The organism is Acinetobacter guillouiae CIP 63.46 (assembly GCF_000368145.1).
Taxonomy (GTDB): domain Bacteria; phylum Pseudomonadota; class Gammaproteobacteria; order Pseudomonadales; family Moraxellaceae; genus Acinetobacter; species Acinetobacter guillouiae.
Genome location: NZ_KB849283.1, coordinates 634,386 through 686,594 on the forward strand (window position 1 = coordinate 634,386; position 52,209 = coordinate 686,594).

Consider the following 52,209-nt stretch of genomic DNA (forward strand, 5'->3'; position numbering starts at 1 on the left):
TCAATCTTATCGTATATAGCGTTGGCTTTCTCTGTGATTGCAGTCATATGGATTGCACCATGAATCATTCCTGCTAGAAAATGAAATTTCACCGAGACTCCAGCCTCTCTCAATCTTTCAGCATATTGTTCGCCATCATGACGCAGTGGATCATATTCACAGACAAAAATTGTTGCCTCAGGTAAGCCTTGTAATGATTGTGCCAGTAGAGGACTCACCAGCTCATTGGTTTTGTCAGAATCACTATTTAAATATTGATCCCAACAATGCGCCATTGTTGCAGTCGTCAAACCATAACCATCCGCATAAGTTTCATAGGATTTACCCTGCATCGTGGCATCTAAGGCTGGATAAAACAGCAGTTGTTGACTAATCTGGATTTCTGGATGCGCTTTAGCGAGTAAGCATGCAGCCGCTGCAAGGTTAGCTCCCGCACTATCACCACCCACAGCAATACGATTTTGATCAAGCCCTAAACTTAAAGCATGTTCTTGAATATAACGAAGTGCTGTAAAAAAATCTGTCAGCGGTACTGGAAATTTGAATTCAGGCGCTAGGCGATAATCCACTGAAAAGATAACATGCTGTGTTGATTCTGCCAGTAAGCGGCATGAACGATCCCATGCATCTAAACTCCCCAAACACCATCCACCACCGTGGGCAAATACTAAAGCTGGGTTGCTTTGTAGCTGTACCAAAGCATAGGGCGTATATACCCGAACTTGGATTTGAGCTTGATCAGAAGTTGTAATCCAAAAACTGGTTTGATAGCTGGAATCTTGCTCAATACCTTGCTGTTGTATGATGTCCTGATTTACCTGCGCTCTTAATTCACAAAGTGTATTTGCAGCTGTTGCAACAGGTCTAGCGTTAAGCCAGTCTGCAATTTGATGGTCTAAAGACATCTTATTGCTCCTGTTGTAGAAATTCTAAAATCAGGGAACAAAACGCTTCGGGTTGTTCCTCCATAATAAAATGACCACAATCTTTGACAATTGCACTGGTTAAATGCGGTGCAACTTTTTTCATGGTTTCATAAGGTGCATCATTGGTTGCCTGTTCTGCACCAATCGCCAATACAGGCATTTCTAGATTTTTAGTTGCGCGGATTTTATTTTGACGAATGGTTTCGGGGATTGAACGATAGTAATTAAAACCTGCCGTTAAACGTCCCGATACTTTATAAGCCTCAATATACGTTTCAGCGGCGACTTTATCTCTGTGCCACGACCACTTATCAAAAATATAATTAAGATAAGTTTCTTCACGTCCACTGACCAAAGCTTCAGGTAAGTCCATCACTTGATTAAACATGAAATGCCATAGAAAAATATTTTCATCAGGTGAAACAAAAATAGGCGGTGGCGTTGCCAATCCGGGAATAACGGCTTCAGTCACAGCCAGAGAAGTAACAGATTGGGGAAAATCAGCTGCAAGTGCATAAGCAACCCACATCCCGATATCGTGACCAATCACTGAATAAGTATCATGTCCAAGTTTTGACATTAAGCTGGATAAAATTGTCGCAATTCGCCCCGTATCATAACTTCCATTCAGCGGAACAGAATATCCTGTTCCCGGTGGATCCACAGCAATTGCCTGATAACCATTGTCCGCCAATACGCTCATTACATTTCGCCATGCGTACCATGTTTGTGGCCAACCGGGGATAAGTAATACGACAGGACCACGGCCTGTAGAGACATAATGAAGTTTTTTACTGTCTATATGGATGTAATGATGCTGAAATTGATCGACTAAATTTTCATGTGTTGTCATAGTAAATGCTCAATCTCTGCCTTAGATACCCAAAAGTTTATTTATTTGCAATTGATTGACAGGCGCTGCGGCAAAATCATCAAAGGTTTTATCAGTAACATGAATAATATGTTGTTGAATAAACTCAGCACCTTCACTTGCGCCATTCTCTTTATTTTTTAAACAACATTCCCATTCCAAAGTTGCCCAGCCCTGATAGTCGTTATGTGCCAATTTTGAGAAAATTGCTTTAAAATCAACTTGACCATCTCCAGTAGAACGGAATCGACCTGCACGATCTCCCCAATTTTGATAGCCCCCATACATCCCTTGGCGACCTGTCGGGTTAAACTCCGCATCTTTAACATGAAACATTCGAATAAAATCTTTATAGATATCGATGTATTCCAAATAGTTCAGTTGTTGCAAGATAAAATGACTCGGGTCAAAAAGAATCTGACAACGTGGATGGTGGTGTGTCCGTTCTAAGAACATTTCAAAGGAAATACCATCATGTAAGTCTTCACCAGGATGAATTTCGTAGCACAGATTGACATTATGTTCATCACAGGCATTGAGGATCGGCATCCAACGACGTGCAAGTTCATCAAAAGCGGTTTCAATAAGTCCAGCGGGGCGTTGAGGAAAAGGAAAGATATAAGGCCATGCCAGTGAACCTGAAAAAGTTCCCATATCTTGTAAACCTAAACGGGCAGATGCTTGCACAGAAGCCAACATTTGTTGTTCAGCCCATTGAGTTCTAGCTACTGAATTTCCATGTAAATGTGAAGGTGCAAAAGCATCACATAAAGCATCATAAGCTGGATGCACAGCCATAAGTTGGCCAAAAATATGCGTCGTTAACTCACTAATTTCTAAACCATTATTCTGTAAAACTCCTTGTATTTCATCGCAATAATCTTGGCTTGTGGCTGCTAAATTAACATCAAATAAACGCTTGTCCCATGCTGGCAGTTGTACAGCCTTAAAGCCTTTATCGGAAACCCATGCAGCAATGCTCTCTAAATTATTAAATGGGAAAATATCATCACTGAATTGTGCGAGATGAATACTTGGACCTTTGATGGTTTGCATAGCTAAACTCAATTAGTTGTCGATCGACAAACAATAGGCTTTCTTTTGAATAAAAACAACAAGTTTTTAAAAAAGAATCTAAAAAAGGGCAGCCTCTCCAACAAATCCTATTGATTTATTTGCGAAATTTATTTTTTCGAATGATAATAAAAAACACTAAATCGGATTGAAGCGTCGTTATGGCTGGTAGACCAAGAGAATTTGATAGGGAAAAAGCACTAATTCAAGCGCGTGATTTTTTCTGGCAACATGGCTATGAAGGGACTTCGATGTCAGATTTAGTCGAGGTCTTAGGTATTGCTTCCGCGCGTATTTATAAAGCCTTTGGCTCGAAAGAGGCGTTGTTTCGAGAATCTGTTATACACTACGAAGAAAATGAAGGCGGCTTTGCGATCTACGCTTTACAACAAGCAAATATTAAGGATGCGATCAGCCAATTATTTCAAGATGCAATCAAACTTTATACCCAGAATAATCATTCATATGGCTGTATGGTTGTATCATCTGCAAGTGTATTAAGTCAGGAAAATCAAGGTCTTTTAGACTGGATGAAGCAACAACGTATTGAACGTGGTCAAAGTCTGGTTAAGCGCTTTAAACAGGCGAAAGCAGAGGGACAATTATTAGAACATGCTGACCCTGAAATATTAGGGCAATATTACGGACTAGTGCTACATGGATTATCCGTTCAAGCCAGAGATGGTTATTCAGAACAAATGCTTTTGCAAATCATTGATTTTTCCCTTAAAAATTTAGATCAATATCTGGTTTCATCTTCAAAAGCTTAAGCATAGATCAGCAATAAAAATGTATAAGTGATGAATATTGACTTGGAATATACATTGTATGATTGCGACTTATTTTGTTAAGTTTTAAACATTGCTTTACGGCGAATAAATGGACTTCTCATCACGTTGAAAGGGCAATATTGAATAGGGTTTAATTTACAAATAAATTAAATTTTAAATATATATTTCAATAAATTATAAAACTTTATGAGCTAGGTTTTATCCTATTCAAAATAACACTAAGAAATATTTTATCGATTTAACACAAGATAAATTAAACATAAAAATTCAATCTGAAAAAATCTGTTTTAGTCTAATTAAAATCGATCAATTTAAGCACTGCTTTTTCTGGTAAAGAATCTATCTTGACACAGCTAAAATATTCAATATATAGTTAGCTACCATATTATATGGTTAAATACTAAATGAATCTAGAACAGAAATACACCGCGCTTTTGCATGAAGCGCAACGCCGTAAAATGGCAGATATTGAAAATTTGCGACTCTGTTTTCAAACGCTTTCACTCGCTTCAAGTATTGATCGAGACTGTACCGCACAGCTTGCGCCTTATGGCTTATCTGAAGGGAGATTTGTGCTTTTATTTCTCCTTGATGCAGCTAATGATGCTGTAGCGCCTAAAACTTTAGCTGAACAAGCGGGAATTACCCGTGCCACAGTCACTGGACTACTGGACGGCTTAGAACGTGAACAATTGGTAGAACGTCATGCAGATCCAGAAGATCGTCGCGCGTTATGTATTCGACTGACGGCAAAGGGTAAACAAGTCGCAAAAACTGTGTTTGATCAGCATAGTCGCTGGATTGCCAGCCTGTTTGCTGGTTTAACCCAAGCTGAGCGTGAGCAATTAACAGACTTACTTGAGAAAGTGGCGAAAAATCTTGTTGATAAGCGCTGATAAAATATCTGTATAAAAATCTTTTTAAATTATCCATATAAAACGTTGAATTAAATCAAGGAAAAATCATGAATCACTATCTAATTGAACTCTATACACCCAATGCAGTTTGGCAAACTTTACCTGTACAAGAGCGTCAACAATATTTGGCTGATGTTGGCGCGGCTATGGGAGGCCTGTCTAATCTGGGTGTTGAGCTTTTAACACTCACTGAGATTGATACTGCCGTTGATCAAAGTAGTCATCATCGCTTTATGGGGATTTGGCGCTTTCCAAATCAACAGGCACGGGATGCATTATTAACAGGTATTCAAGCAAGTGGTTGGTATGACTACTTCGATCATGTAAATGCTGCAGGGGCGGAAGGTGATTTCCAGCAACACCTTGATGCTTTAGCAAAGTTTTAATTTTTCTTCTAAGATGCTTATTTATTTTCAAGGTCATATCAAAGTCTTCTTTAAAGCTTAAATATCTTATAGAAATGCTTGTTCAATGAGAAAAAATTGTGAATACTCATGCGCATAAATTTAGGCTGTAAGATTATCTTTTGGGGTTAGACAATTACTGTGAAAACGTATCCATTTTCTCGTTTACAAAAAGCATTATTGGCAGTTGGTTCATTTTCATGTCTAGGGCTAAGTTCAGCATTGGCACATGCTGATACTGAAAAAGATACACAGCAACTTAAAACGATTAAAGTAAGCGTTCAAACAGAAGAAACAACACCAACTGCTTATTATCAACCCAAGGTAAATTTATCAGGATTTACTCAGCAAAATCTTGCTGAGATCCCTGCATCTATCAGTACAGTCACCGCGGAACGTATCGCTGACCAACATGCAAAAACCCTGACGGATGTTGTTAAAAATGATGCAGCAATCGGCGATGGTTATGCGCCCATTGGTTATTATCCAAACTTTATTATGCGTGGTTTTGGGTTAAATCTTGGATCAAGTTATTTGCTCAATGGTCATTTGTTGCGTGGCGAGCAAAACGTGGCACTTGAAAACAAAGCACAAGTTGAAATTCTAAAGGGTATGAGTGCGATTCAAAGTGGGATGTCAACACCTGGTGGTGTCATCAATTATGTCACTAAACGTCCAGAAGACATTCGTGCTATTACCGTTGAAGTAGATAGTCATGGTGGCAATCGTGTCGCAACTGACTTGGGTGGCTGGTTGGGAGAAGAGCAGCAGTTTGGTTATCGACTGAATCTGGCCAAAGAGGAAATTCATCCTTATGTTGAGCATGCAGATGGGCAGCGTTTGTTTGGCGCTTTGGCGTTAGACTGGAAGATTTCAGATCGCTCAAAATTAGAATTTGATATTGAATCGCAGCGTCAACGTCAGCGCTCAGTCGCAGGTTATCAATTACTGGATGGTACAACTGTACCGACTGGCGTCAAATGGGATCGTTTACTTGGTTATCAAAGCTGGAGTAAACCAGTGACCAATGAAAGTCTAAATGCTAGCTTAAAATATATTTACCAAGTGAATGACAACTGGACAACAAATCTGTCTGCTTCACAAAGCCGTGTCGTGATTGATGATTATTCAGCATTTCCGTGGGGTTGTGGTAGCAGTATTTGTCAAAAAACGGGTTTAGGTAATACCTTTGACCAAAATGGTAACTATGATATTTATGATTTCCGTAACCCTGATGACAGTTATTTGACCAATCAATTTAAAGCAGCCCTAAACGGAAAGTTTAGCACAGGGGCTTGGCAACATAAGCTAAGTTTAGAACTGTCACATATAAGCAAACGTCATACACAATATAATGCGATCAACGAGCCTATAGTTAAGGATTCTGAATCTACAGGAAATATTTATAATGATCCTATAAGCTATATACCAACTGAGAAAACATTAGGTAAACGTTATAAATCATTAGACAGTCAACAAACTGCTTTGAACTTACTTGACCAAATTGACTTTAACACTGAATGGTCAGTTTTGTTGGGCGGTAAACTGATGCATTTAAATGAAAATGCCTATGATGTGGATGCAAACAACATCCGAGAGACCAATTTTAATCGTTTCTTGCCACAGTTTGCGTTGATGTATCAACCTTGGGAACACACCCATCTCTATGCATCTTATGCCAAAGGTTTAAGTGATGGTGGACAAGCCCCTTGGTTTGCTACTGGTATTCCTGATCAAGGTATTGAAGGGAATGCTTTCAAAACTTTAGCACCGATAAACTCAACTCAGTATGAATTGGGGATTAAGCAGCAGTGGCAAACATTACTGTTTACCGCAGCATTGTTTGATTTAACCCAAGACAATCAATACACCAACGCAGACAATTACTTTGTCACGGATGGTAAGCAACATAACCTTGGCTTAGAATTGGGCTTACAGGGACGCTTAGGGCAAAATCTAGATATGGCTTCTTCTTTAGCTTTAACTCGTTCACGTTTAAAAGAAATACAAGTGGCTGATTATCAAGGTCATCAAACTCAAAATGTACCTAGTGTCCGTTTTGCCAGTCATCTGTCTTATCGAGTACCACAAGTAGATGGCTTACGTTTATTGGCTGGCATGCAGTACAGCAGCAGTAAATATGCCAATAAAACGGGTACAGTAAAAGTATCAGGCTATAGCGTGTTTGATGTAGGTACAGCTTATAACTTCCGTGCTTATGGTTATGACAATACACTTCGATTTAATGTTGATAACGTGTTTAATAAAAAATACTGGCGAGATGCGGGGAGTTTCTTAGGCGATGACTATTTATTTCTTGGCGCACCACGTACAGCACAACTCTCGTGGACTGTGGGTTTTTAAAGTAACTTGCTGAGCCTATTGGTAATTTAAATTGAGATGTAGACTAAGTTAATATTTGACGGTTAGATAATTTAATTAACGAACCGTCAATAGCATCTCATTTTTTATTAGCGTAGAAGTTACCCATGTTGTTATAATAGAGGGGCAGTTTTATTAAGGAACTTTGTGATGCTGAATGTGAATGAAATTCCACATAAAGGGTTGAAAAGATATATAGCGAAACTCGCACGTCAAAACCATATAAGTTATATCAATACTGGAAGTAGTCTATTGGCTCAAACGATTACACGTTTAGCTGATGATGATGTTAAACCAGACGAAACTGAAAAATTAGTAATTGCTTTACGTCGAGCAAATGTGATCGATGGTTCACAAATGTTGATTTTGCTTGGCCGTTATTTTGATGAAACTCAACATGTTTGATCCCTTTAATGATTTTGAGACAAATGGTTATTTACGCAATTTCAGAAAAGATAAAAATTTAGAAATTGTATTTTAAAAGCCAAAATCTAAAAAGTGATCTCAATAAGAAAAAATAGTGTTGTATAGACAAGGTTCTTAAATGTTTTATTTAAATCTTAAATAAATTTATGCAACTAAGCGTGATATTTAAAATATCCTTCAAGAAATAAAATACTAATTTAGCTATATCAATATCTTAAGCTTCTTTCATAAGACCTTTTTAAAGCTATAAATCAACATAAAATTCCCCTCATCCTAGCCTTCTCCCAAAGGGAGAAGGGATTTTCAATCGAAATATGATTCACGCTACATGATCACTTTTTCATTTATGAAAGAGATTTATTTAAATAAATATCAAAAAAATAGATAGTATATACCTAAAATTATAAATTGGATTTATTCTAAAAAATAACCAATTATAGAATTCTAAGCAATTTAGTAAGGAATGCTAAAAATGGACAAAAAAATTAGAGTTGCTGTGATTGGTGGTGGTATTGCGGGCTTAGCACTCACGACTCAATTGGTCAAAAATAAACATTTAGATGTACATCTCTTTGAGTCTGCATCACAGTTTTCTGAAATTGGTGCAGGGATTTCGTTTGGTGCGAATGCAGTTAAAGCCATTCAATTATTAGGTCTAAGCCAAGAGTATGAATCTATCGCAGATCAGGTAAAGGCACCATACACCGATATTTGGTTTCAATGGCGTAATGGTTATACCGATGAGTATCTATCTGCATCGATTGCACCACAAGTCGGGCAGTCTTCGGTACATCGTGCAGATTTTCTCGATCGTTTAATTCCGTTGGTGCCTTTAACAAATGTACATTTTAATAAACGCGTACAAGAAATTGAGGCAGATGAAGAACAAGCGACAATTCACTTTATAGATGGTCATCATATTACATTTGATTATGTGATTGGTTGTGATGGAATTCGTTCAGTTGTTCGAAACCATGTGCTTGACTCTAATCAATTAGCGCGTGTTGAACCTCAGTTTTCAGGGACGTGGGCATATCGTGGAATTATTCAATTTCAAGATTTTAAACAAACGATTGCAAAACTGGGAAATGACGCAGAAATTGCCGATGTACCACAAATGCTTTTAGGGAAAGATAAACATATCTTAACTTTCCCAATCCGTCAGGGTAAAGAAATTAACATTGTCGCATTTAAGTCAGATCGCACTCAAACTGTATTAGCAGAGAATACACCATGGACATCACCTGTTTCAAAACAAACGATGCTGGCTGATTTTGCAGACTGGAGCGAGAGTTGTAAGGCATTATTGGATCTGATCGACTCACCAACAATTTGGGCATTACATGAAATTCAACCTTTAGAAAGCTATAAAAACAAAAGCAATAATGTGATTTTGATTGGCGATGCTGCTCATGCCATGTTACCGCATCAAGGTGCTGGTGCCGGACAAGGTTTAGAGGATGCTTTGATTTTAGCTAAATTATTAGAAAACCCTGAGCTGACATCTGAATCTATCAAAGCTGTATCAGAAATCTATGAGCAAGTTCGATTAGCGCGTGCCGTAAAAGTTCAAAATACCTCGCGTGAATCAGGTGAAATCTATGAGCTATATTCATCGAAATATCCTGATTTTGAATCAATAGGCCAACATTTGGCACAGCGTTTTGACTGGTTGTGGCAGCATTCGCTTGAAGATGATATTCAGACAGCTAAAGCAGCATTAGCAAAACAACTACAGCACACTGAAATGACGACTTAAACAACAAAGATTACAAACAGGACAATATGACCAGGGAGGTCTATTATGCAATTCATAAATGCAAATGAAATTATTGATCATGCTAAATTAAAAGCCATTCATTGGCGGGTGATTCTACTCAGTGCATTGATTATTATCTTTGATGGTTATGATCTAGTGATTTATGGTGTTGCTTTACCCAAGTTGATGGCAGAATGGAAAATTGACAGCATTACGGCTGGATTTCTGGGCAGTGTCGCCTTATTTGGGATGATGTTTGGTGCGATTATTTTCGGTAGCCTGAGTGATAAATTAGAAAGCTATGGATTTAGCCGCAAAAAATTAATTATTTTATGTATCTGTTTATTCAGTGGTTTTACTTTACTTTGTGGTTATGCCAATAATCCACAAAGTTTTGCAATCTTTCGGTTTTTGGCTGGTTTGGGTTTAGGCGGGGTCATGCCAAATGTAATCGCCTTGATGACGGAATATGCACCTAAAAAACTACGCTCAACTTTGGTTTCCTTAATGTTTAGTGGTTATGCAGTTGGTGGGATGTGTTCAGCTTTATTAGGAATGTGGTTAGTTCCGCAATTTGGTTGGAAAATTATGTTTATTCTAGGAGGCACACCACTTTTACTCATTCCCATAATCTGGAAGCTGTTACCAGAATCGATTGATTATTTGGTGCGCCGTGATAAAACCGACAAAGCCATTGAGATCCTTAAACAAATTGACGGCAATATTACCTATACGTCTCAGACTCAAATTGGTCTTCATCAAGACAATCAATCTAGCTCTAAAACCCCGATCAAGGATTTATTTGCAGAAAATCGTGGGATGGTAACACTCTTATTCTGGGGCAGCGTATTTATGGCGCTTGTACTGGTCTATGCTTTAGGCAATTGGTTACCTAAATTAATGGTAGAAGCAGGCTATGATTTATCGACCAGTTTGGTTTTTCTATTGGCTTTAAATATTGGGGGAATGCTTGGCGCAATTTGTGGTGGCTACTTAGCGGATCGTTTTAATCTTGCAAAGGTATTATGTTCACTGTTTTTAAGTGGCGCGATCGCATTAATCTTACTCAGTTATAATTTACCAACAGTCATTCTTTATTTTTGTATTGGGGTTGCAGGTGCTGCATCAATTGGTGGGCAAATCTTATTATTGGCGTATATGTCTCAATTTTATTCATCCAATATTCGTGCAACAGGCTTAGGAATGGCTTTAGGTGTGGGGCGCTTAGGCGCAATTTTAGGGCCAATCTTATGTGGCTGGCTGTTAAGCTTAAGTCTGCCCATTAATTATAATTTTATCGCATTATCAATCCCTTGTATTATTGCGGTAATAAGTGTTTCAATGATTCACTTACAGTTGATAAAAACAAAATTGGCGGTGAAAGCGGTACAAATCTAAAAGTAGAGCAGGGAGGTCTACCTCCCTCATTCAATAGAGATATTACAATTGATTGATCTAAGTCTTATTAAAGTTTTTATTATCGTTTTTGAAACTAAAAATATTAGTCATGCAGCTGAGCGCCTCAATTTAAGCCAACCTTCTGTCACCTATAATCTAAATCGCCTACGTAAATTTTTAAATGACCCTTTATTTGAACGAGACAAATTTGGAGTCAAACCGACCAAGTTGGCACAAAGTTTATACCCAAGCTTTAGGCAAGCAATTACCGATATTGAAATGGCAATTACAGCGTCTAAATACTTTGACCCAAAAACGTCAACTCGGATATTTCGTTTAGGCTTATCTGATTTGGGTGAAATATGTTTACTACCTTCTTTAATTCAATACCTTTCTAAAGAAGCACCATTTATTAAGGTGGAAATTGAAGAAATTCAATCGCATAAAGTAGAAGACTGGCTGACTGAAGGCTTTTTAGATGTTGCTGTATTCAATAGTAGTTATACCGTTATGCCTAAAATTGAATCACGTAATTTATTTGAAGAACGCTATATGTGCATTGCGCATAAGTACCATCCACGTATAAGAGATACACTGAGTTTAGAACAATATTTTCAAGAAAATCATGCTGCTATTAAATCTTCAACAGGTCATATTGAAATTGATCAAAGGCTGAAAGAATTGGGCTTAAAAAGAAAAATCATGCTTGAGCTTCCTCATTTTAGTGTTTTACAAGATGTTGTGACCAGTTCTGAATTATTAGTGACTTTGCCTTCAAGGGCAGCAAAAGTATATGCGCGTAATGGTGATGTCAATATTTTTGAATTACCATTTTCAGTTAAACCGTTTAATGTAAGTGCCAATTGGTATAACCATCGAGATGACATAGAAGCCAGAACATGGTTTATCCAAACACTACAAGAACTTTTCCAATCGCTTTAACGCCGTATTTTTATTTGCAATGTATTAAAAAAACAGTGAATAGAGCCATAACTTATCTGAACTGCTCTTTATTTGAATGAGAATTTCAAGTAATCAGCATTAAGAATTAAAAATCTATTTATCTTGTCAAAAATAGAATATCATTCCAACCATAGATAAATCAGTGACTTATTTTTTTAATTTCTTATATAAAGTGAACTGCATGAAATTACAGCTAGATAAATACGATCGTGGCATTTTGGAACTATTACAAAAAGATTGTACCTGGGCGATTGGCGATATTGCAGATCGTATTGGATTAAGTAATACAGCATGTTGGCGACGCATTCATAAAATGGAAGAAGAAGGCATCATTCGCGCTAAAGTTGCTTTATTAGATCGTAAAAAACTAAATATCAATGTGATTGTCATGGTTTTTATTAAAACAGCACAACATAATGCAGAATGGATTGAAAAATTTCACAATCATATCCATACAATCGATGAAGTTATAGAAGTGTATCGAATGGCTGGAGAGACTGATTATTTGTTAAAAGTCGCTGTACCCGATGTGCTTGAGTATGACAAAGTCTATAAAAAAATAATTCAAATTTCTGGTCTTACTGATGTGAGCTCCAGTTTTGCGATGGAACAAATTAAATATACGACCGAATTACCTTTAAATTTTCTTTGATCGTTGATGCTTTTTTCATAAAAATCAGAGCGAATGTCTCTGATTTAGGCTATTAGAAAATATATTGGTGGGCACATTCATACGCCGTTAATAGTTTAGCCTATTGATCACTATAACCATCCATTCTTCCTCGCTATGGCAACAGCTTCTGTACGAGAATGTGCATCCAGTTTAGAGTGTATACGTCTAAGATGGGCCTTAACCGTTGTCACTGCTAAAAAAATTTTATCTGCAATTTCTTGATTACGTAATCCTTCAGCGGCATGACTTAAAATTTCTAATTCTCGTTTACTTAAAGCATCATAAGATACATTCTTTATATTTGGGTGTACGTCTTTGATTTTAGAATGATCAACTAGCGAAATTAACAGTTCTAAAATTTTACGAGTATTTGAATCTAGGTGAAATGATTCACTATAATTTTCATAAAAAGCATAAATTAATTTATGCATAATAGGGCCTTCGTCTAAAAAGCTTCTAAGGTACTTTTCATTACCAATATCTAATAGGATGCTTGTAAAACAATCAAAGGCTTGTTCCTGATTATTTTCGCTAAAATAAAGAGTAGAAAGTATCATTTTTAATTTAATTGCACGTCTTTCATGAAGTAAATTTTGTGCATGTTTAATTGGGTCTTGAATTTTTTCCTCATGCTTTTTTCCATCATTATTACTTATATCAATTCGCCATATAAGCATTTGGGGAATATCGAGATATTGAGCTGGCATATAAAAATGATCTAGTGTACGCCAAACATCCAAATCAATGATTTCATTTAAAATTTTACGAGCAAGATAATAATCTTTATTCAGCCAATGTATTCTTGCTTGTTCAAGGAGCGCATTGGCTTTAACACGGGTAAAGTTAAAATCTGCTCCAATATATTCAAGTTCTTTAAGACAACATAATGCTGCAGTTTTATCATGATTTAACCTGTATTCAATTTTAGCAAATAGACTATAGGCAGATATTAATGAATCTATATGACCATTTTGACGTGCATAAGGGAGACAATTTTTGATTAAACTAAATGATTCCTCTAACTGATTTCTTTCATATAAAATTTCAGCTAAAGGAACTCCAATTATTGCATGACCACCAGATACACTATTCTGATGTTCTCGCCAGCTACAATTATAATTTGTATACCATCTAATATAAGCTTGATTTAAATGACCCTGTTGTAACTCTATACAACCTTCATTGTACTCATAAAGCGTTTGTACAAAAGTATTTCGATTATATCGAGAATTATTGATAACTTTGTGAATTAGTTTTCGAGCATAATCAATTTTGTTATATGCAATTAAGTAATGGGAATAAATTGAAATAAAAAAGTTATTCAACAAGTTATCAGATTCATTTTGTTTATTATAAAGTTCTTCACAGGCAGCAAAACTTTCTGCTATACGATCTGTCATTGAGAGCCATAAGCAATCTAATATTTTAGTTTCAATATAAGACAGCAATTTTTGCCTTTTCATTTTCTCGATGACATATTTAGCTCCATCATAACGGCGGTTTAAAATTAAAGCTAATGTATATGCTGTTTGTAAGTGTTGCAAATTTTCAAAAATATGAGCTGGTATTTGATCCAAACAGCGTAATAAAAATCGCACTCTACCTTTTTCTAATAATGCTTGGCCATGTAGAGTCAAAAGTTCGACGCACTTGTCAAACTCTTTTGCAAGCAAATAGTGCTCAATGGCTTCAATAGGTTGATTTAAATAAAGTAGACGTTTTGCAGCACGTAAATGCTGTGATCTAAATTTTTCTGGGTATATACTTTTAAACTGATTACGTAAATAACTTAAGAATAAACTATGGAAACGATATTTTCACCTTGCTGATCCATAGGGATAAGGAAAAGATTTTTTTGTTCTAACTGTTTGAGTAAATGGGCACTATTATTTGTTTTGAGCAACCAATCACAATCAGCAACAGAAAATTGCGAGTAGACACTACAATTCAATAAAAAATCCTGAAGATTATTGGGTAATTGATTTAAGATTTCTTCACTTAAAAAATGATTAAGTTCAGTATGGTTAATTGAAAACTTTTGAATTTGTGTACATAGAGAATGTCTTGAAGTTAAAGTTAAACCAAATTGTTGAATCGCAACAATCCAACCTCCTGTTTTTTTAAGTAACAGGTTAATTTCATTTGGATTGAGCTGAAAGCCATAATCATTTAGAGCAAGCTTATTTATCTCATCTGCATTGAAACTGAGTGCTTCTTGATTAATTTCTAAAATTTGACAACGAATGCGTAATGAGGCAATTTTTAATGGCAGTAACTGTCGAGAACCGATGACTATTTGGCTATGTGAAGGTAAATAATCTATGATCTGCTGTAAAAACTTGAGCGTTGATTCATCATAAATATGTTCTACTTGATCTAAGAATATTGTAAAGGGATTTGAATACTGAGTAATATTTTCAAGAAAATTATTATTAAATGGTTGATTCGTCGTTTTAAACCAAATATATGATAAATGTTGAATAAAACGAGTGAAGTCATTGTCTGCATTATCAAGCGTCATCCAAATGACTTTACGATATTTCTTTTGTTGAAGATAAAGTTGATTTAAAAATGTAGTTTTACCAAATCCAGCAGGAGCTATCACAGAAATCAATTTAACCTTCGTATATTGGTCTAAATGATTAAATATAAGAGTACGTTCAATCTGCGGTTTTATTGATACTGGTGGATTGAGCTTTGTTGTTAAAATATTGTTCATTTTCTCACTCCTTGAAAAAATAAATCTTTAGAAAACTTTAAAGTGAGGCAAAGATCACGTCATTACAGATTGATTGCCTCGAAATAAGTTTTAATATATTTCCTCAAAATCTTCTTTAGTTGCGCCACAATCTGGACACATCCAATCATCTGAAAATTGATCCAGAGATGTTCCCGGTGCTATTCCATCTTCAGGAATTCCAACTTTTTCATCATAAATAAACGAACAATATCGACATTGCCATTTTTTCATCTTATCTACTCACATCATTTTTCATTTTTGTCTGATCGCTTTTTATTGGTGCAAGACCAAAAGTTTTTATAATCAAAGGATCATTGGCGACATGATGCTCATGTTTTAATTTCCACAGTTTCAGCATACGGTAGAAGGGTGCAGTAGGATAAAGATGATGCATTAAATGATAATTTTGGTAGGTAAGTAATGGAGTAAGTAACCATTTAGCACCAGGGCGTACATTCGTTGCTCGATACTCATTTTCTTTCGCTGTGCTTTGAAATGGCTCATGTGGCAAGAATACAAATGCACTCACAAATAAGAATGAACTAATCCTTGTTGGTAAAATCCATAACATAAGCGCTTCAAGACCATATCCAAAATAAATTAGAGCTGCTAAAACGCCAATTATTGAAGCGAAATGAACCACTAAGTGAGGTAATAAACGTTTACGCATTGCCTGACTAGCGCGCAAAAAGAAATACTTGGAATAAAAGTAGTCAAAATTGCTCCAACGTAATGGAAAGAAAATATCCATCTTATGTCCAAAATAATCTGGATCATTTTCTTTTTCATTGGTACAGCGATGGTGCTGCATATGGATAAAACGTGCTAGATTGAATGGCGCGATAGGACCAAAGAAAATCATGCCTATATGGCCTGGAATTTCATTGATCCATTTTATTCGCGAAAATGCACCATGAGATGCATCATGTATTGGGCTAAATAAAAAATAGATTGTAAATCCATTAATGATCATGCCAATCCATAGTGGAACCATCCCAAGGATTACACAGTAATCGACAATTGCCAGAATGCTTAGACAGATGATAAACAAGAATAAAGTTGGTAAAGCAATCAAAGGGGCTTTAGTTAACTCGCGTAATGCGTGATCGGATGGAGTAGATTTATTGATCGTTCTCATTGTCATTTCCTTGGTTTTCACCCTGATGTAATTTGCTATCTTTATCAAGATGACAAAAAAATAGAAAAAATAAACCTGAGAAAAAGGTTGGTTTTTGCCTTTACGTTTTTCGATTCGCTATTTCTACTTGGCTTATGGCTAAAATATATGCCTGATCAAACTCTAAATTAGTTCTTTGTGATGAATAAATGAGAGCCACCTTTTGATAGCTTATTTTTGGTTGTTTTTTAATTCAGGTATTAAAAAATAATAAATTTTCTGAAACTCATATGAGTTTAGCTTCTGGCTTGAAAATAAGGCCATAAATAAAAGGATACTTTTATGAATAAAATTTTAATTTTAGCAGCAAGTGCTTTTCTAGCTTCAACTTCCTGGGCAAATGATTCGATTCAAAGCACAAAATGGAAGACCATCGATGATAAAACTGGCAAGCCCAAATTTCTTATAGAAATTAAAAAAGTAAAAGATAATACCTATAATGGCAGTATCATAGATGTATTTGATGTAGAAAATAAATTGACCTGTAAAACTTGTAACGGTAGGTTAAGGGGAAAACGCCTACAGGGTACGACCGTAATTAATAATTTAAAATTAGTAGAAAATGGAAAATTTAAAGATGGAAAAATTTTAGACCCAGATTCTGGTCGTACTTATAGTCTAGAAGGTGAGTTGGTTGAAAACGGAAAAAAACTGAAGCTTCGAGGTTATTTAGGAATTTCAGCACTGGGTAGAAGCCAAATTTGGTTAAGGGTTAATTAGAGCCTGTAAATAAAAATTCTTTTGCACTGATTCTCGGTATTGCATATTTAGTTCAATACCTAGAATTAAACTTTTTCGATAATCGTAATCTGGATACAATCTTTTTTATCATATTGAATTTGCATACCATATCTCGCCTGAGTGGTTATTAATGCATGGCATAGCGTCGTCATCATACGTGTACTTATAGATCCACATGACTCTCCAAGGGCTAATGTTCCACCATGAATATTTAATCTGTCTGGGTCAGCCCCTAGAACACTCAACCAAGCGAGAGGTAGGGGTGTAAAAACCTCATTCATTTCATAGAGATCAATTTGATTAATGGTCAATCCTGTTTTTTCTAGTGCATTTTGTGTGGCAAAAAATATATTTGCATCAATGTCCTTGTGGTTGGACTGCAAGCTATTCATATACAAAATTCGTGCGATTGGTGGCGTTTTCAATAATTTTAAACCTCGATCATTAGCAATGATTAATCCAGATGCACCATATGTATTGGAACTGATATGTTTAGATGTCATCGGGAGATCAGGTAAAATAGTCGGAGATTTAGTAAAAATTGACCAAGAAATATATTCAATTATAGATTCATCCTGGATACGCATAGGGGATGCAGAGGAATTTTCAAAGTTGTGTAGCATTGGAATGATTTCAGCTTCGAATTTATTTGCTTGCCAGGCACTGAGTGCCTTAAAGTGGCTATTAAAACTATAATAATCACGCAAATCTCGATTTAATCGATATTTTTTCAATAATTCCATAGCATAGCTTAATTGCTTCACTGAAAGCATATGAGCGTTTTGATTTAAAGCAGTATCCTTTAAAAAAAATCTAGATTTTTTTGCATCATTGGGCATCCACATCTGCTGATCACGGCTGAGATGATTTTCGACTCCTGAAGCAATAACAATATCGTGTGTTTCAGACATTACAATTTGCGCAGCATAGTGTAAGGTTTGCTGTGCAGTATTATGTTGATATTCAAGCCTATTTACCAGTTGTTGTGGGGATAGTATCGAGTGTGCTAAAGCGTCATTTGTCATTTTTTTGATATTTGCATTTGGATGATTTACGAAACCGATTAAAACACGTTCAATAAATTCAGGATCACATTTAGTTTTTAGAATCAATGAATTAAAAACAAAAGATAATAATTCACTTGGATTAAATGACGAAATTATTCCATGACTTAAGCCGTTAACTGTACGCGTCGCAGCAATAATATAGGCTTGTCCCATCTGAATTCCTTGCTTGCCAAAGTGATCTAGATAGAAAAATTGTATAAATATTTTTTTTAAATACATCGACCATATGGACTAATTATAAGGATTAAGATGATCTCACATCGAATTAAATATCAAAAAACAATTACTTATGATTAATTAAAAAATTTTGATTTTAGATTAGTCCTTTTTGACGATGTACATTCTTTTTTAATCATCCATAGTAAAAAGTAAGGAAAATTAGCACTTTCATTGAGGTTTTATGTCGGGCGAATTTATTTGAAAGGAATACGAGAATGAATGCTGAAACTTTGCACTTTTCAGAGTCTGAAAAAAATGTTTCAAATGATGAATTATTACGTGTCTTTAATATACAACAGCCAACTGCTTTAAGATTACGTAATTCAACTGTTGGTCAAAGAATTGCTAAATTAAAAAAATTGCGTAAAAGCATAGAAAATAATAAAGCCCAAATTATTGCTGCTGGTGCTGCTGATTTTAATAAACCAGCCATGGAGTTAGAGATTACTGAAATTTTATCAGTCCTAATGGAGCTTGAGCATACTTGTAAACATTTAAAAACGTGGCTAAAACCCAAAAAAATTAAAACAACGATGATGATGTTGGGCACATCATCACAAGTACGTTACGAGCCTAGAGGTCGCTGTCTCATTATTTCTCCTTGGAACTATCCATTGACATTGACCTTAGGGCCGCTTATTCCAGCAATTGCATCTGGAAATACTATCATTATTAAAACATCTGAATTGACACCAAATTTATCTAAAATTATGGTGAAAATAATTCGTGAAACATTTGAGGAAAACGAAGTTGCTATTTTTGAAGGTGATGCTTCTGTTGCTACAAGTTTATTAACTTTACCTTTCGATCATATTTTCTTTACTGGATCACCTGCTATTGGAAAAGTGGTGATGACCGCAGCGGCTAAAAATTTAACCAGTGTAACTTTGGAGCTTGGCGGTAAATCGCCCATCATTATCGATGAAACTGCTGATTTGGATATGGCAGTGAAAACGCTTGCTTGGGGTAAATTTTTGAATTGTGGTCAAACCTGTGTAGCACCAGATCATTTATATATTGCTGAAAATATTAAAGATAAATTTATTTCCAAGTTCAATCAACATATTTCAAATATATATGGTGAAGGTGAAAATGTAAAAAATGCCCAGTTGGCACGTATTGTAAATGAACGTCACACAGCCCGTATTGCGCATTTGCTCGATGATGCAAAAGAAAAAGGTGCAGAAGTGCTCTATGGTGGGATTGTTATACTAGAAAAATGTTTTATTTCCCCTACATTACTTACAAATATTCCAGCTGATGCTGCAATCATGCAAGAAGAAATTTTTGGACCAATATTACCCATTATTGCGTTTAAAAATATTCAAGAAGTATTAGATCAAATTAATGCTGCTCCAAAGCCATTAGCATTGTACGTCTGGAGTAAAGATAAAGTGCGTATTGAGCATGTGATTCAGAATACGAGTGCTGGAGGAACCTGCATTAACCATACTATGGTGCATTTTCTTCAAAATAATTTGCCTTTTGGGGGCGTAAATAATTCTGGAATTGGTAATTACCATGCTGAGTGGGGGATTAAAGCTTTTTCACATGAACGTGCAATTTTAAAAACGAACATGCTTTTGACTCACATATTCTACCCGCCATATACCAAAAAAACACGATGGGTTCTAGATTTCCTGTTTAAGGTTATATGAAAAAGATCATAGAAAAGGAATTTAATAATGAAAATTATTGCTGCTGTTTCATACGGTCCAAGTCAGCCTTTTAGTATTCAACAACTGGATATTACTGGACCAAATGATGAAGAAGTATTGGTTAAAATTGTTGCTGCTGGAATTTGTCATACAGATCTTGTTGCGCATGCAGGTGTTTTTCCTATTATTTCGCCAGCAGTACTTGGTCATGAAGGGGCAGGAGTTGTAGAGAAAATTGGTAAAAAAGTATCTAAAGTTAAAGTTGGTGATCATGTCGCAATGAGTTTTTCCTCATGCGGTGAATGTAATAGTTGTAAGAAAAATCAGCCAGCATATTGTTATTTCTTTACGTCTTTAAATTTTGCAGGCATCCGAAAAGATGGCCCAATCTTGCATGATTCCAAACAAAATCCTATCGGTTGCAGTTTTTTTGGACAATCGTCCTTTGCAAGTCATGCCGTAGCTCACCAACGTAATGTGGTTTCAGTACCTAAAAATATCCCATTAGAGTTAATTGGACCATTAGGTTGTGGTATACAAACTGGTTTTGGTGCAATTACCCGTTCTTTAGCATGTGAACTTGACTCGTCAGTATTGATTATTGGTGGGGGTACGGTTGGTTTAGCCGCAGTAATGGCTGCTGTAATTCAGAAATGTAAACATATTATTTTGATTGAACCTTATGAAGCTAGACGTCGCTTAGCGCTTGAGTTAGGTGCAACAGCAGTGATTAATCCGCACGAGCAAGACATTGAAAGTGAAGTCCATAAGATACTACCAGATGGGGTTAATTATGCATTAGATACCTCAGGAGTAAACATTGTTATGGAGCATGTCTTTAATGTTCTGGCGCCCAAAGCCATTTATGGATTTGTAGGTGTACCGCAAAAGATTGAACAAAAATTACCTGGCACTGTTATGCAAATGGTACCGGCTGGGATCTGCTTTAAGGGAATTATTGAAGGGGATAGCGATCCAGATCGGTCTATTCCTGAATTAATTCGCTATTACGAAAAAGGGCAATTACCCATTGATAAATTGATCAGGACTTACCCATTCGAGCAAATCAACGAGGCCATTGCTGCTAATCATCTTGGGGATTGTATCAAGCCTGTCTTATTAATCAGTCAGTAAGTTAAATATTAATAAAAGGATAAAAGTATGAATGTTGAGAATACAATCCGCTATGCAGGAATATATGCTACAAAAACCCCCAATAAAGCAGCGATCATTATAGCTGAAACTCAACAATCTTTAAGTTATAAGGATTTACATGAATATGCATTAAAATTTGTGAATATTTATGATTCATTCGGCTTGCTATATGGTGATCATGTTGCTTTTTTGACAGAAAATCGAATTGAGTGTCCCGCTTTACAATGTGGTGCTCACTATGCAGGTTTGTATTACACCTTTATTAATACTCGCTTAAAACTCCCTGAAGTGCTTTATATTGTCGAAGACTGTGATGCAAAAATCATTATTTTGAGTGCTCAATATTGTACTCAAGAATTGGTAGATGCGATTCAACAATTAGAAAAAAAACCAATCGTATTCGTTTTAGATGATTCAAATGTTTCTGGCATTATTAAACTTGATCCTCTTTTAAAAATGGCATCTATACAAGTAAATCGAACACTACTTGAAGGGAATGAAATGTTATATTCGGCAGGGACGACTGGTCAGCCGAAGGGTATTAAACCTGAATTGACTAGATTGCCTGTAGGTACAACAGAAATTATTGCAAATCAGGTTGAAAAAGCTTTTGCCGTAACGGACCAGACGATCTATTTGTCACCAGCGCCATATTATCATGCAGCATCAGTTAAATGGTGCAGAGCGATATTAACTCTGGGTGGTACAGTGGTGCTAATGGAAAAATTTGAAGCTGAAAAAGCATTAGAAACGATAGAAAAATATAAAATTACCCATAGTCAGTGGGTACCAACAATGTTTCATCGCATTCTGGATTTGCCACTCAGTATTCTTAATCAGTATGACTATTCAAGTTTGAAAGTTGTTATCCATGCAGCTGCACCATGTTCCATTCCAACCAAGCAGAAAATGATTGAATGGTGGGGACCAATTATCTATGAGTATTATGGTAGTACTGAGCAAATTGGCATGACCATGTCAAATACTCAGGATTGGATTGATCATCCTGGTACAGTGGGTCGGGCAATTTATGGAATTATCCATATTCTTGATGATGAAGGTGAAGAACTATCAACAGGAAAAATTGGAAATGTATATTTTTCTGACTCTGCAAAATTTTCATATCATAAAGATCCTGCAAAAACTCTAGACGCTTATAACATTAAAGGTTGGGCATGTGTGGGAGATATCGGTTATCTAGACGAAGATAAATTCTTATATTTGACTGATCGTAAAAGTAATATGATTATCTCTGCTGGAGTTAATATTTACCCTCAAGAAACTGAAAACATCTTGATTCAACATAGTGAAGTCATGGATATTGCCGTGATTGGCATCCCACATCCATATTTTGGAGAATCTGTGCATGCGGTGGTTCAATTGTATAATCATCATCGTGCAAGCGATGACTTAATAAAAGAATTGGATAGTTTTTGCCGAAGCCATATTTCTTCCATCAAATGCCCACGCAGTTATGAATTTCGTCAGGATTTACCTCGCGAACCCAACGGAAAGTTGTTGAAGCGTTTATTACGTGATGAATATTATTTGAAATAATTAAACGATGTGAAGGGGATTGCTAGATGAGTCAGAAATGTATCATTATTGGGATGAGTCATGCAGGCATCCATCTTGCAACTTCATTAAGACAATATGGGTGGCAAGGTGAAATATTGATGATTGGCAATGAGGATATATTGCCTTATCATCGCCCACCACTTTCAAAGGCATTCCTTAAAAAACAAACTAATATAGCTTTGATTCATCCTGAATCAGATTTTGAGAAATATCAGATTCAATTTCGATTATCTACATCGGTAGACTCTATTCAAATTCATAACAAAAGCATTGCATTGGATTCTGGTGAAGAAATAAATTATGACAAATTAGCTTTGTGTACGGGTGGGAGAGTTCGAAAACTAAATATTCGCGGTTCTACGTTAAAAGGCATACATTATCTGAGAGATATTCGTGATGCTCAAAAACTACGAGAGCATCTTAAATATGTTAAAAAAGTCGTCATTATTGGTGCTGGATTTATCGGATTAGAAATTGCAGCAGTATTAATAGAACAAGGCATTAAAGTGACAGTTCTCGAAGTGAATTCAAGAATTTTGTCAAGAAATCTTGATGAAGTTATGTCGAATTACTTTATTCAACTTCATGCTGAGCATGGTGTTGAAATAAAAACGAATATTGATATTCGGGAAATTAAAGGGAAGCACTATGTAGAAAGTGTGATATGCGATGATGGTTCTAAATTCAATGCAGATGCTGTCATCATCGGCATAGGTGTGATACCCAATGTAGAATTAGCATTAACTGCAGATCTAGAAGTTGAAAATGGAATTGTCGTAGATAAATTTGCATGTACCTCCAACGTAGATATCGTCGCTGCTGGTGATTGTACTTTGTTTCCTAGCGACCATTTACAACGATCAGTTCGAATGGAGTGCTTAGCAAATGCAGCTGATCAAGCCAAAACGGCAGCAGCTACACTCAGTGGAAATTCAATCCCGCATAGTGCTTTACCATGGTTTTGGTCTGAACAATATGATAAACGTTTACAAATAGCTGGTGTAATAGATCACTATGATCAAGTCATTATTAGGCAGGACTTCACAAATGGTGGATTTTCAAGATTATACTTTGAAGGTAATGTGCTAAAAATGGCAGTCTGTGTAAACTCAGCCAAAGATTTTATTGCATCAAAGCAACTGATTGTACAAAAACCTGCTATAGATTTAAAACTAGTGCAAACGGAGGCTAATTTAAAACAATGTGTGCTTAAAAAATAATCATAATTTCATTGTAAATCAAAAAAAATATACCCTACAATAAAGATATCGGAAGAAATTATCATTATTAAAACAACGATAGAGAATTTTTAAATAATGATAACTTATTTATGGAAGAAAGATAATGCTTTCAACAAATCAAGGAAGGCACAATAGGAATGAAAATATTTATGTTCATTCTTGTTTTTATAAAGTTCGACAATCTATAGAGAATATCCAGCTCAATTTCTTATTTGCACCAGATGGTTATGGTAAGACATCAGTTTTGACCTACTGCTTTGAATATTTCGAGAAAATAAGTGATGATATTTGCTGCATTTGGCTAGATAAGACAAATTTTGACCTAAAGCAAGGAAGCTCTTCTCTGTTGACGGCTTTAAGTCATTTTTTTAATCATCAATTAGAACAAGATTCAACGATTGAAAAAATTTTACAAAGATATACTTCAGGTCAATGTTATATTTTTATTGATGATTATGAAAAAATAGAGTGCACTAGCTTTAATAATGAGATTGATGCTTTATTAGATATCAAAAAAGTTAACTGGCATGTCATCATTGCATCACGTATATTTCCAAAATTTAAAATATCACATTTAGAGTTGAATCAGAAAATTAAAATATTCAATTCATCAAATTTAAGCTTTAATAGCTTCGAAGTTTCCGAATATTTAGATACGAATATTTCAAATAGTCAACTTGAGTTTATTTTTAATAAAACACAAGGATGGCCATATGCCATATCTATTTGTAAGGATTTATTAAATAATAAAGAGAATGTACGAAAGCTATTTGAGCTTTCGGGTGAGGATTATGCATTTTCACAGCTTTTTAAAGAACAAATTTTAGATAATTTGGATTCTGATATGCAAGAATTCCTGGTAGGTTTTTCTACCCTTGAAATGGCGAATGCTGAACTTTGCAACTATGCTTTAAAGTTCACTGATAGTAAATTCAGATTAAAACAGTTGTATCATAGCGGAGCATTTATAGAAAATATAGATCGAAATAATAGAGAATTTAAAGTTCATCCACTCTTACGTGAATTCATACTCAGTCAACAAGTTGATAATAAGTCAAAAAAAATACTTGTTCGAGCATCAATATGGTCAATTAGAAATCAATATTATAAAAAATCTGCTTATTATGCAAAATTAAGTCAAGACCCACATATTCAAAATCTAGTTATTGATAAAACCAGTGAAATTTTAGTTAAGAATTTAGGCGAATTACCTACAGTAATTAATTGGGTCAAGGAGTTAAAAGATGAGAAATATTTTAATTGGAATAAAATAATTTACTGGCTGGCATGGTCACTCGCATTTTCATATCAATGGGAGGAGTCAAAACAAAGAGTAAATGACCTCAGAGTGGCTTTACAAAATGATCAGTATCTAAATGAAATGGATTTTCAGTTTTATTCAGCTAAATTAGATTCGATTGAAATTGTCTTATTAACATTTCAGGATAAACGACAAATAAGTTTAGAAAAATCAAAATCTTGGTTTAAAAAAAATAAAAACACCGATAATTTTGATAAGGCAGTTGTATCTTGTGCAAGTTACTTAAGTTATAGATTGGATGTTGACTATGATTCAGCTCAAAAATCGATCGAATACGCACTACAAGTGATTAGAGATACAGACAGTATATATGGCGAAATTTGGGTTAATCTACTTTACGGCTTATTTATTTTTGATTGTGGTCTATATAATCGTGCACAAAAAATTTTAGAAAGGCAATTTTATAAAACAATTGAAGAAATAGGTGAAGATGCTTCTATTTTACCTACAATTTCACAACTATTATCAGCCATTTACTATGAATTAAATCAAATTTCAAAAGCTCAAGAATATGTTGAAATAGGATATAAAATATTAAAAATCATGGTTTAGTTGAAACAGCATTCGCTGGAATTTCGACTTCTTATAAACTGCAAAAAAATTGGACTGACACACAAAATTTACGAGAGAACCTTCAAGATATTATCTCAGTTTATCCGCAACGGCTAAAGATATTACTCAATTACCTGCAAGTTGAATTGTATTTACTTTCAAATAAAACTGAAAAAGGCGCTAGTTATTTAAATAGCATAGATATTAGCATGGAAGACAGTACTGATCAGTGCTTAGAAGTTAAAATATATCATAAATATATCAATATATTAGTACAATTGAATAAAAACAACCTAAAGTTGGCATGTAATCTTCTTGATGAATTCCTTTATGACAATCAATTGCAAAACAATCAATTTTTGCTCAGTAAAATTTTAATTTTAAAATCATTTATTGCCTTAAAATATGAAAACAATAAGAAAGAAGCATTGGATCGGATTAAACATGCTTTATTTTTGGCTACTGAAAATGGATATTTTAGCGTATTTATTGATTTTGAAAAATTTTCTATAGATTCACTTCAATTAATTAAGAGTTCAGCATCTACTTTAGATGAAAATTATAAAAATTTGATCAATGAATTGAGTAGCTATCTTCCTTTAGGTGATGAAAATGAGCAGATTAAATTTAATAAAGAAAATTTTTCAAAAAGAGAGCTAGAATTATTGGCCATGTTAGAATCAGGTTTAAAATACAAACAAATAGCAGATGAGCTATTTATCTCACTTTCAACTGTAAAATGGCATATTAATAATATTTATATAAAATTAGGTGTAAAAAATAGAACTGGGGCATTGGTTGTTGCTAGAAAATATGCATTAATTTAAAGAACACTACTTTTTTTAGCAAAAATAAAAAAATGGCTTAATGTCATCATTAAAAATTTCTAATAAATTAGTTCTTTTTGACGATACAAATGAATTCAATTTTGTCGTCAAATATTCATTCAAACTACTAAAACCTATTATCCAGGATGGATCCATGAAATTAAAAAATTATATATATACTTTAAGTATATGTGCTATATCTGCACAAACTGTTTATGCCAGCTCTTATTTTAAACCAAGCGATAAAACAGATTTTAAACGCTATTCGATTTCTATCGGCTGGTTGTATGCCAAACCCTTAGGTGATGCAAATAATATAGATATTACGACAACGATCCCAGCAGGTAGTACTTATACAGTAGGTGATGTCACAACCCAGAATATTCTGGGTGCAATTGATCAATCAACAATTCAAGGGCAACAAGTACATACGGTAATTTCAACTATACAAGGTCTAGGTATATCAAGTCTTTCAGCTGATTTAAGTGGTACTGTTACTTTAAATCAACCCTCTAATTGGACGAGTCCTAATACTGGCCTGGAAGTTGAAGACATTAATACCCTAGGTATCATGTTTAATTATTATTTAAATGATAATATTTCGTTAGAACTTAAAGCGGGTATACCACCTAAGGTTAAGGCAAAAGGAATTGGTGAAATATATGCTCCTGTTATTGGTCAGGTTGATCTGCCGCCAACATCAACGGCACTTATTGGTACAAATAACATCCCCATTTCACAACAAATCTATGTAACTGATCTTGCTCAGTCCAAATATGCAATCGATACTAAAGTTTGGATGCCCGCAATTGAAGCCCATTATCAGTTTGGTGTAAGCGGTATTAACAAATTTCGTCCGTATGTTGGTGTTGGCATACTATATGCCTATTTAGAAAATGTAAAAATCAATTCAGGGATTGAAAATGACCTCATTCTTGCGGGTCATCGGGTGCAGAATATTCTCACAGGTAAAGCGGGGGATAGCCTCGCTGGCATAAGTTCAGATGCTAAACCGATTATTAAAATCAGCACCAGAAATACTTTTGCGCCAGTATTTAGTGTCGGATTTAATTATGACTTTAACTCGAATTGGTTTGCTGTAGCTTCATTGTCTTATTCGAAAATGGATATTGACGCGAAAATTGATGTAAATAACCAAAATAACAATCAAAACCTGATTTCAGGAAAAGTTAAAATTGATGTTGATCCATTGATTAGTTAAATGGGTATTGGCTATCGCTTTTAAAAAAGAACATTTATACATATCAAAGGCAAACAGTTAAATTAATACCTTTATCATGTACAAGTAATCTATAAAATGGAATGTCAAAAGTAACCATTTTGGAGGTGTGCTATATGGCACTTTTTGTTTTATTTATATAATTTTTCTTAATGATAATATGGAATATTCATATGGATATGCTAATCAGAAATTCTGAAAAAATGTTTAATGATATTTTTCTGCCTGAAGAAACCAAAAAAATTCGGAATGAAGCTCGAAATTTTGCTGAGAAGTATATTAAACCAAAAGCACATTTATTAAATAATACTATAGAAAGTAAATCCAGTTTTCCAAGAGAAATTTTCGATCTCATGGCTGAATATGGTTTATATCAAATTCCTTTTGCACAAGATGTTGGAGGACGTGGTTTAAAATATCCAACTTTAGCGACTTTAACGGTTATGGAAGAGCTTGCTTATTATTCAGCTGGCACCACTTCGGCTTTATTTGATGGCCAAGCGCTATTGGTCGGCAATACGTTAAATAAAGCAAGCTCATATTTGCGAGAAAAGTATTTAAGTAAATTGGTAAAAGGTAACTTTGTTGGAGCATTCGCAACAAGTGAGCCATTAACTAGTACAGATTTAAGTGTTCAATCTATGCAGAGCTATGCCCAAAAAGTAGAAGGTGGCTGGATTGTTAATGCACATAAGCGCTGGATTACCAACTCAGTTGTTGCAGAATATATTTTGGTGTTATGCGCTACAGATAACGGTTTGACCATGTTTTTCATTGATATGGACAATAAAAATATTCATGTTGGAGATCCAGATATAAAAATGGGCAATAAGGCACAGCTTACAGCAGACGTACACATTAACGATGTTTTTATTTTAGATAGCTATGTTGTTGGTGAAGTTGGAAAAGGACTCAATGTTGCTTTAGCTGCTTTGACTCTTGGAAGAATGGGTATTGGTGCGATAGGCGTAGGCATGGCTCAATCAGCGCTTGATTATGCTATTCATTACAGCAAAAACAGAAAAGTTTTTGGTCAAGAGTTAGCCCGTTTTCAACATTGGCAATATACTTTTTCTGACCACGCACTCAATATTGAAAATGCCAGAAATTTATATATTAAAGCTGCTTATCGTTATGATATTGAAGGTAACGCAGAAATTGAAGCAGCAATGTCTAAAATTGCAGGCAGCCAATTAGCTGTAGAGGTCTCCCGAGATGCAATTCAAGTTTGTGGTGCATATGGCTTTGTCCAACAGCTTAAAGAAACAGGGGAATATTATCCACTGGAATCTATCTATAGAGATGCCAAAATTGGAGAAATCTATGAAGGTGCCAATGAAATTCAACGTTGGGTGATTGCACGGAATTTGTTTGGTAGAGCATTTTCTGGTTAATATTATTTAGTTTTCTCAAATATAAAATCAGCGTTTTTATCAATTTATCCAAAAATTTTCGAATAATAATTTCTTTCATAATTCTATTCATTTCTGTGTAAATACACTTTATATAAGCGATAGATAAATAGAACAATCTCATCGTTGAAAATTTTAAGGCAATCCATTTTTAAGCTGCAGGTTAATTATTTTAATCAGTATAAGGATTTAAGTATGTACAAGGAAATTTTGGTTACAGTACAAAATGATATAGCGTATATCAAGTTAAATCGACCTAAAAGCGGCAATGCCATCACGCTAAATCTTGCTGAAGAATTATTAAAGGCAGCTATTTATTGTGATCAAAATAAATTCATACGCTGTGTGGTTCTAAGTGCAGAAGGTCCCTTTTTTTGCACAGGCGGTGATTTAGAAGAGTTTCAAGCTGCTGGTGATAATATCTCAGAATTTTTAAGTAAACTTGCTGGAATTCTTCATCTCGCGATTTCCCGTTTTATTAGAATGAATAAACCACTTTTAGTTGCTGTAAATGGCACTGCAGCTGGTGCTGGTATGAGTTTATCGCTCATTGGTGACATCGTTATAGCAAAAGATTCAGCTCAATTTTGCCCAGCATATACTGGTATAGGACTCAGTCCTGATGCAGGGCTCACTTGGTATTTACCCAAAATTGTGGGTTTGCGACGAGCTCAGGAAATTTTAATGATAAATAAAAAAATGAGTGCAAATACGGCACTTGAATATGGATTATTAACAATGGTTTTTTCAGATGCAGACTTTGATCAACAAGTAAAAGAAAATGTAACTTTGTTGGCAAATCAGCCTTTGCCTGCACTCAATAATATTCGCCAATTACTACTTTCTAGCCATCAAAATAGTTTGGAAACTCATTTAGAGCTAGAAGCACGAGCTATTGCAGCAGTTAGTTTTGATATCACCGTTAAGGAGGGTATGGCTGCATTTTTAGAAAAAAGACGTCCAGATTTTAAAAAGTTTGAAATACCACCGATCTCTGTTTAAATAAATTTAAACCACAATATGCTTGATGAAATTGTGATTTTAAGTATTTTCCAAACGATGACGGATGGTCTGACTATTAGCGAGTAGCGAGCAATAAATAGTAGAAAAAGTAAATTACCAATAAAAATCAGATCTACGAATCATATTTTTAAACAAATGCCCCTTAAAAAACTACTCAAAAACGCATTGAACATATCAATCAGCCACATTATGAATATTTACCTTATCATGTCATTATGGGAATAAAATTCCCATTAAATATTCAAATACGGATTTATATTCTATATTTTTAAAAAAATAGTGATTTATTTAAAATAAAAATTCTATGCATTTTATCTATCATTGGTTGTAGAAATATTTGTTAGAAATCATGCTGGTGCTGCTATGAATCACTTTTGTACACAAGTCATAAATTTGGGAAGAACCCCTCAGCGTTTTGATGGTTTGGTGAACACACCTGTTTATCGAGGCTCAACTATCGTCGTCGATAGTTTTAAAGAATGGGAAGATCATAAGCAAAATGGTGGTGTTTATAAACATTATGGCCGTTTTGGTGCTGCTACAGCAAAGTCTTTTGAAAGTGCAATTAATGCATTAGAAGGTGGTGCAGGATGCATGGTTTTCCCATCTGGACTATCGGCTTGTACTCATGCATTAATGGCATTTGTTGCAGCAGGTGATCATGTTCTGATTGCTGATAATATTTACGGGCCAACACGAAGTTTTGCAGACAGTATGTTGCCCAAACTGGGAATCCATGTTGAATACTTTAACTCATGTGATTTAGATGAGTTAAACAACAAAATTAATCAAAAAACCAGTGTGGTCTTTGTAGAGTCACCAGGTTCAATTACTTTTGAAATTAGCGATATTGCCGCAATCTCAGAAATAAGCCATCGAATGAATGCCAAGGTTTTAGTAGATAACTCTTGGGCAACGCCATTGTTTTTTCAACCTTTAAAACATGGAGCAGATGTCTCAATTCAGGCTGTCACAAAATATATTGGTGGGCATTCTGACATTCTAATGGGAACTGCAACAGCAAATGCAGCATCCATAGAGCAATTAAATAAAGTTGTACATTTTTTTGGTGAAACGACAAGTCCAGATGATATTTATCTAGCATCACGTGGGTTGCGTAGTTTAGCCGTTCGCTTAAAACAGCATGAAGAGAATGGCGTAATACTCGCTCATTATCTAAATGAACATCCTGCAATTGATCTGGTAAATCATCCAGCTTTAGCAATGAATCCATATCATAAACTATGGCAACAGAGCTTCTCTGGTTCTACAGGCTTATTTTCTTTTTATTTAAAACAAAACAATCCGTGTTTTGTTGAGGCTTTCTTTGATTCTTTAAAGCTTTTCCACATCGGCTTGTCATGGGGTGGATTTGAAAGTCTGATTTTGCCAGTAGGAACACCTTATCGCACTCAAAGTCATTTGCCTAGTCGTGGATATTTGGTGCGCCTACATGCAGGACTTGAACATGTAGACGATTTAAAAGCGGATTTGGATGAGGCTTTGGCTATTGCGCAGTGTGCGATAGCTTAATTTCATTATACATTATAGTAAAATGAGACCTTAAATATCCAATATAGCAAGACTATAGAAGAAACCCTCTAATAAAATAGAGGGTTTAATTTAAAATGGATTAAAAATTATAGCGGACACTTAATGTGGCATTTCTTGGTGTACCCCAATTCATAGAGTTTGCACCAATACCTTCGTAGTATTTCTTGTCAAAAATATTGTCAACGTTCAGCTGAAGCTTAATATTTTTATCAACTTGATAGCCTAACATCGCACTAGCAAGTACAAAAGCATCTTGATCTATACGTGTATTTCCAGTACCCGTATAGTATTTACTCTTGTAATTTAAACCTAGTCCAGCACTCCATAGATCTACTTTATATTTCACAAATAGATTAGATGTTGTACGTGAATTCGTTGTATTAACCTTTACACCTTTTGCATCTTTTGCTTCAAAATTAGCAATACCAAAATTAACGCCCCAGTGTTCATTAATTTCCCCATCTGCTTCAAATTCAAAGCCTTTACTTTCAACTCCATCTACACCACGATAAGCTTGTTCATTTGTAAGCTGACCATTACGTACAATAAATTGTCCTGTTATTGCTTCAGCAAAATTAGATTGTTCAATGCGGAATAGTGATAAAGCTGTATTTAAACGTCCACCAAACCATTCACTTTTTAAACCAGCTTCGTAGTTTTTACCATTCGCAGGATCTAGATATTGATCATTCACACCTTTACGGCTTTGTGGTTTAAAAATGTCTGTATAGCTGACATAAACAGAATGATCTTTTGCAAAATCATAAATAGCACCAATATAAGGTGTTACTTCATTGTTAAATTCACGATTGCCTACACCATTTTCAGACTCATATTTCCAATTAGATAATCGCGTCCCTGCAATCACTTTTAATGGATCGAGAATTTGAAATTTACCAGAAATATAAGCTGAAGTTTGAGTCGTTTGATTCAGAGCATTTACACCATTCAAAATGACAGATTGAAGTAGTGGTTGTGCAATATTGTTATAGTCGAGCGGACCGCCTAAATACTTCTCGACTTCATTTTTAGTATTGGATCCCCCAAAAATATCCTTGGTCTTCTCATTTCTATTCCATGAACCACCAATAATTATTTCTTGTGGGCGGTTAAATAGTGTAAAAGGCGCGTTGATGAAAAGATCAATGTTATTTTCTTCATTCCTTGCTTCAGAGCCATATACTGAAACATTATCTGTGATTTTACCTGTCTTAGGATCAGGTTTATTTTTCAGTGGGCTGGTATTGGTTGCTTTGTTTACTTGCCCTCCAGTGTAAAGCAGAAGGGTATTTACATCTTCTTTACGAAAGGTAAATGCAACATTTAAATTAACATCATTGAATAAATTCTGTTTTAAATTGGCGAATACTGCTGTGGTATTTACATCCCAAAAAGTCCAAGGTGCAGTTACCGTTAAGCTTCGATCAAAGTTAGTACGACTTCCATCATCATAAAATGCTGGAGTGCCTCCCCAACGAATACCATCACGTTGTAACTCTTAATAAGTTGCGCCTAGTGACATACTAGTTTTATCACTCAAATCGTAATCAATCGCACCATAAAATACATTGCGTTCTTTTTCATAAAAATCCATAAAGGATTTTTCATCAGCATGTTTGACGAACATACGTCCACGAAGTGAACCATCTTCGTTCAGTGGAGTAGAAATATCCGCAGAGCTACTCCATGCATTCCAAGAACCGAATGAAGTGCTCAGATTACCCGTCAATTCTTTTGCATTGGCATGTTTACGGACCATATTCAGCCCCATTGCAGGGTTACCAGCACCTGTGGTAAGTCCATTTGCACCTTTAACAACTTCTACACGATCATAAATATCTAAATCAAGGTCACCTGCACCTAAGTTTGTGGTACTCGGCATTCCATCTATTAAATAGTAATCGACCTGAAAGCCTCGAGCGTAAACAGACTGACGTTCATCGGTACGCGAGGTTGAAACACCTGTAATGGTATTCATTAAATCTTGAAAAGAATCAATGTTTCGGTCATCTAAATATTCACGTGTTAAAACTTTGACAGATTGAGGTGTTTCACGAAGGGACAAGTTTAATTTTGTTGAAGTATTTGTACTTTTGGCTGTATAGCTTTGAGTCCCTTCTGTAATCGCTGAATTTTCACTTTCTGCTTGTATTTTGATTGTTGGTAAAGCCACTGTTTCTGTTTTTTCTTCCGCATAAACAACAGATGGAATAGTTAAAGCCATAGAAAGTACTAGAGGATGCATTTTAAATGCATGTCTCAAAGGGAAGAAGTTGTACATAAGATTAATTCCATAATAAAAAATGCGCGCTATCGGTTTTCTGCCTTTCTATTGCTTTGAACCTGTTACGGACGGAAAAGCGTTACAAAAAGTAACATATGGATAATTAATTATCAATAATGATTCTCATTAAATTATATAAATCATTATTCTTATTATTTATATATAAAATATATAATTAATTTTGTTAACAAGTCATGTTTTTATAAAAGATTTTGAATTTTGTTATGCTGTATAGAATAGGGTGAAAATTGCGAATTTATTTTTTATAAAGAAAAACAGAATATCTTTTTAAATTAACTATGAACTTAAAAAATATTTTAATATCAACATACTAAGCCTCATCTTCAACACGAGTTTAATCAGATGCTTTTGGCTGATCAAATTGAGTAAATAGCCAATGATGAACTTTCGATAAGGCTTCAGCACCAACGGTATGACGTGGATAGACGACATAAAATCCTGTTTCCATGGTTAACTCCTGTGGAAAAACTTTAACCAGTATTCCAGACGCTAACTCCGAGTGTACAAATATTGGATGGGTTAAAGTAATTCCTTGAGCAGCAATAGCAGCATCAATCGCAAGTGCAGTCTGATTAAAGCGGATATTTTTAAATAGATTTTGCGTATTCTTGAATTTTAATTTCTCAATAAAATACGGCCAAAGATTATGTGCATCATGTAATAAGGTGAACTGGTCTAAGGTGCTGATCTCTAAAGATTCCTGATTTGATAGCTTAAGTGACTTGATTAACTCAGGACTTGCCACCGCAATAAAGGTGTCTTGCAACAGTAATTCAGTATTTAAACCTGTACCAAATGGTGGTTTACCATAACGAATTGCCAAATCAACAGCATCATTTTGAAAATGGGAAACTCGTTCTGTAGCCAAAATCTGCAAGTCAATATCAGGATGAGATTGTCTAAATTGATTTAATCGAGGAATTAACCATTTCGCTGCAAAAGTTGGTGTAACACTCAATGTAATCTGCTGATTTGAATGGTGAAACGATTGAGTTGCCTCAAAAATTAAACTAAAAGCCTGAGTAATGCTCGCGGCATATTTTCGACCATTAGCTGTTAAGTTTACGCCTTTCGAATGTCTCTCAAATAACTTTATTCCCAATTCTTCTTCTAAATGACGGACATGCTGCGCAATTGCACTTTGAGTGACATGTAACTCTTCAGCAGCGAATTTAAAATTTAAATGTCGACTAGCGGCCTCAAAGGCCTTTAATGCGTTCAAAGGTGGTAAGCGATTGAGTAGCGTCATACTATAGTTTTTCTACATTCAATTAAGAGAAAAGGTCAAACCAGATCAACGGAGCTTAATGCTATTCTAGTTACAGTATTCATATATATTCGATCATAAAACATTTAGAGGATAGCACAAATGACTGTAGAAAAAGTAGCATTAATCATGGCTGGTGGAAGTGGTATGGGGGCAGCCGCCGCACGAAAATTACATCAAGATGGCTACCATGTGGGTATTCTTTCTTCTTCAGGTAGAGGAGAAGAGCTTGCTAAACAACTCGACGGCATTGGCGTGACAGGTACCAATCAATCTACAGCTGATATCAACAAGCTGATTGAGCAAACATATCAAAAATGGGGGAGGATTGATGTTTTAGTCAATAGTTCAGGACACGGTCCACGTGCACCTATTTTGGAAATCACTGATGAACAATGGCATTTAGGTTTAGATACTTATTTAATGAATATTATTCGCGCCACTCGCTTAGTCATTCCGATCATGGAAAAGCAGAATGCAGGGGTCATTATCAATATTTCGAGTGCGTGGACATTTGAACCCAGTGACCTGTTTCCGACCTCAGCTATTTTTCGTGCAGGACTGGCTTCGTTTACTAAAATTTTAGCGGATCAATATGCGGCAAAAAATATTCGTGTGAATAATATCTTACCAGGATGGATTGATAGTTTGCCTGAAACCGAACAACGTCGCCAATCTGTGCCGTTGCAACGCTATGGTACCAGTGAAGAAATTGCTGCAACTATCAGTTTTCTTGCTTCACAAGGCGCAGGTTATATCACAGGGCAAAATATTCGTGTAGATGGCGGTATCACTCGTTCAGTCTAATTCATGATGATGACCTTAGTTCAGCCTTATCAATGAGTTTATAAGGCTGAATAGAATAATCTAATGATTAGATACACGATTAATTTTATTGAATTTATGTTTGCTTATTATATTAAATGTTTAACGGGCGTAATCAACTGCTTTAATGGCTGTTGAACATACCAACATATCAAGATTTTGGTCATTACCTGAAATGACTGATATTGTACGAGCAGTCACTTGTCTAATTCATTTTAGAGAATAGACAAAAAATTTTTGAATCCACTTAAATTTAAAATATGCAAGAGCTACTGCGCAAAATCTAATTATTTCGAGCTATCCATTTCAATTTTAAATTGCCACGCGCTTAGAAAAGTACGGCAGGCTTCTTCATTCAACTGTTGTAACTCTTCAGAAGTGGGAACTGCACCACCTAATAACGTTGCAGGATACGCATAGCCCATAACAGCACCAAGAAACGCTTTAGCTGCTGCTTCAGAATTTGAAATTTTGATAATTCCCGCATTGTTAGCTGTTTCGAGAATATTGATCATCGATTTTTTGATACTTCCATACGTACGTTGTTGAACCTGCTCAAGTATTTCTGGCATTTCTACTAATGCTATAATGATTAACCTTTGAAGACGAATTACGTTGGTATTGTAGAAATGATTTTGAACAGTTTGGCCAATTTGTATTAATAGCTGCTCTAACATCATTATTTCATTTAAATTATTCTTCTCATCAAATGGTGTTTCCATTTCTGCTTTGAAGTTCTCAAAAATTTCAATGAGTAGAGCTGTTTTTGTTGGGAAGTGATTATAAAGTGTCTGTCTCGTAGTTCCTGCTTTTATCGCAATTTTATCTAAACTTACATCTAAACCATGTTCAAGAAATTGCTCACGTGCTGCCAAAATAATATTTGGACGAGCTTTAGAAGGACGTCCTCGACTTTTCTTTAACATAATTAACCTGAATCGCGGATAAGAAATTGACTAAAAAAAGAGGATAGAGCCATCAGTTGAGTTACCACACAAAACTCACAACCCAGTCCTTATGTTAGATAGTACCCAATTATTCTGTCTAATTGATGATTTCTTTCTAGAATTTGAAGCAATTTATTGGAATTCTTAAAGCAAAACCATAGATGCTTAAGGATTCCTAACTCAATGCTCAGTATTAACTCGTCCCATTTGTTTAGAAGCCTACCTTGTTATCAACATATGATTCATCTGATCAAAAGCAAGATTCTGGTTAATTACAATTTTCAACCTATCAATATTATTTACTTTACAGTAAAGTAAATAAATTATCTATAAGTCTATGGTTCTAGATATGCCTGATTTGAGATTTACTTGTTATAAAATATTTTTTTTCGTTGTTTTACTCCCTTTTATAAATGGGTGTGATTCAGACCAACCTGTAAAAAAAGCAACACAGCAGGTGAGTGTGATAACCATAACTCCTGAAACTATAGAAACTGACCGGGTATTAGCTGGCCGGACAGTTGCATCTGAAGTCTCACAAGTTAGACCTCAAGTAAATGGTGTAGTTGTTGCACAGCTTTTCCAAGAGGGTTCATATGTTAAAAAGGGGCAGCCGCTTTATAAAATTGATTCAACGCTTTATCGAGATAGTCTTGCAGAGGCATTAGGTAATTTTGAATTGGCTCAGGCAACTGTAAATTCAACTCGCCTTCAAGCTGAACGTTATGAGCAATTAATTAGTGTCAATGGTGTTAGTCGTCAGGAGCTTGATGATGCGAGAGCAGCTTATGCGCAAGCAAAGGCTGCAGTGAGCGTTAATAAAGCATTGTTAAAAACTGCACAAACCAATCTTAACTATACTCAAATCAAAGCTCCAATTTCGGGAAGAATCGGTCGATCTGCGATTACACGTGGAGCCCTTGTAACATCTAGTCAAGTAGATGCTCTAGTAACTATTCAGAATTTAGATCCAATATATGTAGATTTAACTCAATCCAGTGATGAATATATAGCGCTTCGGAAACAACTTACAGAAGATGGAATAGAGCCTGAGGAGTTAACTGTAAGTTTGGAGTTGAATAATGGAACGAACTATCAAGAAAAGGGAGTTTTTAAGTTTAGCGATATCACAGTAGATGAAGCAACTGGGAGTGTCACATTAAGAGCTTCATTTGCAAATCCGAATCAATCTTTATTGCCAGGAATGTATGTGCGGGCACAACTCGGTACAGGACCACGTCCAAAAAGTTTATTAATTCCCCAAGGGATTGAAATTAGAAATGCTGATAGTGAGGCATTTGTATGGGTTATTGGACAAGGGAATAAAATTGAACAAAGAATGATTACTTTAGGCGAAGCCATAGACAATCGATGGTTAGTATTATCTGGTTTGCGTTCTGGAGATAAAGTTGTTGTCGAAGGTCTGCAAGGATTAAGTGCAGGTATGGCCGTTGAACCGACACCCATTCGCTGAGGAATTTTCGTATGCTGTCTAGTTTCTTTATCGCTCGTCCGATATTCGCTTGGGTACTGTCCATATGCATTATGGCGATGGGTGCAATTTCCATTTTCACTTTATCTGTTGAGCAATATCCTGATATTGCACCTCCCGGTGTAAATGTAACAGCAAACTATCCTGGTGCATCAGCCAGTACAGTAGAAGATAGTGTTACTCAAATATTAGAGCAACAAATTAAGGGAATTGATGGTTTACTTTATTTTTCATCTACAAGTAGTTCAGCTGGTCAGGCTCGTATTAGTTTGAGTTTTGATCAAAATACGAATCCAGATACAGCTCAAGTTCAGGTACAGAACGCAGTAAATCAGGCATTGAGTCGTTTACCACAAGAAGTTCAACAACAGGGCATAACCGTTACAAAGTCTCAAGGAGATAGTCTGTTAGTTTTTGCTCTTTATGATGAAAGTGGTGCAAGATCAGATGTTGATATATCTGATTACATGGTAAGTACACTTCAAGACCCCCTAAGTCGGGTAGATGGGGTTGGTGAGATCACAGTATTTGGTGCGCAATATGCGATGCGAATATGGCTTGATCCGCATAAGCTAAATAGTTATAGCTTGATGCCATCCGATGTTAGAGCTGCTATTGAAGCTCAAAATACTCAAATCACAGCAGGTGAGCTTGGAGCTTTACCGACTAAAGAAAACCAAGCTTTAAATGCAACTGTTACTGCATTGTCTCGTTTACAAACGGTAAGTCAATTTGAAAATATTATTTTGCGGACTGAGCCAAATGGCAGTGTAGTATTGCTAAAAGATGTTGCTCGTGTCGAACGAGGCGCAGAAAGTTATCAGACTACCACGAGATTGAATGGTAAATATGCTTCAGGTATGTCAATTCAGTTAGCGTCAGGTGCAAATGCCCTTGAAACAGCTGAACGTGTTAAAGCAGAGATTTCAAGATTAACAGCATCCATGCCAGCAGGTTTAAAGGTGGCATATCCACGTGATAGTACTCCATTTGTAGAAGCATCTGTTCAAGGCGTGATTAAGACCCTAGCTGAGGCAATCGTCCTTGTCATTATTGTGATGTTCGTGTTTTTACAAAGTTGGCGCGCCACATTAATTCCTGCAATTGCTGTTCCAGTGGTTTTGTTAGGTACCTTTGGAATTCTGAGTGTATTGGGTTATACCATTAACACATTGACATTGTTCGCGATGGTATTGGCGATTGGACTCTTGGTTGATGATGCCATTGTCGTTGTAGAAAATGTTGAGCGTGTAATGCATGAGCAAGGTCTTGATCCAAGAGAAGCTACGCTTATTTCTATGAAAGAAATTTCAGGTGCGTTAGTTGGTATCGCAATGGTCTTGTCTGCTGTATTTCTACCGATGGCTTTTTTTGGTGGCTCCGTAGGGATGATTTATCGGCAATTTTCTGTAACATTAGTCTCAGCGATGGTACTTTCTGCTGTGGTTGCCCTAACTTTATCTCCAGCCTTATGTGCTACTTTACTTAGACCTAACAATCATCAGCATAAAAAGAGACGTTTCTTTACTTGGTTCAATCAAAAAGTAGAGCTAAGTCAGTCCAAATACCGTAATTTACTCGTTAAGATCATCAGTAAACCTAAAATATTTATGGTTTTATTTGTTGTGATCACTGCTTTATTAGGGTGGCAATACACACGAATGAATACCGGCTTCCTCCCACAAGAAGATCAGGGTTCTGTCATGGTCCAATTTAGTACGCCTGTGGGCTCGACCTTAACTGAAACCCAAGAAATAGGTAACCAAATTTCAGAGTATTTCATGACGAATGAGAAAGATAACTTGAACGTTATTTTTATGGTTATGGGACGAAATAATGCTGGTAGTGGTCAGAATGTAGGTATGGCATTTGCCAGTCTAAAACATTGGGATGATCGTAAGGGAGAGAATAATACTGCCGAGGCAATTATTTCTCGTGCAAATGCACATTTTCGCTCAATGAAACAAGCGCGGGTTCAAGTACTTTCTCCATCAGCGGTACGTGGATTAGGTCAATCCAGTGGTTTTGAATTATGGATGCAAGATGCTGAGGGTAAAGGGCGAGATGCTTTGTTAGCTGCGCAAAGTACGGTTCTAAAAGAGGCAAGTGCAGATTCTGGACTTGCCGCGGTTCGATTAAATGGACTCGAAGATAAATCTCAATTACAAGTCAATATTGATCAACGTAAGGCAAGTGCATTCGGTTTAGCACAGACTGATATTAGTAGTACTTTATCAACTGCATGGGGTGGTTCATATATTAATGACTTCATTGATAGAGGTCGTGTCAAACGCGTTTATTTACAAGGTGATGCGGCATATAGGTCATTACCACAAGACATTGGTCAGTGGTATGTAAGAGGAACGACAGGAGAGATGACACCATTTACTAGTTTCTCATCTGTTAATTGGCAAATGGGACCGCAGATGTTGCAACGTTTTAATGGTCTTTCATCTGTTCAGCTTCAAGGTTCTGCCGCAACTGGTGAAAGTTCAGGGGCTGCAATGAATAAAATGCAACAGTTAATTGATCAACAACAAGGCTTTAGTCTTCAATGGAGTGGCTTGTCTTATCAAGAAAAGTTAGCGAGTGGTCAGACGATTTGGTTATATTTGGCATCTATCATATTTATTTTTTTATGCTTAGCTGCATTATATGAGAGTTGGTCAATTCCATTCTCCGTTTTGCTTGTTATCCCTCTTGGATTAATTGGTGCTGTTATTGCAGCTAGTATTGCAGGATATGTTAATGACATTTATTTTCAGGTCGCGATGCTAACAACCATTGGTCTTTCAGCTAAAAATGCGATTCTTATTGTAGAGTTCGCAGCAGCGAAACTAGCAGAGGGTCAGTCATTAATAGAAGCTGTTATTGAGGGTGCATGTCAAAGATTAAGACCCATTATCATGACCTCATTGGCATTTGTTGCTGGTGTTTTACCACTGGCAGTTTCAACAGGAGCTGGTGCAGCGAGTAGAAGAGAAATTGGTATAGCTGTAACAGGAGGGATGATATCCGGCACATTGCTTTCAATTTTCTTTGTTCCATTATTTTTCTTTTTGGTACGTAAGGTATCTATAAGATTGAAAGTTTCTCCTAATAAATGATGTAAGGTCCTTACTTATATTATGTGCATTAGGATACTCAGTAACGTGATGTATAATCTTGGATCATCACGTTACTGAGCTGTGGCAACAATAGTGTTGTCTAGCCACAGTCTTGGATATCTTAGTTAACTTATGTTTATATAAAATCTAGTTCATAATTATAAGGAAAGGAGAAACATACTTATTAAATTTAATAATTTAAACTGATAATTTTCAAAAATAGTAAATTAAGTTCATGAACTAATGACAATGATCTCAACATACATTAATTACAGGACAAAACACATTTTCTGCTAAAAAACGGCTTTAGTGATAATAGAAGAGTTAGAAAAGTCATAACTTAATGGCTCAAAAAAACCTAAAAGCAAAATCAGTGATGGTTTTGCTTTTAGGGGAGTTAAATAAAATGATCTGCTTTAGCAAAACTAATTTTAAGGAACAATTACAAAATCAGGATTTGCTATAGCAAAAACAGCTTCACGGTCTGCAACTGGCGGATAAATCCATACCGTATTAATTTCTTGCTTAATTTTTTTCGCCTCGTGGCGCACAAATTGAACTTTTCGATCCCATCCTTCAGTGTAAAGTGCTCCCCATGGGCCTAAGTCGACACAAGTCACATACTTTGGTTGGCTATACGCATGTAATGGCAAATCTACCAATTCTGCCGCGGCATTGTAACCCGCTACGCGACCTAGGCTCATGGCATGCTGACATGACATCACGTTAAAATTACCTAAATTGTCGGTTGGAACTTTTACAGTATCACCCGTCACAAAAATATTTTTTGTCTCTGGTGCATGTAAATAAACATCACCTAAAATACGACCTAAATTATCTTTTTCACCTACAATTTGTGAGGTCAACGAGTTCGCTCGCATGCCCGCAGTCCAAATGACAGTTTCTGTTTCAATTCTTTCGCCGTTAGAAAGTGTTACTCCAGAAGCATCAAGTGCAGTAACGCGTAGCCCAGCTTTACCTTCAACGCCGAGTTCGCTAAGAGCTTCTCGAATTACCACTGCAGCTTCGTCACCCAATGCTGCACCAATTTCTGCTGATGAATCGACTAAAACCACACGAATATCAGTTTCAGCTAAAATGCTACACAGGCGTTCAGGCATTTCAGCAACTGTTTCAAGCCCTGTAAGTCCACCACCAGCAACGACTACGGTATTACGTGCCACACTTACAGGCTTATTGGCTAAACTTTTAAGATGCTGATCTAGTTTTTCAGCATCTGCTAATGTGCTGACACTAAATCCATAGTCTTTAAGCCCCGGTATAGGCGGCATATAGCCAGTACTTCCCGTTGCCAAAATAAAACGGTCATAGCTTAAAGTCTGTTTATCGCCCTGAGTTGTGGTAATCACAAGATTTTGGGCAGTAGTATCAATTTCATTTACCCAGCCAGCGACATATTTAACGTCAACGACATTTAATATGTCTAAAATATCAGGGTACATGTTTTCAAGTACAGCTTCATAAAGACGAGGACGAATATCCACATTTGGACTAGGGGAAACCATCACCACTTCGATATTTTGTTCTTGCGCAGCCAAATGAATTGCTCGTTGTGCGGCAAGTGCAGCCCATAAGCCAGCAAAGCCAGAACCTGCAATAATAATACGCTTACTCATTTGATTATCCTTTTGATAGGTTTTCGGACATGTAAATTCCAGCTCATCCCAAAATTTTGGGTGAGCGAATCCTTTCTCTGACTGTCCGAAAAATCTGAGAAGGCGTTTAAAACGTTTAGAGAAGTTTTACCTTAGGGATGAATACCCTATAAGCTCATTAGTCGGGCGTATCCCGTGATATTTTACTTTTCCGCATTTTTGTTGTTCTTCCTTCAATGCGTTCATTGATCCAGCCATTTACATCACTAAAAAAAACGTCGGGTGCATAACGGCCAAAACGGTCTGCAATATCACCAAGTGTATGAGCACCTAAAGCATCTCGCATGGCTTTTTCAGCCTGTAGCATAACTGCATGCACTGCACACACACCACTGGTTGCCCAATCGGGTGGGGCATTGTTAAAGACCGCACATTTTCCACGTACTTCTTGGCATTCAAAAAGCGGTTTTTCACCTTCAATTGCATTCACAATATCGAGAAAACTGATTTCGTGAGCAGATCGGGCCAGTAAATACCCGCCACGAACACCTTCTTGTGCCAAAACAAGTTTTGCCTTTTCAAGTTTAGGAAATATCTTGGCCATAAAGCTAGGAGAGACGCCTTGCAATTCAGCTAAATCCTTACTACTCAATGGTTTATCTTTATTATTTACAAGAAAAAGAAGACAGTGAATCGCATACTCGACACTACTAGTGATATAAGCCATTTCATTTCATAATTGATCAATTACAAACACAGACTAATGCAGTCTGTGTTTTAAGTCAATAATAAAACTAAGACAAAGTTAGTCCTAGTTTTATTAAAAGAAAATATAGAGGAAAACAATAGGGCTATATCACTGAATTTAAATACCTTTAAATGATAATTGAGGGACGTAAATAGTTCAAAATGATTGAAAAAATTACGAACGCCACCAATAATTTTCGACATTTGGCTGGTTTAAGTTCAATACTTCACCCATTTGAGGCGTACTAATCGCTAAGTTATTTTGCTGAGCCAAAGCCACGATACGTTCAAATGGGTCGTCCCAAGCATGAAGCGCCAAGTCAAAAGTCCCATTATGGACAGGCAACAAATGACGTCCTTTTAAATCGATATGCGCTTGTAAAGTTTGCTCAGGTTGCATGTGAACATCTGGCCATTCTGGATCATATGCCCCAGTTTCTAGCATGGTAAGATCGAAAGGACCATAACGATGTCCAATCTCTTTAAACCCATCGAAATAACCAGTATCGCCACTAAAAAACACCCGTAGATCATTATCAATAATCACCCACGATGCCCAAAGCGTTGCGTTGCTATCACTCATACCACGGCCTGAAAAATGATGGGCAGGGGTAGCAATCAGCTCAAGACCATCCACATGGGTTGTTTCCCACCAGTCAAGTTGCTGAACCTTTTCTGCTGGCACGCCCCATTTAATCAATGTGTCACCAACACCAAGTGGTGTTAAGAAGTGTTCAACTTTGTCTTTGAGTTGGATTACTGCATGGTAATCGAGATGGTCATAGTGGTTATGCGACAAAATCACGCCTTTAATGGGAGGTAAGTCCGCAATGCTAATCGGTGGTTGGTGAAAACGCTTTGGGCCAATCCACTGAAAAGGCGAGGCACGCTCAGAAAAAACAGGATCGGTTAACCAAAATTCATTACGTAATTTTAATAAAATGGTCGAATGCCCAAGACGAAATAGAGAACGGTCTGGGGCACTCATGAGTTGTTCTTTTGATAAACTTAACACAGGAATTTCTCGGTTTGGCACCGTATTTTTGGGTTTGTTAAATAGAAATTTCCACATTAAGCCTAGCGTTTTTCCGAAAGAATGTGTGTGCAGATTCGGCCGTGTATTGCTATATTTCCCATTGTATTGCTGTGATGACATGACGGGAAAAGGCAAGTCTGTTGCGTGTGAAATTGTCATTTTATTTTCCTTGAGTGGAACAAGCTATATCTGTAAATAAGAACTTGAGATAAGTGCTTATTTTGATTTATTTAAATGAGTATTTAATCACTCATTAATTAATTTAAAAAAATAAGAATGCTGCACATCCTTACTTTAGTCTTTATCTACATTGAAACTGCATGCCAAAACGCTTCAAAACCTGACTTCCGATAAAGATCAGCCTGAGAAGTGTCTTGGGCAATAAAGTTGAGTGTGACTTCGGCAAGTGCACCCAAAATCGAACCAATAAACAAGGGTGGATAATCTCTTAATTTGCCGTCATCGATATGTTCTTGAATAGTCCTAGTAAAATCACAAAAAGTTTGCATACCAATGTGTTTACTCTGCTCTGTAATTTGTTCTGAAGTCGACAACTGTGCCATCACTTTACGTTTGAGTGGGGCATCTAAACTCCAGTCCAAATAGCTTTGCCAGATATAAAACATTTGGCTTCGTAGGTCTGAGTTGTTCGGATAATTCAGCATTATGACCTGACGCAGTTCGGCCTTTAGCGAAAGGTATAATTGGTTAAGTAATTCCTCTTTATTACTGAAATAAGTAAATAAAGTACCTTCTGCTACACCAGCGACTTTGGCTATTTTTGAAGTAGATGCACGCTCTCCAAGTTCTGCCAATGTTTCAATAGCAGCATTTAAAATTGCATTACGTTTATCTTCACTACGAGGACGGGCCATAGACAAATATATTAATTGAGTGATTACTCAATCATACATAAAAATAGATAAAGCGCAAGATATATATTTTAAAAGGGATGGGCTTTTCAAGATCACAAGCTATAGCATCACATAGACAGGGCCACACAGCAAAGTTAGCGCTTTAATTAATAGTCATAATTATAATTTACGCAAGCGATAAGACGCGAGAAACTATTGATCAGTGTATGGAATCACATGAGTCAGATATTGCTTCTATTGAATAGAGCTATTTTTAAGTCTTTGATCTATATTTTAAAATTTAAATCACGGAAAACTTTTCAGAGATATGTGTAATTCTGAGTATCTGCTGTTACAGCATGTGTAAATTGCTAGATTCTCTCATCAGATTGTTTCAGTATAGATCCAGACACTCGAATTTACAGGATAATCATCATGATATTAAGATATCGTATATTTTTAAAATATCTTTCTATTTTAGGTTTTGTGGCAAGTTCTGCTGCGACTAGCGTAGCTTTCGGAAGTTCCGAGCAGGCATGGAACAAGCATGATCAGGAAATAAAAGCCGCTTGTATAAAAGCAAGTCAACTTAAAAATGCCAAGACAGTAAGCAATGTCATGCTGTTTGATGATCGTGTTGGATATTCGGCACTCTTGATTCAAGGAAAATATCCGCAAGCACATATGAAAAACAAAACAATGCAAGAACTGTGTTTATGGAATAAGACATCGAAGAAAGCTTATTTAACTGAAGCAAACATGAAAGTACATTGAAGTCATAACCATACAAAATCGAGTAGCGATCTGATTTCAGCATAACTTATATTATGTTACTTGGGATACTCAGCAACTTGAATATAATTTTACTGATTCAAGTTGATGAGCTGTAGCAACAACAGCGTTGTGTAGCTACAGTCTCTGATATTCTATTTAACTTAATCTTCACCTAGAATTTATTTCACAATTAAATTTATTTTTAATAAACAATAAATTTAATTACTTAGAGTACTAAAATAAAAATTTATAAAATATTTGGTTTATGAGCCTAGCTATGAATACATAGCTTCCTACTAAAAAGGTCTTAAGAATAGACTAAATTTGTCTAGGAGAGTGATGGCAGTCCACCACTAACTAACAGGTGTCTACAAAATCGGTGGCTATTCACCGTTTGAAGAATAATCAAGCTATAAATATGTTTATATCTAATATAATTCTTATTATTTTATTAATATCTTTCTTGGTTCTAGACTTATTTCATCATAAAAATGCGAGTTTAGAAATGCCGATTATTATCTATATTTTCACAATCACCGCCTTTGCTTTAGGCTTAGCAGAATTTGTTCCTATTGGTATCACAGATGTAATGGCAAATGGCTTAGGCGTGAATGTGGAGCAAACGGGTTCGATTATTGCAGCCTATGCCTTAGGTGCAACATTTGCAGCACCAGTATTAACTGCACTCACCAATGGTTGGTCACGTAAAAAAACCATGTTGGTTACGACCATTATTTTTACTTTAGGTAGTCTGGTGACGGCTTTTGCCAGTAGTTTGACTCTCATGATTATTGCCCGTTTTGTTGCCGGTATGGGGCATGGTCTATTTCTAGCTGTTGCTTCAAGCACAGCAGCAAAGCTTGCGGGTCCTGAAAGAGCAGGTAGTGCTGTCGCTATTGTCTTTGGTGGATTTACCATAGCAATGGCAATTGGTGTGCCATTAAGTACTTACTTAGGTGGTGTGATTGATTGGCGTCTGGTACTTGGTTTTATTGCATTGTTTGGAGCCATCGGTTTTGTTGGACTACTCATAGGTATGAAAGACCCATTGCATGCAGATAAAAAAATTGTATTTAGCTCAAAACAGGAAATCTTAACTATTTTTAATCCGAAGTTACTTTCGGGTGCTTTAGTGACCGTATTTGCCTATGCAGGTTCATTTGCAGCTTATACCTATATTGCATCTATGTTAACTGAAGTGACCAAAATCAGCCCAACAGCAGTACCGATGTATACATTGTTATATGGTATTTTCGCTGCTATTGGTAATGTTTTGGGTGGTAAAGCAACTGACTCTATGGGTGTCAATAAAGCGAATATCTTTATTATTTTAGGTATGATCGTAACTGCGTTCGGTATGTGGATCTTTATTGGTTCACCGATCATGATGGCTGTATTGGTGTCTTTACTTGGTTTATTCACATTTGGTGCAGTACCTGCCTTACAAGCACGTTTAATGGCTGTTGCTCAAAAATATGCACCGAATGCAGATAACGTTGCAGCAGGATTAAATATTGCAGGTTTCAACTCCGCGATTGCCTTTGGTTCAATTTTGGGTGGTTTAACCATTAGTCATGTTGGTTTAAGTTTTACTGGGGTTACTGGCGCAATCTTGTCTGCGATTGGTTTGATGATTTTAATCGCTCAAATTCAGAAAAATATAGCAATAGACGCTGTTAAAAACTAATGATACTGATAGAAAAGAAATCCTCGGATTTCTTTTCTATTTTTTATGGATTCAATCCCTTAGAATAAGTTGAAGAGCCAGAATAAATGATCAAACTTATGAGTCGTCTAAGTCACTTAAGAACATTTTTAGAAGTCTATCGGTCTAAGTCTTTTTCTAAAGCGGCTGAAAGTTTAGCTATTACTCAACCAGCAGCATCTTTACATATTCAGTCTTTAGAAACATTTATTGGAAACAAACTTTTCATAAGACAATCTCGTGGAGTTGAACCAACCACAGCGGCGGACGAATTGGCTCGCTCGATTGCTCCGAATATTGATGCACTTGAGCTTAAATTATCTTCTTTTAAACTCGGTAACATTCATGGCGGAACTATACATTTAGCAGCTCCTGCGGATTTTTTATATTATTGTCTAACGAAACCTATGCTTTCTCTTATGGAACAAGGTTTTAGTATCCGATGCCAAACGGGGAATCGTCAAAAAATCTACGAATTGCTCCAAGATAAATCAACTGATTTAGTCATTACTGCGTCAAGACCTGACGAACAACAATTTGAGTTTTCAGAATTATTAACAGAAAGATTTATCTTAGTTCATGCACCAAGCTTAAGTCACAAAATAGGAAAAAAATCAAATAAAGAAGTGTTGTCTCAGATACCTCTCATTGCATTTGATGAGGATCTACCTTTAGTTCGGAATGTGTGGGCTAATTTATTTGGAACTAAAGTAGACATGCTTGCTTCATTTATTGTTCCAGATTTACGAACAATCAAGCAGTTATTGGTTAATGGACAGGGGTGGTCTGTTCTTCCAGATTATCATTGTGAGCAAGAACTCAAAGATGGAACTTTGATTGCAATGAATAGCAGAATTGAAGCACCTACTAATCAACTGTATTTGGTTTGGCAGAACGGTGTGCAGAAACCTAATATTACTTTTGTACGTGAATATTTATTAGGTTTTTTCAATTCAAAGTGATAACCCAACATTAGTATATTCCATATGTTATTGAGGCTAGGGTTTTGATAGCTACGATTTCTGTTTGGCTTTTTGGCGTAAGACATACAAATATAAGCTTTCTACTTTTTCACGTGCCCATGGGGTAGTACGTAAGAATCGCAATGATGACTTAACACTTGGATCTATGCAAAAACATCTAATTTCAATTTTACGACTTAAGCCTTCAAAGCCATCGTAGTAATCCAATAATTCATCCAAAATGTCAGCAAGTTTTTTGCCATGTAGAGGGTCATTGGAGGCGTTCATAATAGATCAACCATATTTTGGGAGACCACCATTATAACCTGAGCTAGTTGAAAAATGAGAGGGTTGGAATTTAAGTGTAATTAACATAGAAAATTACGGCCTATTTTCTAGTTAACTTTTTTCTAAATATAAATTAGTCAAATTCTAATAATTAGGTAGCCATTGCAGGACATTGCAAACAACATGTGAGTAGACAACTTACATAATATTGTATTTAACATAATAGGTTCGTTATGCGACTTCCAAGCTTTATCTTAGGTGATTTCCAAAGTCTATTTTTAGTTCTTTAGCAGTTGGTATAGCAGGGTATTCAGCATTTAATCTTCTACCAGTTTTATTTATGTTTTTCTTTCTGCTTGGATTTATTCTTATAAAAACCAATTCATCAGGTTCATTTCTATGATTGATTTCACAAATCATTACTGTGCCAAATTTCTCAATAATTGTATGTTTTGGAAAGGTTTTTTTAACTAATTCTTTTAAGTTTCTTTCGCCTGATTTCTTGTTTTTAATTACAAAAAATCCAATTACTAAGATTACTATTGCAATTAATGCTATTTCCATAATTAATCCATTTAAAAGATGGGTGATTTCTCACCCTAAAATTTAGTCATCTTGGTCTATATAAATAATTAATCTGCTTTTTTTATTTCATCAATATATTTTGTTACATCTTTTGCAGTAATTTCTTTTAAATGCTTATAAATCAATGCATTGATAACATCAGCTTCTTCTATTCTTTCTTTAGTTTCGACAATAAAGTCTATTGATTTCTTTTTGATATCTTCAACGAATTCGCCTCTAACTCTATAAGCTTTTGATAAATCAACTTTTTTCATACCAGTCCTGTTTCAAAGTTATGTGTAACACCGTTATTGTGTCACGTATTGTTATGTATTTTGTAATGCTGTAATATTCCTTTGTAAATATTACACGTAATGCGGTAATGACATGCTTTCATTCAATACAAAACAAGAATTCATCCAGTGCGCTTTTGAAACTGTGGCGAAGATCGTATCTGACCAAGGGCAGATTGCTTTAGATGCAATGACACCTGCGATTTCTACTCAAAGATGTTTAAGTCATTTAGCTTTTGTATGTCATGAGTGGTCATACGATCCGACAGTGATCGACACGTATGCAAACCTTTATAAAGAATCAAATTCAGAATTAATTGAAGCATTTGGGGAAGACTAATGAAAAATTCTCAATTATTTGCTTTGGCTGTTCTTCTTTCTGTTCTTGTCGCATTCGTACATTCTTGTGTAGTAGGTGCTTAACAATGAAAACAATACTTTCCCAAATCCAAGAATTTGATTCTGCTTATCTGTCTATATCTGAAATATTCAATGCTGAAAAAGAGATTTCACACGAAATTTATGCACGTACTGCATTCGGTGAAGTGTCTTTAGCTGATTCCCAAATTCTTACAAACATGTTGCAGGGCATAACTAAAAATAAGCTATCTGCTTTTGAAAATGCTCTTGTTCAGCCAAAGAAAAAAGATGATCAGTCTATAGCTGAAATATTTGTACAAAAAATATCCATACCCGCTAAAAACACGGCAGTAAGTGGCCTTGGGACCCCCTTTTATAATATGCGGGTAACGATGCACAAAATATGATCATAATAGGGGTGTTTTAGATGGATCCATGGTTAGGTGTTGGCGTTCTAGTTGTTGTATTTCTTTATTACGGTGTTAAATATTTATATAGATCGATGCGTGATCAAGTTGAAGAATGATTGGCATAATATTACACAATGAACAATAGGCATGTTTGGAAAACTACGTTTTACAATAGAAATATTGGGGTGTTACAAAAGTCAGATTACATATTCATGCGTGATTCACTGGAGCAGTATTTAGATGCAATCAGGGAACTAGACATAGACAATTACGATGAAATAGATCAACTCAAATTATTATTTATAAAATTAGATCATCACATAGATAGGCTGAGGTAATTGGCATAAAATTCATTTAGATCGCGAAAAATGAACTAAGTTATTGATTTTACTTTTCAGACCTGTATTTTACTGGCAAAATATTACATAGCGCAGGATTTTGCATAACGAATATTATGTTACTTAGGATAGTCGGCACCGTGAATTATAATTTCTAAATTTACGGTGCCGATCTGTGGCAACAATAGCGTTGTGTAGCCACAGCCTTTGGTATCTTATTTAACATAATA

At 35.8% G+C, this 52,209-nt stretch carries 45 protein-coding genes and 3 pseudogenes (1 of these 48 cut by a window edge); 30 read left to right on the plus strand and 18 right to left on the minus strand.

Translation table 11 applies throughout. The features are described from left to right. The 3 genes in view from F981_RS08145 to F981_RS08155 are tightly spaced (at most 21 nt apart) and all read right to left on the minus strand, a layout consistent with a single transcriptional unit that may run on beyond the window. On the minus strand, positions 1-905 hold the 5' portion of the coding sequence (locus tag F981_RS08145; RefSeq protein WP_004720388.1) for an alpha/beta hydrolase. 7 nt of this gene lie to the left of the window's left edge; 905 of the gene's 912 nt are visible here — the first part of the coding sequence; it begins with the start codon at positions 903-905; the stop codon falls past the left edge of the window. Position 906: 1 nt separating this feature from the next. Then, positions 907-1,779: an alpha/beta fold hydrolase gene (locus F981_RS08150; protein ID WP_004720390.1), complete on the minus strand. Its 873-nt coding sequence runs from the start codon at positions 1,777-1,779 to the stop codon at positions 907-909. A 21-nt stretch (positions 1,780-1,800) separates the two neighbouring features. Further along, the gene (locus F981_RS08155; protein WP_004720392.1) at positions 1,801-2,853 is read right to left on the minus strand and encodes a sugar phosphate isomerase/epimerase family protein; all 1,053 of its coding nucleotides are present in this window, start codon (positions 2,851-2,853) and stop codon (positions 1,801-1,803) included. 179 nt (positions 2,854-3,032) lie between these two features. Between F981_RS08155 and F981_RS08160 the strand changes: the two genes are divergently transcribed. The 9 genes from F981_RS08160 to F981_RS08200 all read left to right on the plus strand — a co-directional run bounded on the left by F981_RS08160 (position 3,033) and on the right by F981_RS08200 (position 12,563). Continuing rightward, positions 3,033-3,641, plus strand: a complete 609-nt coding sequence (locus tag F981_RS08160) for a TetR/AcrR family transcriptional regulator (protein ID WP_004720394.1) — start codon at positions 3,033-3,035, stop codon at positions 3,639-3,641. Between the two features lie 425 nt (positions 3,642-4,066). Further along, entirely contained in the window at positions 4,067-4,558 is a 492-nt protein-coding gene (locus F981_RS08165; RefSeq protein ID WP_004720395.1) for a MarR family winged helix-turn-helix transcriptional regulator, read from the plus strand. A 68-nt stretch (positions 4,559-4,626) separates the two neighbouring features. Continuing rightward, positions 4,627-4,965 carry a DUF6616 family protein gene (locus tag F981_RS08170; protein WP_004720398.1) on the plus strand — a complete coding sequence of 113 codons (339 nt, stop codon included), beginning with the start codon at positions 4,627-4,629 and terminating at the stop codon, positions 4,963-4,965. A gap of 159 nt (positions 4,966-5,124) precedes the next feature. Continuing rightward, positions 5,125-7,347, plus strand: coding sequence for a TonB-dependent siderophore receptor (locus F981_RS08175; protein ID WP_004720399.1), 2,223 nt, complete (start codon positions 5,125-5,127; stop codon positions 7,345-7,347). 168 nt (positions 7,348-7,515) lie between these two features. After that, a complete protein-coding gene (locus F981_RS08180) occupies positions 7,516-7,770 on the plus strand; it encodes a hypothetical protein (RefSeq protein ID WP_004720401.1) in 255 nt (84 codons plus the stop codon). 493 nt (positions 7,771-8,263) lie between these two features. Continuing rightward, positions 8,264-9,550 carry a salicylate 1-monooxygenase gene (salA, locus tag F981_RS08185; RefSeq protein WP_004720404.1) on the plus strand — a complete coding sequence of 429 codons (1,287 nt, stop codon included), beginning with the start codon at positions 8,264-8,266 and terminating at the stop codon, positions 9,548-9,550. 45 nt (positions 9,551-9,595) lie between these two features. Beyond that, positions 9,596-10,948, plus strand: coding sequence for an MFS transporter (locus F981_RS08190; protein ID WP_004720406.1), 1,353 nt, complete (start codon positions 9,596-9,598; stop codon positions 10,946-10,948). Positions 10,949-10,996: 48 nt separating this feature from the next. Then, positions 10,997-11,890, plus strand: a complete 894-nt coding sequence (locus tag F981_RS08195) for a LysR family transcriptional regulator (protein WP_004720408.1) — start codon at positions 10,997-10,999, stop codon at positions 11,888-11,890. A 202-nt stretch (positions 11,891-12,092) separates the two neighbouring features. After that, complete coding sequence (locus tag F981_RS08200) at positions 12,093-12,563, plus strand: Lrp/AsnC family transcriptional regulator (protein WP_004720411.1); 471 nt, start codon at positions 12,093-12,095, stop codon at positions 12,561-12,563. A 110-nt stretch (positions 12,564-12,673) separates the two neighbouring features. Here F981_RS08200 and F981_RS08205 read toward each other — a convergent pair whose 3' ends face one another. The 4 genes from F981_RS08205 to F981_RS08220 all read right to left on the minus strand — a co-directional run bounded on the left by F981_RS08205 (position 12,674) and on the right by F981_RS08220 (position 16,462). Further along, positions 12,674-14,257 carry a helix-turn-helix transcriptional regulator gene (locus F981_RS08205; protein ID WP_004720412.1) on the minus strand — a complete coding sequence of 528 codons (1,584 nt, stop codon included), beginning with the start codon at positions 14,255-14,257 and terminating at the stop codon, positions 12,674-12,676. 116 nt (positions 14,258-14,373) lie between these two features. Then, a complete protein-coding gene (locus F981_RS08210; protein WP_004720415.1) occupies positions 14,374-15,303 on the minus strand; it encodes a winged helix-turn-helix domain-containing protein in 930 nt (309 codons plus the stop codon). A gap of 90 nt (positions 15,304-15,393) precedes the next feature. Then, the gene (locus tag F981_RS08215) at positions 15,394-15,555 is read right to left on the minus strand and encodes a rubredoxin (protein WP_004720417.1); all 162 of its coding nucleotides are present in this window, start codon (positions 15,553-15,555) and stop codon (positions 15,394-15,396) included. Position 15,556: 1 nt separating this feature from the next. Continuing rightward, on the minus strand, positions 15,557-16,462 hold the full coding sequence (locus tag F981_RS08220; RefSeq protein ID WP_004720419.1) for a fatty acid desaturase: 906 nt from the start codon (positions 16,460-16,462) through the stop codon (positions 15,557-15,559). Positions 16,463-16,783: 321 nt separating this feature from the next. Here F981_RS08220 and F981_RS08225 point away from each other — a divergent pair, with 321 nt between their 5' ends. Further along, positions 16,784-17,221, plus strand: coding sequence for a DUF2147 domain-containing protein (locus tag F981_RS08225; RefSeq protein ID WP_004720421.1), 438 nt, complete (start codon positions 16,784-16,786; stop codon positions 17,219-17,221). A 65-nt stretch (positions 17,222-17,286) separates the two neighbouring features. Here F981_RS08225 and F981_RS08230 read toward each other — a convergent pair whose 3' ends face one another. After that, a complete protein-coding gene (locus F981_RS08230) occupies positions 17,287-18,462 on the minus strand; it encodes a thiolase family protein (protein WP_004720423.1) in 1,176 nt (391 codons plus the stop codon). A gap of 281 nt (positions 18,463-18,743) precedes the next feature. On the opposite strand from F981_RS08230, the gene F981_RS08235 reads away from it, so the two are divergent. The 10 genes from F981_RS08235 (at position 18,744) to metC (ending at position 32,068) form a co-directional block, all read left to right on the plus strand. Next, positions 18,744-20,186 carry an aldehyde dehydrogenase family protein gene (locus F981_RS08235; RefSeq protein ID WP_004720426.1) on the plus strand — a complete coding sequence of 481 codons (1,443 nt, stop codon included), beginning with the start codon at positions 18,744-18,746 and terminating at the stop codon, positions 20,184-20,186. A gap of 27 nt (positions 20,187-20,213) precedes the next feature. After that, a complete protein-coding gene (locus F981_RS08240) occupies positions 20,214-21,320 on the plus strand; it encodes an NAD(P)-dependent alcohol dehydrogenase (RefSeq protein WP_004720429.1) in 1,107 nt (368 codons plus the stop codon). A gap of 27 nt (positions 21,321-21,347) precedes the next feature. After that, positions 21,348-22,898 carry an AMP-binding protein gene (locus F981_RS08245; RefSeq protein ID WP_004720431.1) on the plus strand — a complete coding sequence of 517 codons (1,551 nt, stop codon included), beginning with the start codon at positions 21,348-21,350 and terminating at the stop codon, positions 22,896-22,898. A gap of 26 nt (positions 22,899-22,924) precedes the next feature. Next, the gene (locus F981_RS08250; RefSeq protein WP_004720433.1) at positions 22,925-24,139 is read left to right on the plus strand and encodes an NAD(P)/FAD-dependent oxidoreductase; all 1,215 of its coding nucleotides are present in this window, start codon (positions 22,925-22,927) and stop codon (positions 24,137-24,139) included. Positions 24,140-24,263: 124 nt separating this feature from the next. Next, a complete protein-coding gene (locus F981_RS08255; protein WP_004720435.1) occupies positions 24,264-26,033 on the plus strand; it encodes a winged helix-turn-helix domain-containing protein in 1,770 nt (589 codons plus the stop codon). 209 nt (positions 26,034-26,242) lie between these two features. Then, positions 26,243-26,860 carry a response regulator transcription factor gene (locus F981_RS24375; RefSeq protein WP_085944126.1) on the plus strand — a complete coding sequence of 206 codons (618 nt, stop codon included), beginning with the start codon at positions 26,243-26,245 and terminating at the stop codon, positions 26,858-26,860. A gap of 154 nt (positions 26,861-27,014) precedes the next feature. Next, a complete protein-coding gene (locus F981_RS08265; RefSeq protein ID WP_004720438.1) occupies positions 27,015-28,082 on the plus strand; it encodes an OmpW/AlkL family protein in 1,068 nt (355 codons plus the stop codon). 191 nt (positions 28,083-28,273) lie between these two features. Beyond that, positions 28,274-29,494: an acyl-CoA dehydrogenase family protein gene (locus F981_RS08270; protein ID WP_004720440.1), complete on the plus strand. Its 1,221-nt coding sequence runs from the start codon at positions 28,274-28,276 to the stop codon at positions 29,492-29,494. 144 nt (positions 29,495-29,638) lie between these two features. Then, the gene (locus F981_RS08275) at positions 29,639-30,514 is read left to right on the plus strand and encodes an enoyl-CoA hydratase/isomerase family protein (RefSeq protein ID WP_228129019.1); all 876 of its coding nucleotides are present in this window, start codon (positions 29,639-29,641) and stop codon (positions 30,512-30,514) included. Between the two features lie 384 nt (positions 30,515-30,898). Further along, complete coding sequence (gene metC, locus F981_RS08280) at positions 30,899-32,068, plus strand: cystathionine beta-lyase (protein ID WP_004720444.1); 1,170 nt, start codon at positions 30,899-30,901, stop codon at positions 32,066-32,068. A gap of 100 nt (positions 32,069-32,168) precedes the next feature. On the opposite strand, the pseudogene F981_RS08285 reads toward metC, so the two are convergent. Together F981_RS08285 and F981_RS08290 are read right to left on the minus strand one after the other, a co-directional pair. Beyond that, a pseudogene (locus F981_RS08285) lies at positions 32,169-34,370 on the minus strand (TonB-dependent siderophore receptor). Positions 34,371-34,728: 358 nt separating this feature from the next. Further along, the gene (locus F981_RS08290) at positions 34,729-35,643 is read right to left on the minus strand and encodes a LysR substrate-binding domain-containing protein (RefSeq protein WP_004720453.1); all 915 of its coding nucleotides are present in this window, start codon (positions 35,641-35,643) and stop codon (positions 34,729-34,731) included. A gap of 120 nt (positions 35,644-35,763) precedes the next feature. On the opposite strand from F981_RS08290, the gene F981_RS08295 reads away from it, so the two are divergent. Then, on the plus strand, positions 35,764-36,468 hold the full coding sequence (locus F981_RS08295; protein WP_004720455.1) for an SDR family oxidoreductase: 705 nt from the start codon (positions 35,764-35,766) through the stop codon (positions 36,466-36,468). Between the two features lie 305 nt (positions 36,469-36,773). On the opposite strand, the gene F981_RS08300 is transcribed toward F981_RS08295, so the two are convergent. Continuing rightward, entirely contained in the window at positions 36,774-37,412 is a 639-nt protein-coding gene (locus tag F981_RS08300; protein WP_004720457.1) for a TetR/AcrR family transcriptional regulator, read from the minus strand. A 91-nt stretch (positions 37,413-37,503) separates the two neighbouring features. On the opposite strand from F981_RS08300, the pseudogene F981_RS24180 reads away from it, so the two are divergent. The 4 genes and pseudogenes from F981_RS24180 to F981_RS24415 all read left to right on the plus strand — a co-directional run. Further along, a pseudogene (locus tag F981_RS24180) lies at positions 37,504-37,685 on the plus strand (IS982 family transposase); the annotation flags it as partial. 97 nt (positions 37,686-37,782) lie between these two features. Continuing rightward, positions 37,783-38,907, plus strand: coding sequence for an efflux RND transporter periplasmic adaptor subunit (locus tag F981_RS08305; protein WP_016539367.1), 1,125 nt, complete (start codon positions 37,783-37,785; stop codon positions 38,905-38,907). An 11-nt stretch (positions 38,908-38,918) separates the two neighbouring features. After that, positions 38,919-42,032 carry a multidrug efflux RND transporter permease subunit AdeE gene (adeE, locus tag F981_RS08310; RefSeq protein ID WP_004720462.1) on the plus strand — a complete coding sequence of 1,038 codons (3,114 nt, stop codon included), beginning with the start codon at positions 38,919-38,921 and terminating at the stop codon, positions 42,030-42,032. A 265-nt stretch (positions 42,033-42,297) separates the two neighbouring features. After that, positions 42,298-42,371 (plus strand): annotated as a pseudogene (locus F981_RS24415) (type 1 glutamine amidotransferase domain-containing protein); the annotation flags it as partial. Between the two features lie 92 nt (positions 42,372-42,463). On the opposite strand, the gene F981_RS08315 reads toward F981_RS24415, so the two are convergent. The 4 genes from F981_RS08315 to F981_RS08330 form a co-directional block, all read right to left on the minus strand. Continuing rightward, on the minus strand, positions 42,464-43,669 hold the full coding sequence (locus F981_RS08315; protein WP_004720463.1) for an NAD(P)/FAD-dependent oxidoreductase: 1,206 nt from the start codon (positions 43,667-43,669) through the stop codon (positions 42,464-42,466). A gap of 157 nt (positions 43,670-43,826) precedes the next feature. After that, positions 43,827-44,375 (minus strand): RrF2 family transcriptional regulator, encoded by a 549-nt coding sequence (locus F981_RS08320; RefSeq protein WP_004720464.1) that lies wholly within the window; start codon positions 44,373-44,375, stop codon positions 43,827-43,829. A 195-nt stretch (positions 44,376-44,570) separates the two neighbouring features. Next, positions 44,571-45,590, minus strand: coding sequence for an MBL fold metallo-hydrolase (locus tag F981_RS08325; protein ID WP_004720465.1), 1,020 nt, complete (start codon positions 45,588-45,590; stop codon positions 44,571-44,573). Between the two features lie 146 nt (positions 45,591-45,736). After that, positions 45,737-46,306 carry a TetR/AcrR family transcriptional regulator gene (locus F981_RS08330; protein ID WP_004720467.1) on the minus strand — a complete coding sequence of 190 codons (570 nt, stop codon included), beginning with the start codon at positions 46,304-46,306 and terminating at the stop codon, positions 45,737-45,739. 414 nt (positions 46,307-46,720) lie between these two features. Here F981_RS08330 and F981_RS08335 point away from each other — a divergent pair, with 414 nt between their 5' ends. The 3 genes from F981_RS08335 (at position 46,721) to F981_RS08345 (ending at position 49,726) form a co-directional block, all read left to right on the plus strand. Beyond that, positions 46,721-47,059 (plus strand): hypothetical protein, encoded by a 339-nt coding sequence (locus tag F981_RS08335; RefSeq protein WP_004720469.1) that lies wholly within the window; start codon positions 46,721-46,723, stop codon positions 47,057-47,059. A 505-nt stretch (positions 47,060-47,564) separates the two neighbouring features. Beyond that, on the plus strand, positions 47,565-48,746 hold the full coding sequence (locus F981_RS08340) for an MFS transporter (protein WP_004720471.1): 1,182 nt from the start codon (positions 47,565-47,567) through the stop codon (positions 48,744-48,746). Positions 48,747-48,844: 98 nt separating this feature from the next. Continuing rightward, positions 48,845-49,726, plus strand: a complete 882-nt coding sequence (locus F981_RS08345; RefSeq protein WP_228129020.1) for a LysR family transcriptional regulator — start codon at positions 48,845-48,847, stop codon at positions 49,724-49,726. Between the two features lie 51 nt (positions 49,727-49,777). On the opposite strand, the gene F981_RS08350 is transcribed toward F981_RS08345, so the two are convergent. The 3 genes from F981_RS08350 to F981_RS08360 form a co-directional block, all read right to left on the minus strand. Then, complete coding sequence (locus F981_RS08350; RefSeq protein WP_004720475.1) at positions 49,778-50,014, minus strand: VF530 family protein; 237 nt, start codon at positions 50,012-50,014, stop codon at positions 49,778-49,780. A 249-nt stretch (positions 50,015-50,263) separates the two neighbouring features. Next, on the minus strand, positions 50,264-50,578 hold the full coding sequence (locus F981_RS08355; protein ID WP_004720477.1) for a hypothetical protein: 315 nt from the start codon (positions 50,576-50,578) through the stop codon (positions 50,264-50,266). A gap of 68 nt (positions 50,579-50,646) precedes the next feature. Beyond that, positions 50,647-50,853, minus strand: a complete 207-nt coding sequence (locus F981_RS08360) for a hypothetical protein (RefSeq protein ID WP_004720479.1) — start codon at positions 50,851-50,853, stop codon at positions 50,647-50,649. A gap of 112 nt (positions 50,854-50,965) precedes the next feature. Here F981_RS08360 and F981_RS08365 point away from each other — a divergent pair, with 112 nt between their 5' ends. Together F981_RS08365 and F981_RS08370 are read left to right on the plus strand one after the other, a co-directional pair. After that, positions 50,966-51,211 carry a hypothetical protein gene (locus F981_RS08365; protein WP_004720481.1) on the plus strand — a complete coding sequence of 82 codons (246 nt, stop codon included), beginning with the start codon at positions 50,966-50,968 and terminating at the stop codon, positions 51,209-51,211. A gap of 85 nt (positions 51,212-51,296) precedes the next feature. Then, positions 51,297-51,638, plus strand: a complete 342-nt coding sequence (locus F981_RS08370) for a hypothetical protein (RefSeq protein ID WP_004720483.1) — start codon at positions 51,297-51,299, stop codon at positions 51,636-51,638. The last annotated feature ends 571 nt before the right edge of the window (positions 51,639-52,209 follow it).

What these genes read in the sequence shown, in the direction of transcription:
- F981_RS08150 (WP_004720390.1), bottom strand. Translation starts at nt 1,779, where the DNA reads ATGACAACACATGAAAATTTAGTCGATCAATTTCAGCATCATTACATC.
- F981_RS08155 (WP_004720392.1), bottom strand. Translation starts at nt 2,853, where the DNA reads ATGCAAACCATCAAAGGTCCAAGTATTCATCTCGCACAATTCAGTGAT.
- F981_RS08160 (WP_004720394.1), top strand. Translation starts at nt 3,033, where the DNA reads ATGGCTGGTAGACCAAGAGAATTTGATAGGGAAAAAGCACTAATTCAA.
- F981_RS08165 (WP_004720395.1), top strand. Translation starts at nt 4,067, where the DNA reads ATGAATCTAGAACAGAAATACACCGCGCTTTTGCATGAAGCGCAACGC.
- F981_RS08170 (WP_004720398.1), top strand. Translation starts at nt 4,627, where the DNA reads ATGAATCACTATCTAATTGAACTCTATACACCCAATGCAGTTTGGCAA.
- F981_RS08180 (WP_004720401.1), top strand. Translation starts at nt 7,516, where the DNA reads ATGCTGAATGTGAATGAAATTCCACATAAAGGGTTGAAAAGATATATA.
- salA (WP_004720404.1), top strand. Translation starts at nt 8,264, where the DNA reads ATGGACAAAAAAATTAGAGTTGCTGTGATTGGTGGTGGTATTGCGGGC.
- F981_RS08190 (WP_004720406.1), top strand. Translation starts at nt 9,596, where the DNA reads ATGCAATTCATAAATGCAAATGAAATTATTGATCATGCTAAATTAAAA.
- F981_RS08200 (WP_004720411.1), top strand. Translation starts at nt 12,093, where the DNA reads ATGAAATTACAGCTAGATAAATACGATCGTGGCATTTTGGAACTATTA.
- F981_RS08210 (WP_004720415.1), bottom strand. Translation starts at nt 15,303, where the DNA reads ATGAACAATATTTTAACAACAAAGCTCAATCCACCAGTATCAATAAAA.
- F981_RS08215 (WP_004720417.1), bottom strand. Translation starts at nt 15,555, where the DNA reads ATGAAAAAATGGCAATGTCGATATTGTTCGTTTATTTATGATGAAAAA.
- F981_RS08220 (WP_004720419.1), bottom strand. Translation starts at nt 16,462, where the DNA reads ATGAGAACGATCAATAAATCTACTCCATCCGATCACGCATTACGCGAG.
- F981_RS08225 (WP_004720421.1), top strand. Translation starts at nt 16,784, where the DNA reads ATGAATAAAATTTTAATTTTAGCAGCAAGTGCTTTTCTAGCTTCAACT.
- F981_RS08230 (WP_004720423.1), bottom strand. Translation starts at nt 18,462, where the DNA reads ATGGGACAAGCCTATATTATTGCTGCGACGCGTACAGTTAACGGCTTA.
- F981_RS08235 (WP_004720426.1), top strand. Translation starts at nt 18,744, where the DNA reads ATGAATGCTGAAACTTTGCACTTTTCAGAGTCTGAAAAAAATGTTTCA.
- F981_RS08240 (WP_004720429.1), top strand. Translation starts at nt 20,214, where the DNA reads ATGAAAATTATTGCTGCTGTTTCATACGGTCCAAGTCAGCCTTTTAGT.
- F981_RS08245 (WP_004720431.1), top strand. Translation starts at nt 21,348, where the DNA reads ATGAATGTTGAGAATACAATCCGCTATGCAGGAATATATGCTACAAAA.
- F981_RS08250 (WP_004720433.1), top strand. Translation starts at nt 22,925, where the DNA reads ATGAGTCAGAAATGTATCATTATTGGGATGAGTCATGCAGGCATCCAT.
- F981_RS08255 (WP_004720435.1), top strand. Translation starts at nt 24,264, where the DNA reads ATGCTTTCAACAAATCAAGGAAGGCACAATAGGAATGAAAATATTTAT.
- F981_RS24375 (WP_085944126.1), top strand. Translation starts at nt 26,243, where the DNA reads ATGGAAGACAGTACTGATCAGTGCTTAGAAGTTAAAATATATCATAAA.
- F981_RS08265 (WP_004720438.1), top strand. Translation starts at nt 27,015, where the DNA reads ATGAAATTAAAAAATTATATATATACTTTAAGTATATGTGCTATATCT.
- F981_RS08270 (WP_004720440.1), top strand. Translation starts at nt 28,274, where the DNA reads ATGGATATGCTAATCAGAAATTCTGAAAAAATGTTTAATGATATTTTT.
- metC (WP_004720444.1), top strand. Translation starts at nt 30,899, where the DNA reads ATGAATCACTTTTGTACACAAGTCATAAATTTGGGAAGAACCCCTCAG.
- F981_RS08290 (WP_004720453.1), bottom strand. Translation starts at nt 35,643, where the DNA reads ATGACGCTACTCAATCGCTTACCACCTTTGAACGCATTAAAGGCCTTT.
- F981_RS08295 (WP_004720455.1), top strand. Translation starts at nt 35,764, where the DNA reads ATGACTGTAGAAAAAGTAGCATTAATCATGGCTGGTGGAAGTGGTATG.
- F981_RS08300 (WP_004720457.1), bottom strand. Translation starts at nt 37,412, where the DNA reads ATGTTAAAGAAAAGTCGAGGACGTCCTTCTAAAGCTCGTCCAAATATT.
- F981_RS08305 (WP_016539367.1), top strand. Translation starts at nt 37,783, where the DNA reads ATGCCTGATTTGAGATTTACTTGTTATAAAATATTTTTTTTCGTTGTT.
- adeE (WP_004720462.1), top strand. Translation starts at nt 38,919, where the DNA reads ATGCTGTCTAGTTTCTTTATCGCTCGTCCGATATTCGCTTGGGTACTG.
- F981_RS08315 (WP_004720463.1), bottom strand. Translation starts at nt 43,669, where the DNA reads ATGAGTAAGCGTATTATTATTGCAGGTTCTGGCTTTGCTGGCTTATGG.
- F981_RS08320 (WP_004720464.1), bottom strand. Translation starts at nt 44,375, where the DNA reads ATGGCTTATATCACTAGTAGTGTCGAGTATGCGATTCACTGTCTTCTT.
- F981_RS08325 (WP_004720465.1), bottom strand. Translation starts at nt 45,590, where the DNA reads ATGACAATTTCACACGCAACAGACTTGCCTTTTCCCGTCATGTCATCA.
- F981_RS08330 (WP_004720467.1), bottom strand. Translation starts at nt 46,306, where the DNA reads ATGGCCCGTCCTCGTAGTGAAGATAAACGTAATGCAATTTTAAATGCT.
- F981_RS08335 (WP_004720469.1), top strand. Translation starts at nt 46,721, where the DNA reads ATGATATTAAGATATCGTATATTTTTAAAATATCTTTCTATTTTAGGT.
- F981_RS08340 (WP_004720471.1), top strand. Translation starts at nt 47,565, where the DNA reads ATGCCGATTATTATCTATATTTTCACAATCACCGCCTTTGCTTTAGGC.
- F981_RS08345 (WP_228129020.1), top strand. Translation starts at nt 48,845, where the DNA reads ATGAGTCGTCTAAGTCACTTAAGAACATTTTTAGAAGTCTATCGGTCT.
- F981_RS08350 (WP_004720475.1), bottom strand. Translation starts at nt 50,014, where the DNA reads ATGAACGCCTCCAATGACCCTCTACATGGCAAAAAACTTGCTGACATT.
- F981_RS08355 (WP_004720477.1), bottom strand. Translation starts at nt 50,578, where the DNA reads ATGGAAATAGCATTAATTGCAATAGTAATCTTAGTAATTGGATTTTTT.
- F981_RS08360 (WP_004720479.1), bottom strand. Translation starts at nt 50,853, where the DNA reads ATGAAAAAAGTTGATTTATCAAAAGCTTATAGAGTTAGAGGCGAATTC.
- F981_RS08365 (WP_004720481.1), top strand. Translation starts at nt 50,966, where the DNA reads ATGCTTTCATTCAATACAAAACAAGAATTCATCCAGTGCGCTTTTGAA.
- F981_RS08370 (WP_004720483.1), top strand. Translation starts at nt 51,297, where the DNA reads ATGAAAACAATACTTTCCCAAATCCAAGAATTTGATTCTGCTTATCTG.